Here is a 57,671-nt window from a genome sequence, read left to right as displayed (position 1 = left end):
GAAGATGCGCGCGGGCACGATCTCCTCGGCAGTGCCTTCGGCACGCACTTCCTCTGCGGTCTTGCCGAACGCAAGCGCCTTAGTCTGGGCCAAGTAGTTGCCCAGGAACAGCTCGTGCACGTCCTGGCCGCTGTCCTTGGCGGGGTTCGGGGTGTTGGCAAAGGCGATGAAGTCGGCAGGGATGAGCTGCGTGCCCTGGTGAATGAGCTGGTAGAAGGCGTGCTGGCCGTTCGTGCCGGGCTCGCCCCAGAAAATCTCGCCGGTGTCGGAGGTGACGGGGGTGCCGTCCCAGCGCACGGACTTGCCGTTGGATTCCATCGTGAGCTGCTGCAGGTAGGCCGGGAAGCGGTGCAGGTACTGATCGTAGGGCAGCACTGCATGGGAGGCTGCCTTGAAGAAGTTGCGGTACCACACGTTCATCACGCCCATGAGCGCCACGACGTTCTCCTCGAACGGAGTGTTGGCGAAGTATTCGTCAATCTCATGGAAGCCTGCGAGGAATTCCTCGAAACGCTCGGGGCCGAAGACCACGGCGAGCGAGGTGCCGACGGCGGACTCCACGGAGTAGCGGCCACCCACCCAGTTCCAGAAGCCGAAGGCGTTGTTGGGGTCGATACCGAACTCGGCGACGGCGTCAAGGTTGGTGGAGACGGCGACGAAGTGCTTGGAGACAGCTTCAGCGTTCTTCTCATCGCTGCCATCAATGGCGCCGGAAGCCTTGAGCGCCTCGAGTAGCCAGGTGCGTGCCTCACGGGCATTCGTCAGCGTCTCGAGCGTGGTGAAGGTCTTGGAAACAACAATGAAGAGCGTGGTCTCAGGGTCGAGGCCCTTCGTCTTCTCAGCGATATCGTTGGGGTCGATGTTGGAGACATAGCGTGCTGAGATGCCGGCGTCAGCATAGGGCTTGAGCGCCTCGTACACCATGACGGGACCCAAATCGGAGCCACCGATGCCGATGTTGACCACGGTCTCAATCTTCTTGCCGGTCACACCGGTCCACTCGCCGGAGCGCACCTTACGGGCAAACGCGTAGATACGCTCAAGCACCTCGCGCACGTCGGCCACAGTGTCCTGACCGTCGACCACATACTTGCCTTCATCACTGGCAGGGCGGCGCAGAGCGGTGTGCAACACGGCACGATCCTCGGTGTTGTTGATGTGCACACCGGAGTACATATCCTTGGTGCGCTCGTCGAGCTTGACGGCCTTGGCCAAGTCCGCGAACAACTTGAGTGTCTCAGGCTTGATGAGGTTCTTGGAGAGGTCGAAGTGCAGGTCTCCTGCGTCGAAGCTCAGCTTTTCCACGCGCTCCGGGTCATCCTTGAACCACTGCTTGAGATTGACGCCCTCGTCCTGCAGATCGAGGTAATGCTGTTCCAAAGCGGCCCACTGTGGGGTCTGCGTGGCGTCAACAGGAGGATTGATAGCCATAACGTTCCTTTCGTTGCGGCACGGCGTCATACAAGGTAACTGCTACTAACATGCAGCGTCCGCGCCAACGTCCTTCACACAATTTACTCACGAAAGCCGACAGCGAAAACACCGCAGGTCGAGACGAACCTCACAGAATGTCGTCTCGGCCCTCTTGGTCTAGGTAAGCCACCATGTCTTTGACCTCCTGCGCGCGCGCCCGCGGAGCAATGAGCAACGCATCAGGAGTGTCCGCCACCACCATGTCATTGACTCCCAGCAAGGCGACGGTGCGGCCAGAGGACGGCACCACCACATCACCGGCACAGTCAAGCGAAGCAACCAAGTCGGCATCCCCGAGAATTTTCATGCGCCTCTCACCTGAACTGGGAAGCAGATTAGCAACCGAATTGAAATCGCCGACATCATCCCAGCCAAAATCGCCGGGAATGACCGCCACCCCTCCCTCGGCGCTCAACGGTTCGGCCACTGCATAGTCGAACGCGATTTTTTCAATGCCTGGCCAATAGGCGGCCATGGCTTCGTCAATGCTCTGCCGAGACTCGGGGCCCGACTGCGCGTCCGCCTGTTCATAGGCATCAGCAATACGTTCAATGGCCTCATACATGTGGGGACGGTACTCTTTAAGGCGTTCCAACAGCACGTCTGCCCGCATGACGAACATACCGGCGTTCCAACGATACTTGCCGGTAGCCAGATATGCCTGAGCCGTGGCAGCGTCCGGCTTCTCAACAAAGCTATCCACCAGACGTGCGTTTGGAGCGTCGGGAATGGATTCCCCCAAGCCGCGTCCCTGACGAATGTACCCAAAGGCGGTAGAAGGGCGCGAGGCTGAGATGCCGATGGTGGTGACATACCCGGCACGGGCCGCGGCCACCGCCTGACGCACCGAGGCTGAGAAGGAATCGGTGTCGCGGATGACATGGTCCGCCGCGAAGGAGCCAACCACGATGCGCTCGCCATGACGTCTGGCCAAGACCGCTGTGGCCAGCGCGATGGCTGCGGTGGAATCACGAGGCACCGGTTCAACGAACATGTTGGAAGCAGCAAGATCAGGAAGCTGCTCATGCACCGCCGCAGCATGCCGCCATCCGGTACTCACCGCAACGTGGCCGGGAGAGGCGAGCGCCGCCAGACGGGCGAATGTGGATTGCAGCAGGGTCCGCCCTGAGCCAAGCAAATCATACAGGAATTTCGGCTTGGAACCGCGGCTCAGCGGCCACAGCCTAGAGCCTGTGCCTCCCGCGGGCACGATGGCGTAGAAGTCTTGGAGGTCGTTCTCCCGTGTGTGCTGCTGATGCTCGCTACTCATGTGCCCATTGTCTCGCAAACCATTGTCAAGAAGAGGAAGACACGGCGAGTGCAGAAAATCTCAGGTGCATAGTATAGTTGTGGTCTTGTGCGCGGGTGGCGAATGCCGCTCGGGCGTTGCCGCTTTAGCTCAGTTGGTAGAGCGTCTCACTCGTAATGAGAAGGTCGACAGTTCGATTCTGTCAAGCGGCTCCATGACTCATGGCGACGAAGCCACACGTCATTGATTCAATTCCAACGCGTTTAAGACTACGGGTAAAAACCATACAAACAATCAATGTTAGGTTACAAAAGCGACCACACACTGCTTATTTGTGAAATATATCCAGCATTCGCCTAATTCCATATTACTTTTTCCAACCGCATTGTCTAGATAAAGATAGAAACTAGGCAAAACATGGTTTAGTGAAGGATTGACAATAGTCATGCACGTAATCAGTGCCCGTAACAGTCGTACGCATACCCCCAACAACAGCCAAACCTTCGCCAAGACGCATCCTCGCTCCATCTCAACGCACGCCATACACACCGCATACGCCTTCATTCTCGCCTTCACGCTCGCCACCGCACTCACCCTGCTCGCCACGCTCATCCACCCCGGCACCGCCGCGGCCGACACCCCCGACAGCGGCGCCACCAGCACTTCCATCCCCACCCCGGCACCATCGGTCACCGACCACGCCGCGCCGACTGACCGCAATACGACACCGGCCAGTCAAAGCACTGCAGTGAGCAAACCCCACATCAGCGACGACACCGACTTCGCTAACCCCTACGATTTCTCCCTCTCCCCCGACAGCGGCGCCGACTTGGGCGGACACAGCGTCACTATCACCCCTCCACCCGCCGTCACCTTCACACAAGCCAGCACCGCAGACCCGTCACCCACCGATGAAAACGCCTCCTCCTCCATGGCACTCGCCACCGACGGAGCCATCTACGCCTGGGGCGACAACACCTACGGCCAACTCGGCGACGGCACTACCACCGACCGCTTGGCACCCGTCAAGCTCACCATGCCTGCCGGCGTGCACCGCTACACCACCATCAGCATGGGCGGCACCAGCGCGCTGGCCATCGGCGACGACGGCAACACCTACGCCTGGGGCTGCAACACCTCGGGACAGCTGGGCATCGGAGCCACCGCCAGCACAGGCGGCACCACGACCCCGACCAACGACCAGATAACATCCACTCCCGCACCGAAGACCATCGGTGGAACCTGCACCACAGACGCGCCCAAAGACGGGGCCGCCATCAACTTCAGCAGCACTCCCGTGAAGGTAAAACTGCCGGTGATCGGCGAAACCGCCACGTCACCGGGCACCACCATCCACTTCACCGACGTGAGCACCTCATGCGGGTTCGCGGTGGCCATCGGCGACGACGGCAAAGCGTACGCCTGGGGTAACAACTACTACAACCAGCTGGGCATCGGAGCCACCGCCAAGCTGCAGCTGGCACCGACCGAAGTGCGCGGCGTTCCGGACGACGAGCATTTCACCGCCATCAGCGCCGGTCCGGGATATGTGATCGCCACCGGATACCACCACCTTTTGGACGGAAGCGTCAGCAACAACACCTACGCCTGGGGCATCAACAACTACGGTCAGCTCGGATTAGGGGACACCGGCAAGAAAACCGTACCGACGCTCGTTCCGGACATCTACAACGACAGCTTCGCCCATGGAACCAAAATAGACCTCTACCATCCACAGACCGTACACACCGACACCACATGGAAAGCCTCATCCGTCACCGCCAAGGTCCATACGCTGGCACTGGGCAGCGACGGCAACGTCTACGCGTGGGGTGCCAACGACCGCGGACAGCTGGGGCGCGGCACCACCGTCACCAACGCCAGCACACGAACCCCCGCCGCCGTACCCAAACCAGCCACCGCCGGCAGTGAATTCACCCAAATCAGCGTAGGCAGACGGCATAGCATTGCCCTCGACGACCGCGGGCAACTCTGGACCTGGGGAGACAACACCTACGGCCAGCTTGGCGACGGTGCCACCGACCCCAACGCCCCTGTCACCTCGCCCATTCACATAGCCATGCCGCAAGACACCAAAGTCACCAGCATCTCCGCAGGGCAGTTCGGCACATTCGCCTCCTGCGACGACCAATACGCCTACGACTGGGGCACCAACACCAACGGCCAGCTTGGTCTGGGACTAACCTCGCCCGACCCCACAACCACTCCCATCAAGGTGCGCATCGTCAAGATCCTGTCCGTCGCCTTCGACGGCACACCCACCGCCGCACCGGTCTACGACCCCGACACCGGCACGTGGACGGTGACCACACCGCCGCATGATGCCGGGAAGGTCACCGTCACCATCGCCTGGCAACTCGGCGAAAGCAGCGCCGGCGTGCAACCCGACGCCGGATTGCACTACACCTATACCTCCACGCTCGGCTCCGACCCGGAACACCCGGCTCCCGAGACACCACACTTCTACCCCGTCTGCTTCGCCACCAACGGCGGGAGCCTGCCCGCAGGCACCGACGCCAAGGCGACCCACACCTGCCCACACAAGCCAGACACCCACTGCCCCGCCGGACTGGGCCAGCTGTGCGAAACCATCGATCGCGGCAACATCGCACTCATGCCCAAGACCAACCCCACCAAGGACGGTTGGAACTTCGACGGCTGGTACGACGCTACGGACCGCCCCTACGACTTCACCAAAGCAGTGACCGAACCGATCACCCTCACCGCGCATTGGAGCCAATGGCACAGCATGACACCAATGGAGGCACCCGACTACGGGAAAACCGACATCACCGTCACCCCTCCCACAGGCGTGCGCTTCTACCATGTCAGCGCCGGAGGCTCGCACTCGCTGGCGCTGGGCACCGACGGCAACACCTACGCCTGGGGACTGAACAACTACGGGCGGCTGGGAGACGGCACCACCGCCACGCGCACCTCTCCAGTGAAGGTCAAAACGCCGGTAGGGGTGCGATTCATCCGCATCAGCGCAGGACTGTACCACTCCATGGCCATCGGCGACGACGGCAACGTCTACACTTGGGGTTGCGGGGACAAGGGGCAGCTCGGCGACGGACGCATCAGCAACGGCGCCAACCATATCAGCCAGACCACGCCGCTCAAGGTCACGCTTCCTGCAGGAGTGACCGCCACGCAGATCGCCGCCGGCGGTGGACATTCACTCGCACTCGGCGACAACGGGCGCATCTACGCCTGGGGCGACGGCGAGGCCGGAGAGCTAGGCGACGGACGCACCGGCGACGGCTACCTGAGCCCCACACCGGTCGAAGTCAACTTGCCTGGTGTCACGTTCACCAAGGTGTATGCCGGCAACAGCCACAGCATCGCCACCGATGCCGACGGCAACACATGGGCGTGGGGATACAACGATTACGGGCAGCTTGGCAACGGCACCACCAAAGGCTGCGGAACCCCACAGGCCATCGCCGCAACAGACACGTCGGGCGCCTCGACGACCAAGGTGGCTGTGTCGAATTCGTGCGACACTTCCCCGAGGGACAATGGCGGCGCAGGCGCTGCAAAGAGCGCAAGCGGCACAAGCAGCACAAGCACAAGCACAAGCACAAGCGGCGGTCGCGCTACCTCCACCACCAGCATACGGTTCAGAGACATCAGCGTCGGCGCCGACCACACCATAGGACTCGACGAGCACGGACACGTATGGGCTTGGGGGCGCAACCAGTACGGACAACTGGGACAGGGAACCGTCAGCGGCGCCAAGACCGCCAACCCCACACCCCAGCGGGTCACCATACCCGGCACAGGCGCAACCCAGCCCTTCATCACCCAGATATTCGCAGGCAGCAACCACAACCTGGCCATCGACTCCACCGGCACCGCCTGGACTTGGGGCAAGAACGACAAAGGCCAGCTGGGGTGCAGCACTTCACGCACCAGCTCCCTCGACTGTTCCAAGAGCGCAAACGGCTCCACAAGCACATCGACGAACATTGCCACCCCCACCAAGGTCAATATTCCCACCGGTGCAGGCATCGTCCAAGCCAGCGGCGGAGGCTCACACTCACTGGTCATCGGCACCGACGGCAACACCTACGCCGCAGGAGACAACAGCAACGGGCAGGTCGGCAGTGCAAGCGCCAAAACCACGCTGCCCCAGCGCGCCACCTTGGGACCGGTGACCATGCCCGCCCCCGCCACCACCATCACATTCGGCGGCACACCGGCGACCGCCTTCAGCTACGAACAGAAGCAGCACCGTTTCATCGCCACCACCCCGGCCCACGAAACCGGACATGTGGACGTCAACATCACATGGACGCCGTCCAACGGCAACCCCAAACAGACCGTCACATTCTCCGACTTCCACTTCATACCTACCGTGGCCGCCATCCCGTTGACCGGAGGCACGGCACGGGGCACACTGCTGGCGGTCATGCTCGCGGCTCTCGCATTTACCATGGTGGCGGTCTATCTCAAACGGCGGCGCGACGGTGCCGGTATCGCCGTAGCCGGCATGGGCAGCAACAACGTGGGTGTCAGCAACGCGAACGGGGATAACATGAGCGTTAACAATACGAACATCGACAGCATGAGAGTAAACAACATAGACAACCGCACGCGCCATACTGCTGACGTAGGCAGCGGCACCAGCAACCACAACAATACGGTCGATATCAGTGACAGAAGCAGAGCTCACAGTGAAACAGCAGTCAGCAGCGTCCCTCCAACACCACCACGGCGCTCGCCACTGGGCCGTCATGGCTCAGCGAAACATGCCAAAAAAGATTAGGAGCCTCAACTCTGCTGAGGTCTGTAAGCACAGCGGCATCACCATTTGACGCATCTGTATCAGCCAACTCAGCTGCATCAGGCATCCTAGCCATGCCAGGCTTCGCAGCCGCATCAGCCAACCTAGCCATGTCAGACAACCCAGCAGCATTGCCCGGCACAGCCACACCACTCGCCGCGACCGGCCGAATCGTTCCAGCCATATCTGCCAGCCCAAGCGATTCATGCAGCCTCGCCTCCACGTCACCAGAGAGCGTCACGCGAGGCCTGGAACGGGAATCGTCCAATATCTCCACCTTGTTCCACGGAAAATCGTCCGCAGTGTACGGGTATGGCAGCTCTCCCAACGCCTCGCACCATGCCTTGAGCACCGCTTCCTTGCCGGCCCATCTTGCCGCGAAATGCGCTGCTTCACCGTCATGTTTGGCTGCAACGCGCGCACGACACTGACGCTGCTCACGCACGGAAAACAGCTCACGCATACGGGTGCCCGGCTCAGCCAGTTGGTTCGCGAACGCCTCCACATCGACCACGTCGTGCCCCACACCCAAAACCGTCATAACGCCAGTGTATCGAGCAATCCGCCAACACGACGGTATGGTTTGTCCCTCTCCTATCCACACACTTGCCATTCGCATCTCGACGCAAATTTCAACACACGTCCCGCGGTCCGCATTCATGCCTCCTATCCATGCAGGAATAGACCCACACATGGGCGCGCTCACAAATTACTTGAACTTTATACAGGCACTGCTCCTACAATGAGCGAATACATGTCACAGCCACCAAACGGCGCGTGACCGCGAATGCGTTTGCAACTGCGCAATGAGAGAAGTACGAGGAGTGAATATGGTCTGGCCTTGGATGCATTTTATCGTAGGTGTGGTGTTGATTGTGGCGGTGGTACTTGGCCTGCTGACCAGTCCCAAGCAGAGCAAAATCTGGGCGATGGTGGCGCGCGTATGCTATCTGCTCATCTTGCTGAGCGGCGTGCTGCTGTTCTCGCACGGCTGGGAGAAGAACCCGGTGCTGCTCGTGGTCAAAATCGTGGTGGCGTTGGTGTTCATCGGGTTGGCGGAGATGGGATTCGCCAAGAAGTCGCGCGGACAGGCCGACGTCAAGGTGCTGTGGATTCCCGTAGTGCTCGGTGTTGTCGTCTTCGCACTGGGGCTCGTACTCACCCAAGGCTTCCCACTGGTGATGTAGCAACCATAACGGCTGGATGCCAGGCTGGGCGGCTCGCCCAGCGTCGGTTATGGCGCACCTCCACCACTTAACGCACCATAACCGACGCTAGCATCGTCTCAGCGTCGGTTATGGTGCGACTCCTACACCGAACGCAACAGAAACGACGCTCGGATTCAATAAGCGTCGGTTTAGGCGCAGCTCCACCACTCAACGCGACGCAACCGACTCCCGCATTCACTCAGCATCGGTTGCGTTGCACATACCCCACACAACGCAACAAAACCGACACTCACACCAGCTCAGCGACGGTTCAGCCGCGCACTCTGCACCAAACGCAACATAACCGACGCTCAGCTTCGTTCAGCGACGGTTATGTTGCGTCAACACCCAGACTGACCGAACATCACCGAACCATACGACGATCACGATATGCACGAATCACAGCAGCCACGGCCAGCAAAACCACCGCCGCCAACACCGAGAGCACCAAACCCTGACCGCCCGTGAACGGCAAGGCATACTGCACTATCCGCCACTGCGCATACAGGGTCACACCACCAACCGGCAACTGCACCAAATCACCCGGCTGATACGACATACCATTACCATCAGCCTGCGTATTCCAACCCGTAAAAGCATACCCATCACGAGTAAACCACGTGGCACCCGCCACCTTCACCGTCTGATCAGTCGACCCCTTCGACAGGTAACGGTTACCATCTCCCGTGCCACCATTCTCATCATAAGAAATCGCCTGCGGATCGGCCTTCCACTGCGCATACACCGTCACGTCCCCTGTCAACACAGACGAAAAATCATACGCAGCAGCCTCTGGCTCACCCACGGGATCGGCATACGCCACACCCTGATACACGGGACGCACCGGACCGACCTTCGTCGTCTTCCACCCCAGGAACACATAACCAGGAACCTTCGAGCTGTCACCGACAGTCCAACCGGAACCGTCAGCCGCAACGGACCCCGACGACACCGTAACCGGCGACGGGCTCACCGACGAAGCACGCCCGGCAGGCGCATTCACATCGTATATTAGATGCACATCGGCAAGATACTCATACGAAACCGTAGCCGTCTGCGTTTCCAAACCGTGAACATATGTGATGACCGCGTCGACCACACCCGCGGCATGGGCCGGCGTCTTAACCTTGTAGGTGCTAGAAGCATCATCCCACTTCAGGTCCGTTCCCGGTGTGCCATCGAACGTGACCGAATCGACTCTCAGCGCCGGCGGAATCGGACCCGGCGTCGACTTCGCAGCCTTATCCGGAACGAGACCAGAACCCGTGCCTTTGTTGATGGTGGTGTCCGCAAGCTCACCATAGATATTGCCGCCCCACGACCAGCCAACGTTGTCATCCGTTATCGCAACTTTCTGGCTGCAACCCGAGCTTATTTTGAGGAATTTCTTCCCCGCATCCATTTTGATCGCCACTGGAGTCGTCTGTGAAACGGTCGCCTCACCTATGCCAAGCTGCCCGGAAGCGGCTGTTCCCCAGCTATATCCACGGCCATTGGCGTCGATAACCGACGAATGCATCACCTTGCTGTCGATCTGAGTGATTTTGCTGGTCGTCGGCACAGTGATCTTCACCGGTGTTATGTCATTCGCCACCGGGCCATATCGAGGAGTGCCACCGCGGCCCAAGTTGCCGTAGATATCGCTTCCCCATGAATACACATCGCCACTGTCGGTCAGCGCCAACGCATACTCGCTGTAGCACGTGTTGCTGTCCCCTCCCGTACAGCCTGTGTAGTTGACATCATTCGCGGCAGCCGCCTTTATTTGGGAGAACCTGACTCCGGCAGGATTGTTTATGACAACCGGAGACAGCTGCTTCGAAGGGAAGTATTTCGTGTTGTTGAGGTAAGGCCCGTAATCATCGGCGCCCCATCCATAAATCCTGCCGTTCGTGTCTATGGCCAGCGAATGGACATAGCCCGCGCTGACCTGCACGAACTTCACTCCGGAAGGCGCGTTCACCGGCGTGGGATCCACCGCCCCAGCTGTGTTTCCAGTGCCCAACTGCCCCCAGAAGCCACTTCCCCAGGCATACGTCACTCCATCGGAACCGACAGCAAGCGCGTGCCCGCCACCGATGCTGATGGCGCTGTCTTTAGTAAAAGATACGCCTGCCGGCATATTCACACGAATCGGCATCGTGCTGCTGTTGATGTCTCCCCAGGCATATAGATTGCCGTCAGACCCGACAGCAAGATCGTTGTCGTAACCAGCCTCGATGCGAGTGAAATGGACATTCGCGGGCACTTTGGTCATATTCACCTCGACGAATGCAGTGCGATCCGTCGTGGTTCCGTCGCCGAGTTGCCCTTTGTTGTTGTGCCCGGATGCATACGTCACGTTGTTTGCACCGAGCGCGAGAGTGTGGAGATAACCCGCCGACACGTCTTTGATCTTCACACCGACCGGTTGCGTAACCGAAACCGTGTTGCCGCCTGCAACCGGTCCTTTGTCGGGGGACATCGAAAACTCGCCCTCATACCCCGGAAGAGTCGTCCCTCCTGACAATGTCGAAGCTTGCAACCCCTTCGTTGAGCCACTTCCTATAAGGGAACCACCTGCCTGCGCCCCGGCAACATCATTTAACGAAGAGGCAGTTACATTACCCCCCCCCCGCGAATCGCGGAGTCACCAGTAACGTCGGCCGAGGCAAACGCCGACACACCAAGCACCGCAGCCAACGCCACAGCCGCAGCTGATGCGGCTACCACACGCCGCTTCGCACCCATACGAGCCATAATTACGTCCCATTCTTGCCAACGCACACCAACCACTATGTGCTATACACCACAAACAATACCTCACACTTTAGCAGAACCCGCATATATTCACCAAACCACATACACAGTAGCCTTATCTGAGTAACGACATAACAAAAGGAGGGGCGAACACCACTTAAGGTGCTCGCTCCTCCTTTGCGTTATCCGCTTCTGCGTTATCTACCTAGACAACTCCAGGCAGCCGCTGGCCGACCTTACTCGAAGTAGCCGTTGGCTCCCAAACGAGCATCCGGGTTGAGGAGCATCTGCTTCTCGACCTCATGCGCGTTGTAGGACTTGGAATCCTCGTGGAAGCGACGGTTGTCAATCGGCTCGTAGAGAGCAGCCTGACCCATCATGCCCATCAGACGATGACGCTCACCAGCGGCCAGACGCTCGTTGGCTTGACGACGCCAATCTTCCAGCGCACCGGCACCGGCATACTTGGCCACCGACGCCTCGAAGGCACCGGGGCTGACCAGCGCCACGAACCCGGAGACGTGACCGAAGCCCAGTGAGGTGGCCAGACCAGCCTTGACTGCGCCGACCTTGAGCGGCTCGCGCAGCCAGACCATGTGGTCGTCCTTCTCCAGCTTCGGGTCAACGCACTCAAGCGACGCGTTGGCCGGAATGACACCGGAACGGAAGAGCTGGGTGAGGCCATCAATCTGGAAGATAGCAGCACCACCCATGGCATGGCCGGTCAGGGTCTTCTGCGAGATGACAAACAGCGGGTTGCCCTCCGTGCGGCCGATGGCATGCGCCACGGTGTTGTGCAGCTCGGACTCATTGGTGTCGTTCGCATTGGTGGAGGTGTCGTGTTTGGAGACCACGGCAATCTCGTCCGGCGAAACACCAAGCTTGGCCAAGTCACGCACCAGCTTGGAATCCTTACCACCCTGGGCTGCGGCGAGCGCGCCGAGACCGGGGGCAGGAATCGAAGTGTGGGCACCATCGGCGAAGCTGTGCACATAGCCGACCACTGCAGCCACAGGCAGACCCATCTTCAGCGCGATGTCACCGCGAGTGACGAGGATGGTGCCGCCGCCCTGCGATTCCACGAAGCCGTCACGACGACGGTCGTTGGAGCGCGAGAAGAAGCGGTCGGAGATGCCCTTGCCATACATCACATTGCAATCGGCGGTGGCACCCATGTTGCCGAAGCCGATCACCGAGTCCACACCGATGTCGTCGATGGCGCCGGTGACCACGAAGTCGGCCTTGCCCAGCGCAATCTTATCGACGCCCTCTTCGAGCGAGACCGCTGCGGTGGCGCAAGCCGAGATGGGCTGCACCATGTCGCCGTAACCACCGATGTAGGACTGCATGACGTGGGCGGCCACCACGTTGGGCAGCGCCTCCTGCAGGATATCGGTGGGAATCTCATGCCCCAGGAACCGATCGAGGTAGAGCTTGCGCATGGATGCCATGCCGCCGAAACCGGTGCCCTGCGTGCTCGCCACCATCGAAGGATGGACGGTCTGCAACACTTCCGAGGGGCTGAAGCCCGCGGAAATGTAGGCATCAACGGTAGTGACAATGTTCCACAGCGCGATCTGATCGACCTCGCCGACCATAGAGGCAGGGATGCCCCACTTGACCGGGTCGAAGCCCTTGGGGAACTGGCCGCCCACGGTGCGGGTCATGGCCATGCGCTTGGGCACGCGAATCATGGAGCCAGGCTGACGGGTCACCGTCCATTCGCCCGATTCACCGTCCTGCTCGAAGGCGGTGTGCTCGGGGTCGATCTTGGCGTACTGCTGCGCCATCTCCTCGGTGGGCACCGAGAAGACCACCTCATGGTCGAGATAGATCTCGGTCTCTCCGGAGACGGTGTCGTCCAGGTAATCCTGACCCATCTCGTCTTCGAAGGGACGCAGGCCGGAGCGCGCCACGACCTCGTCGTGGTAACGTTCAGCGATGTCGACTTCGGGAACCAAGGTGCCGTCGTTGTCGTACCAACCCGGTTCAGGACTGTCCTGCCATTCAAGCAGACCCATGTTCCAAGCCAATTCCAGCACAGCACCCGCGGAAAGGTCAACCTCACCGCTGGGATGGATGCCAAGTTCGGCCTCGGCGCGAGTACGGCCGGAACCCCAAGTACCCAGCTCACCGATGGAGACGATGACAATCTCATCTTCAGGACGGGCGCTCACACCTTGCCAATCAGCCAGATCGATTTCGGCCTGACGCGGAGGCTTGGGAGTGGGCAGCGCCTTGATAAGCATGGCGGCACCGTTGGCATTGGTGCTCTGCGGTTCGTCTTCGACGGCGGTCTGCGCTTGTGCCTTGGCTTCATCGGCCTCAGCCTCGGCGCGCAACGCCACGATGTCGATCGGTTCGGAACCCAAACCGCCGGTCAGGTCGGCGCTCAACGGCGCTTCGACCGCCTTGGCACGGGAATCGAAGGATGCCATGTCGAGCAGTTTGACCGCCACCTCGTCGGTGGAATACGTCTGGATGCCATGGCGTTCCACCACGTCGACCAGCGGATCGTTGCCGCCCATGAGACCTGTGCCACGCACCCATCCGATAAGCGGGTGAGCGAAGGTGACACGGCCGGACCAGTCCTTTTCGGCGTGTGCACGGGTCACGATGGCATCGAACGAGGACTTCACCTCGCCGTACGCACCGTCACCGCCGAACACACCGCGGTTCGGAGAACCAGGCAACACCACGTGAAGCTTGTGCTGCACGTCGGTGTCGGCACCCAAGGCTGCGAAACCGGTGATGGCTCGCTCCACACCCCAGAGCATGAGGCGCGCTTGGGACTCGAAGAGACCGCCGGAATCGGCCATCGTACCGTGCATGGCAGGAGCTGCGAACGGGAAGAAGAGGCTCGGCTCATATGCCGGCTTCAAAATGGTGGTGGTGGCACCGGTCGTCTTCTTAGAGACGGTGCCCACCCACTTCACCAGCGCATCGACATCGCGATAGCTGGACAGGTTGGCCGGAACCACCCACAGCTTGGCATCTCCCACCGCATGCTCACGATAAGTCTGCTCAGCCCATGCCTTGAGCGGCTGACTGAAGCTGTGCGAAGTGGCAATCACGGTCGCGCCGCCTGCCAGCAGACCGCTGACCACCTGGCCGGCAATAGAGTGCGAGGAAACACCGGTGACCACGGCCACATCACCCGCAAAGCGCGAGGCAGCAGGGTCTTGGCTGGGCTGGGAAGACGCCTGCCCGGCAATTCGGGTGAAGGTTTCCGCCATAGCGGCATTGCCATCGGCCTGAGCCTTGGCAGCGAACCACTGCGCCTGTTCGGCCACAGTCTGACCTGCACCCACAAAGCTCAACGCACTGACGCGCTCATCGTGGTTGTAATACAGGCGAGCCAAATCCTCACGAGCCGAAGCCCAACGATCATCGAGCAGCAGAGCCTTACGCTCATCGAAGCGCGGCTCAACTTGGGAAACCCAGTCAGAGCCGAGCTCGGCCTCGACCGCATTCACCACGGCGGAATTGTCGTCCTCGTCAGCTTCGGGAGCCGGAGCGACCACACCAAGCTCGTTGAGCACGAAACGTGCGGTGGAGGCCAGTACACCGTTGGATCCGGTGACCTTGGCCGCAAATGCGTCGAGTGCGGCAGAATCGACCACGGAGCCACCTGCGGCACCACCGGCACTGGGCAGTCCCACGACCACGCCATGATCGGAAGCCACCTTCTGCACAGCGGCGTCAATAAGCGCGTTGGCTGCAGCTGCGTTCGAAACCGCATCCGAACCGAGGCTGGCGAGGTCTCCCCCACGCGACGACGTACCTTCACGCGTCTCGAGCACAAGAGCCGACAGCACAGCGGATACCCAGCCGGGACCGAGCTGCCACGTGTCGCTCACGCGCTTCTCCACCTGTGCCAGCTTGACGCCGGCAGCGCCGAAGAGACCGCGAATACGGTCTCGCACAATGTCAGAAAGCACCGGACCAAAGGCCTTGTAGTTTGGCGCCACCTTGTTGACCAGCGCGTTGAGGTCGGTGATCGAAGCTTCCGCAGCACCGTCGACACTGGCTACACCCAGCTCGGAACTGATGTCCATGAGCAGCTGATTGCGACGAGAAGAGACGCCGTTGGTGAGCGAGTCGGTGGTGTCGGATTCACCGATTTGATCGGGGCGCACCTTGGCGGCGTAGGCCAGCAATGTGGCGATGCCGTCAGATGCCTTGAAGGGCAGGTCTGCAGGACGTTCACCGGAAGCAGCGACCGGGACCGCAGTTTCGACCGCGGCAGGCGCAGCTGCGGCAGCGGCGGGAGCTGAATCGGCTGGCACAGCTGCAGCGGTTTCAGCGTTGCCTGTAGCAGGCGCGGCTTCGACTTCAGGTTCATCGTCCAGCACGAGTGAGTCGGAGTCGGTCATATAGACACGCCCCTCGTCACGACCGAGGTTGTAGACGGCAACATGGCTACCGGAGAAGTCCGGCAGACGCAAGGTCTTGGCAGCCATGTTGGCCATGGTGGGCTGGTTGCCCAAGCCAATCTCCACGAAGCTCTCCACGCCGAGACCGCCCTGGGAGCGATCACCGAACATGAGTGCCTGGGTTTCGATCCAACGCACAGGAGAAGCGAACTGCCAAGCCAGCAACTCAGTGAAGAGCAGACGGCCGAGCTTCTGCTCGTCGGCGGCGTAGGAGTCCCACAACTGTGGGTCGTCAAGCACGGCCTTGATTTGCTCGGAGGGCACCACGTCGAGAATCTTCTGCGCGAATTCCTTCGTCATCTCGAAGGGAGCAGCCACGAGGTTCGGGATATAGCGTCCCACCAGTCGCGAGTAGTCCAGATGTTCCGGAAGCAGCTGGTTGAGCTTCTCACGGAAGTCCGGCACGCCGCCGCGCAGCATCTTGGAATGGAACGGCATATCGAGGCCTGCCACGTACATCATGGCGCCCTTGCCGCCGTATTCCTTGACACGGCGGGCGCTGTCCTCGCCCAAGGCCTTCAGACCGGCAAGCGTGCCTGCCACCACGTACTGCGAATCCGCGATGTTGTAGTTCACGATCTGCAGGAACTCGCCGGAAGCCTCAGACACGGACTGAACGTACTCGTCCACGCCGTCGTCGCCCACACCGAACTGGTTGGGACGCAGTGCGGCCATACGATAGTTGGTACGGCCGTTCTCGTCGCGCTCCACCAGGCTGTTCATAGCGGAACCCCGGTGGAAAACCAGCTCCAGCACCGTCTCGAACGGAATGATGCCGGCGAAGGAACTGAGCGCGTTGTATTCGCCCAGCGAATGGCCGGCGAAGTAGGCCGGCCATACATCGCCACCGGATTCACGCAGGCGAGCAGTCTGCGCGTACGCCACGGTGGCAAGCGCTACCTGGGTGAACTGAGTAAGGTTGAGCAAACCGTCCGGATGATGGTACGTCACACCATTGGCGGTGAGCGTGGTGGGGTTGTCACGCACAATGGCAAGGATCGAGAAGCCGAGCTTCTCACGTGTCAGCTTGTCTGCACGCTCCCACGTCTGGCGGGCGGCAGTGGACTTGGCACGCTCATCGAGCACCATGCCCTGCTGCTGAATGCCCTGACCTGGGTAGACATAAGCGGTGCGCACAGGGCGCACTGCCGCAGTGCCTCGAGATACCAGGTCGCCGTTGATGCGGCAGGTGACCTCCATGAGCATGCCACCATGTCGAATCTTGCCGATGCGCTCTACGGAAATCTCAACCTTGTCGCCAAGCTGCACCATGCCGTACATGTTGTATGTCCAGCCGGCAATCTCGTAGTGAGCGCCCTTCTCGTCGCTGGCCTGCATCACATGCTGAGCGGCGGCAGACAGCCACATACCGTGCACCAGCGGAGCCTTGAGACCCGAGACACCGGCACCACGGTGCGAGGTATGGATGGGGTTGAAGTCGCCCGAAGTGCGCGCGAACGCAGTCATCTCGCTTGGGGCGGTCAGAGTGACACGGCGCATGAGACGGCGCGGCGTGGAAGCCACCAGGTCTTCGCTTTCGCTGTGTTCGAACGGCGTACCTTCACCGGAGCAGCTCTTTCGATAGCTCAGGTAGTCACCATAGTCGGGAGCGGAAGTCGGCAGTTCCTCGGAATAGGCGCGGCCGCGAATGGCGAAGCGTTCCACTTCGTGCGCCAGTGTTGTGCCGTCGGCGGCGGTATGTGTGACATGAATGGTGACCACACGTCCCGAAGCGGATTCGAAGTAATCCTCGGCCCAGCTCATCAGGCTGACGCTTTCGCCGACGTGGCTCAGCAGTTCCTCTTCAGTAACTTCAAGTTCAATCAAGTGGTCGAGATGCACTGCATTGAGCAGGCCTTCGATGACCGGGAAACCGTGGACATACACGGAACCAAGAGCTGCATAGATGGCAGGCCATGCCGGCCCCACCAACGCGTCAGGGGCAATGCGCGAAGCATGCAGGCTGCCGGGCAGATTGCCTGCGGTTGCCGCCTCGTGGTCATAGCCCAGGTTGGCGGACAGCGTGTACTTGGAGTGCGAACGACCGAAGGGATAGACCTTCTTATCGCCCACCAGCTCGATCTGCGGCATAGCCTCAAGCTTGTCACCAGTGACAGCGGTGTTGCCGATGCCGGCCGTGTCGGCAAGCATGGCGTAGACGTGCTGCGGCAAGCGTTCGCGGTCCACTACCGGGAACAGGCCGGAGGATTCGGGGCGCAGGTTGAGCGGGATGACGATGTCACGCACCGCGTGCTTGTCCAAGCCTCCGTCGGGATCGTTGTCCCAGAAGGTGTCGAGGTGGATGTCCAGGTCGAACTTCTGCACGCCTCCCTCAATGCCAGCAGGCTTGATCTCGTAGTACTGGTCGCCGGTTTGTGTGCCGAATGCAGGATTGGCCATGAGGTGGCCGACCCAGGAGATGTTCGGGGAACGACGGATATACTCTTCGGCATCGGCTGCGGCGCTGAGCTCAGCAAACGCGGTCTGAGGACGCGCCTGGGGGTCGAGTGACTTGGTGCGTTCCAGCGCTGCCGCTTCGAAACGGCCGAGGATGGAACCGACAGGCTCGTCCACGGTGGTGATGCCGGCCACAGAGATCGGTCCCGGAATAGCGCGCACAGAATCAGCGGAATATCGCGGATCTTCGGACTGCCACAGCTGATCCTGACCCCACCAACGCAGCAGGTCGTTGTCAATGGCAGGTACGAAGGGCATGGGCTTGTGGAATTCGTGCACAAGCGTGGTGAACCAAGCCACATCGCTCGGAGAGACGATGAGCTCAGCTGCGCTCGGGTATGCCTTGGCAAGACGTTCGATAGCGGCCGCAGGGTCGGATTCCACGTCGGCGCGTGAAGAGAAGAGCGAAGCGAACTTGCCGGACTCCTGCTCGCACACGCGAGCCTCGATACGCTGCAGCAAGTGCAGGAATCGATCCGCGAAGGTCGGGTCGGCCCAGGGGAAGGACAGCTCGGCGAAACGCTCGGCCCACTGAATGTAGGTCATCTTGTCGATGTCGCCGAAGTAAGGACGCGAGGTCTTGCCCAGCGCTTCGATAATCTCGTCGCGGCGGGTCTCCAGCTCCTCAGGGTGCTTCATGACACGTACCAGCAAACGACCGCAGCGAGCTGAAGCATTCTCCAACTCGTAGATATCGGCGTGCAAGTGGCTCAGACCGGAAGCCACACCGCCCTCTGCCACCTGACCGGAGGGCACCCAGTTCTCACCGAGCGGTGCGAACGGGTCGGAACCATCGGGGGTCGGTGAAATGCCGGGTGTGGCCACAAGCATGCGCTTGACATCAGGGTTGGTGTGGGCTTCCTTCGCCGTCATGGCGGCGGTGCCGATGAGCACGCCATCCACCGGCATGTTCGGCCGATCGTAGGTCTGGGCCCATTGTCCGGAAATGTAGTCGGCAGCACGCTCTGGCGTACCGATGCCGCCACCGGCAACCAGTACCAGGTTCTCACAGTCGCGCACGTCGGCGTAGGTATCGAGCAGCAGAGCGTCAAGCGACTCCCACGAGTGGTGGCCACCGGCGGCGCCGCCTTCCACTTCGGCGATGATGGTGACAGGTGCCACAGCCTTGGCGATGCGCACCACCTGACGAATCTGATCCACGGTACCGGGCTTGAAGGCCACGTAGGGGAAGCCTTGCTCACGCAAGGAGGATACCAGTTGCTTGGCTTCGTCGAGTTCGGGGATACCTGCGGAGATGACGACACCGTCGATAGGGGTGCCGGAGTCGCGCTTCTTGGCCACGATGCCTGCCGGACCGAACTGCAGGTTCCACAAGTAACGGTCCATGAACATGGCATTGAACTCGATGGTGCGCCCTTCTTCAAGACGCTCCTCAAGCTCAGCCACGTTACGGTCGAAGATAGAGGCAGTGACCTGGCCGCCGCCGGCCATCTCTGTCCAGTAGCCGGCGTTCGCGGCCGCGGCCACGATTTCGGCGTCCACGGTGGTGGGGGTCATGCCTGCCAGCAACACCGGGGGCTTGCCGGTCAAATCGGAGAACTTGGTGCGAATCTTCTCGCCTGCCGGGGTGTCGATGACGCTCGGGGCGAACTTGCTCCAGTCCTGCGTGCGGGCGGGTTCCTCGTCGAGCGTGGAAAGTGCCGCGCGCTCTTCGCCGCGCGTGGCCTCGACCACGCCGACGCCGGTGCCTTCGACCAGAGAGCCGACGAGCTTACCGACCGTGGTGCCGGGGCCCATGTCCACGATCCACAGCTTGGTGGGATCGGTGGAGTCGAGCAGCGCATTGATGCGAGCCGCCCAATCCACATGGTTGACCAGCACTTCATCAGCCAGAGTACGGGCACGCTCTGCGTCCAGACCGCAAGCCTTGGCCCACGCCACCGCAGATTCGACGGCCTCGGCCATCAGCGGGGAGTGGAAGGGCACGGTGACTTCGAGATACTCGAGCGTGGGATCGAAGACTTCGCCACCACGCACCTTGTCTTTGCGCAGCTTGTCTTGGTGAGCATGCTCTTTGCCGACTTCGATGGCGAAAGCGGCCAGATCTTCGGGATGGCCGGAAAGCACGTGGTTGTCCACCGCGTTGGTGACGGCGATGGCGATGGGGCCACGCGGCTTGGCTACACGCGCGATGAGGGCGTCGATCTGACGCTTGGTGGCTCCGCGCACCGACAACATGGGGGTGGCATCCCCGGACTTGCTGGAGATGGGCAGCAGACGAGCCTGACGAGTGCCCGCAGCGCCGATCAGGCGTGCGATGGCCAGAATCTCGTTAATGGCACCACTGGCCTGATCGATGGAGCCAGCGTGCTCGATGGCAGCGACCATATGCTCGGCGATGATGCCTTGGGAATGGCCAAGAACCGCCACCGGGTGTGCCTGAGCCACATCGTAGCCCAAGCCGGCAGCGTCAATCAGGGCGCCGAGCTGGGACAGGGCGATGCCTGGAACGCTGGCTGCAGCCTCAGCCGCCTCACCGAGGTGTGCCGGATTGGCGTCGAAACCGAACAGGTCGACGCTGCCGCCCATGGTGGCCAGCAGGTCGGGGGTGACTGCGGACAGCAGACGCTCGGAAGCCTCGGCATGTTCACGCAGCTTGGATTCAAGCGCCGGGTCGGTGCATTCGTCGTCCAGAGCCACCGTCCAAGGGGTGGACTGGCCGCCGAAGGCGAGCGCGTGCGGCTCTTGGCTCAGGCGGTTGAAGAAGAACGTGTTATCGGTCATTATCTTCCTTTGGTATATGGGATTTCTCAATGATAAGTGTGTATAGGGCAAGTGTAGGGCACGGCCAGTGAGACTTGGGCGGACATGCGCATTTTTTGAGCACGCCGCCAAAACCCTACATCGGCTGGTTTCCGTGGTGCTTGCCGGTACGGCTCACACGACGTTTGGTAGCAAGGAGTTTCAACGACTCGCAGATGGCGTCACGCGTCTGGTCGGGGTCGATCATCGCGTCGATCTGCCCTGTTTCCAGCGACAGGTTGGCGTTGAGCGTCTCACTCTCGTATTCCTCGATATATTGCGCACGCAACGCTTCCACGTCCTGACCGCGTTCCTTGGCTTTGTGCAAGTCTTTGCGGTGGATGATGTTGACCGCACCCTGTGCGCCAAGTACGGCAATCTGACTGGAAGGCCATGCGTAGTTGACGTCGGCACCGATGGATTTGGAACCCATGACGATGTAGGCACCGCCGAATGCTTTACGCAGCGTCACGGTGATCATCGGCACCTGCGCATTGGCGTAGGCATAGATGACTTTGGCACCACGGCGAATGATGCCGGCGTGCTCCTGGTCGCTGCCGGGCTTGTATCCGGGTGTGTCCACCAAGGTGATGACAGGCAGGTTGAATGCGTCGCACAGGCGCACGAACCGGGCTACCTTTTCGCTGGATTCCACGTCGAGGATACCGCCCTGCACGTTGGGCTGGTTGGCCACAATGCCCACACTGCGGCCATCGATGCATGCCAGTCCCACCACGGCGGATGCGGCGTAAAGCTCTTGTACCTGCACGAACTCGCCATAATCGACGATGCAGCGAATAACTTCGAGCATGTCGTAAGGCTGCCGTTCGTTCTCGGGCATGATGGAGTTGAGACGTTCGGCGGTGTCTCGGTCGGCACGCTTCTTGGCATACGCGTAGGTCGGCGGCTGCTCCTCACTGTTGGAGGGCAGGTATGCGAGCACGGTGCGCGCATAGTCGATGGCGTCCGCCTCGTCCTCGCCCAGGTAGTGGGCCACACCTGAGGTGGCGTTGTGCACCAAGCCACCGCCCAGATCTTCCATGCTGATGGTCTCGCCGGTGGCTGACTTGACCACATCGGGACCGGTGACGAACATGTTGGAGTTCTCACGCGTCATGATGATGAAGTCGGTGAGTGCCGGGCAGTACACGGCACCGCCCGCACAAGGGCCGAGAATCAGAGAGAGCTGTGGGATGAAACCGCTTGCCTCACAGGTTTTCTTGAAGATGCGCCCGTACTGGGTAAGTGCGGCGACACCCTCTTGGATGCGCGCACCACCCGAGTCGATGAGCGCCACAACCGGCACTTTCAGCTCAAGCGCCATATCCATCAAGTGGCAGATCTTCTCACCTTCGGCATGCCCCAAAGTGCCGCCGCGCACGGAGAAGTCCTGCGCATATACGGCCACCTTGCGGCCGTACACCTCTCCGAAACCGATGATAACCGCCGAGCCGGCGACACCTTGGTTGATGTTGCCGCCGGAAAAACGGCCGATCTCATGGAATGTGCCGTGATCGAACAACAGGTCGAGGCGCTCACGCGCGGTGAACTTACCTTTGGCGTGCTGGCGGTCATGAGCCTTGCTCTCGGCTTCTCGCGCCAGTTCCGCGGCTCGAGCCACGGCGGCGCGGACAGGTTGCTTGGCCGGGGATGGGGCCGCAGTGGCGGTCTGTGCCGAAGCGGCGGTCATACTCTCGCTCATCGGCTTTCCTCCTTGGACGCAGAGTCGGCGCTTTGGCTTTGGGACTGGTGCCCCAGATCGAGCTTGACGAGCGTGGTTCCGGCATTCACCGACTCGGAAGGCGTTACAAGAATCTTCTCCACAGTACCGCCGACCGGTGCGTACACGTAGTTCTCCATTTTCATGGATTCGAGTACGGCGAGCAGATCGCCCTTGGCGACCTTCTGGCCTTCGGCCACGTTGACGCGAGTGACGATGGCTTGCATGGGCGAGGCAATAACGCCGGTTTTGCTGCCGTCGTCAACCACGGTGGTCTCGGTGCCCGCACTGCTTGCAGAACCGCCACGCAGCGGCTGCTTGGGGCGTTTGACCCCTCGCGGACGCCCGGAATCGGTAAGGTCTTCCATCACGTCACGCGGCACGGTGAGCTTGATGCGCCGACCGTCCACCTCAATGGCGAACGACTCGGTGGCGGTGGCCTTGGGAGCCTCATCTCCGCTCAGGGAGGCGGGCTGCCCGCTACCGGCGTTGCTGGGCTTGCGGTTCAGGTACTTGCGCTCCAACCATTTGGTGGATACGTCGAAGTCCTGTTCGTCACGCTCGGCGGTGAACTCAGGATCGTTGAAGATCTGTTCGAACAACGCCTTGGGGGTCGGTACGCCTTCCAGCTTGAATTCCTGAAGGGCACGGCGCACGCGGGCCACAGCCGTGGGACGGTCTTGAGCTGTGACAACAAGCTTACCCATCATCGAATCGAACTTGGGAGAGACGGTATCTCCCACTTTGACGCCGAAGTCCACGCGAATGCCGGCGCCCGAAGGCCAGTTGAGGCTTTCGATGGTGCCTGAACTGGGGGTCAGGTTCTTGGCCGGATCCTCACAGGTGATGCGCAGTTCGAAGGCATGACCGTGGTTTTCGTGCACCTGGGTCAGGTTCTCGCCGTTGGCGATGTTGATCTGTTCACGCACCAGATCCAGACCGCACACCTGTTCGGTGACGGTATGCTCGACCTGCAGGCGTGGGTTGACCTCGAGGAAATACACCTTGTGCTGTTCGGTGACCATGAATTCGCAGGTGCCCAGACCGACATAATCAACCGCACTGAACAGGCTACGCGAGTAACGTTCAAGCTGGTCCAGCTCGTCGTCGGTCAGGTAAGGCGCCGGAGCCTCTTCGATGAGTTTCTGGTTACGGCGCTGCACGGAGCAGTCACGCGTGGAGTAGACGGTGAAGTTGCCGTGGGAATCGCGGCCGGACTGAGTCTCGACGTGACGCGCCTTGTCGATGAAGCGTTCGATGAAGTATTCGTCGAGGTCGCCGCCCTCGAGCGCGTCATGGTTCATATAGAAGCTACGCAGCTCGTCGTCGTTGTGTACCAACGTGATGCCTTTGCCGCCGCCGCCGTCGGTGCGCTTCATCATGACCGGGTAGCCGTTGGTCTGCGCGAAAGTGAGCAGCTCACGCATGTCGCTGACCGGTTCGGAAAGACCCGGAACCGGTGGAACGTGAGCTCGCTTGGCGACCCTGCGGGCGGTGATCTTATCGCCCAGATCGGTGAGGGCGGTAGGGCTGGGGCCAATCCAGGTGGCACCGGCCTTCGTCACCTTTTCGGCGAAAGACGGCACTTCGGAGAGGTATCCGTAGCCGGGGTGCACTGCATCGGCGCCACTGCGCCGCATCACCTCGATGATGAGATCCTCGTCGAGGTAGGCCCGGTAGGAGTCTCCTCGCAGCAGGTAGGCTTCGTCGGCCATATCGACGTATTGTGCGCCGCGGTCCTGCTCGGCGTACACAGCAACGGTGGGGATGCCCATCTCTTGTGCGGTGCGGATGACACGCAGCGCAATCTCGCCGCGATTCGCCACCAGCAGTTTGTTGACATTCTTGACCATGGTATTCAAGATAATCCGAACCATAGGCCGCCAGCAGGGTGTGAAATTACAAAAAATCCAGCAGGTTTTGTTCCCTCACACAAACCTTGACCCGCCTCGCTCACCGCACGTCGGGAACACTCTGTCAGGCAATGACACCCACGTCCGCAGTCTGCACCACGTGGCGCTCCCCCTGCTCGTCTTCCACAGTGAGCGACGCATCGGCGTTCATCGCCACCGCACGGCCGGTCAGGGTCGAGCCGTCCATGAACTTGGCCTCCACCTGCTGTCCCAGCGTCCAGCACAATGCGCGCATACTCTCCAGCAGCTCGCCGCGTGTGCGGTCGGGAGTCTCCACCAATGCAGACAAACGCGAGCGCAGGCGACGAGTGATGTTCGCCGATAGCGCGTCTCGCAGTTCGCGCGAGTCAGGAAGGGCTGTGTAGAGCAGTTGCAGTGAAGTGGAGATGGGTGTGGGCAGGTGGGCTTCATCGAGATTCAGGTTCAGCCCAAGGCCGAACATCACGCCCACAGCGTGACGACATCCTGCAAGAACGGCGTCGGCAGGCAGCGTGACCAGTTCAGTGAGGATGCCTCCCAGCTTGTGCCCATCGTAGAAGATGTCGTTGGGCCATTTGATGGCTAGATCATGGTTCGGGTCGATGAGCTTCGCGCCATACTCGTCCAACGTCTCATGCAGCGCTTCCACTTCGGCGAGACCTGCCTCGATGGTGAACCAACCGTTGAACTCAGGGTTCGTCACAAGGTCGTACGGCAATGCCGTGGCATAGGTGACCAGGAAGGAGGAGCCTGCCTCATCAGACCAGGCGCGACCGAGCCTGCCATGCCCTGCGCTCTGGCAGTCGGCGCACATCGCCGCCATCAGCGGGTTGCCATTTTCGTCAATTAGCGGCATGGAACCGTCGCAGATCATTTGACGTGCCAGGAACATGGTGGAGTCGATTGCGGCGAGCGGCACGACTTGGTCAGCCTCTCGTTCGGTGCGCGGCATGGCCGGCAGGACGGCTCCGGCCTGCTCGGCGAACGCCGCATATTCCGTGCGCACAGCATTGAGATCGGTTATGGCGTGTTGGCTATCGGCGGCGTGAGGCTCATGCATGATGTCAACTCTACTGGCCGCACCGCCCTTACTTCCGCACAACCGCCACATGACTGCCACATCAGGGTTGCGTGCAGCACAGGCGGTTGCGCGTTCGGGCTAGAATCCTTGGCATGACCGAGTCCCAGAAGCGAGCAGAACCGAGCAGATCCACGCACAGCCACCTTGGACGCCGCAGCAAGGCCGCAACGTTTTGGGCGGCGGCACGCTGGGTCTTGGCGATGGCGGCCTGCTTATGGCTGGCCTTGTGCACGGCGTTGGGTCCGCTGTACCGGCAGTTCGATTGGAATCCGAACGGCGCCAGCATTGCCCACTTCTCTTGGAACAACGCAGCAGTATTCGCTCTGGCGTTCGCCATCTACGCTTCCGTCGTCATCGTTCTGGCGAGGTTCGCCCAAGGGCGTCTGGCGCTGCCCCGCAAATTCGCCGCATGGCGTCGTCGTCTGGCTGCGGCGATGAGCGCATATCGCCGCACCGGAAGGGCGGAAGAACCAACCGTCGCTTCCGCTTCGACAGAGTCACGATCCTCCGTCATCGCCAATATTTTGCATGCTCTGGGACGCGTGGCACGACGGACACCACAGTTGCTCAGCACCGCTATTATGCGCGCTACCGGCAGCTGGTGGGCCATCATGCTGGTATTGGTCGTGGGCTGGCTGTGGGTACCTACCACGCTGGTCAGCGCGTTCGGAGCCGATCTTCGCAATCAGTTCCGCGAGTTCAGTTGGGCTTGGAACCAGTGGACCGGCATCAAACAGCCATACATCGGCTTCTTTTCCTTTGTACCGATGGATATCTACCCGACCGCGCACTACCTGTGGCCAAGCAATCCGACCTATCTGACCGACCAGCACAACATCGTGCTCACCATAGTCTACGGTGCCGTGGCCGCAGCCTCGCGGTATCTGACCAACAGCAACGATCTGGGTATCACAGCACTGTCGGTCGGCCAGTTTCTGTTTGCCGCCTTCGCTCTAGCGTCCCTGTCCAATCGGTTTTTCAATCGCCCGTGGCACCACGAGGAAAAACACAGCGTGGGCGCATGCCCGAGATTCATCATCATCGCATTCCTGCTGTTGTGCCCGCTCGTTCAGTTTTCCACAATCTCATTGACCAAGTCCCCGCTGTTCGCCTTCGCGTTTGCCTGGTGGTTCGGGGTCAACTGGGAAATCATGGATCGCAGCAGGAAAGGTGAAGACGGTCAATATCGGCACACCAGAGCGCACACGTTGGTGGCTCTGGTGCTGTCCACATCAATCATGCTCATCAGCGCCAAATATGCTTGGTATGTGGTGGTCTTCCAGTTCGCGATCATGCTCGTAGCCAACCGGAAGCATTGGAAAACCTACAGCATCGGCATGCTGCTGCCAGTCATCATCATTCATGGTGGTCTGTCGCTCGCCATATCCAGCGGTGCCATTATCGGCGGAGACCCCATAGAAAGCCACGGCGTGCAATTGCAGCAGATCGCACGCGTAGCCAAACTCAGCCCTCAGAGCATCCCGGAGTCAGCCAAAGCCAAAATCGCCCCCATCGTCAACCTGGACCAGATGGCCGAAGCCTATTATCCGCAAGACGCCGACCCGGCGAAATCGTCGGGAATACAGTCCAAGAAAGTAAGCTACCGGTGGCGTACAGTAACCAAGGACGACATGAAGCAGCTCAACTCCGCATGGTTGGATATCATCAAAGCCAACCCGGTGGTGGCGCTCGACGCAGCATTGTCCGAAGCGTACGGCTACTTCGATGTGACCGACCCACCATATACCGACATGGCCTACTACGTGTCGAACCCGCAGCTGGAGAACGAGTCCCCCACCATCGCCTCCTGGTGTGGGTCATGGCGCACCAATGTTGTCGGCGCAGTGGAGCAGCTGGGTTCCATTCCCGTGATTGGATGGTTCTTCCACGGCAACTTCTATGTGGTGCTCACACTGCTCGTCGGAGCTGCCGAAGTGCTGTCGCGACGATGGCGCACCCTGTCTCTCCACCTGCCCTTGCTACTGCTCATGGGTGTGATGATCACATCTCCCGCCAACAACTTCGAGCGTCATATGCTCCCGCTGGTGTTCGTGTTCGGTTTCGTGGCCCTCACCTTTGTACTCGAAACGCGTGAAGCTCGCACAGCGGCTAGACTGGAGGCATGAGCGTGAAACAATCACCTGATTTCCTGGATCTGGCTTCGGGCAGCAAGCCGAGCGCGAAACACACCGCTGCGTACGAGCAGACAGATGAGGCAGAGCGCGATTCGACCTCAACCAGCGAGGTCATCGTCGAACGCACGCCGGCAAGCACCGGCACTGATGGTGACGAGCCTCTTGACATTAATCTCGTTGAAGCACTATCCAGTAGCGGCCGACTGGAAACAGCAGCGTTCGAGTGCCTCGCGGCACATATCAGCGACCAGCGCGCACAGGCACTGATGCACATGTTGGGCTGGCCTGACACGTTCACCTGTTTTGCACTCGCAGGGACGCCCGCCACATTATTCGACACATGTGCGCAAAAAATTAGGCAAAGTGTGCATGACCTTGGAGGCACCCACTGCCTCATCGGACGTAACGAAGACGCATGCGTCGCCCTTATCGCAGTACACAGCGCCGTCACGCCAGAAGTGACCTGCACCGCCACACTGCCCGCTTTCGACACCAATAGCCCAGTGGCCCTAGGTTCCCAAATGACCGGCATCACAGGCGCAGCCGACACAGTGACCGCCACAATTTCCACTCTGCATGCCGCATCGGCATTCATGGGGCCCACACACCCACTGCGCGCCGCAGACGCTCTGCCCGAACGCGCTCTAGCGGGAGACAAGGCTGCCAAGCAGGAGCTCTACCATACGGTGTATCGCCGATTGCAGACCAGCGACGACCAGATCAACCTTGACACCGTGACGGCATTCCTGGAACATGGAAGCGCCCTTGACACCGCCGCCCGTGCGCTGAATGTACACCCCAACACCGTGCGTTACCGACTCAAGCGCATCGCAGAAACCTGCGGGTGGGATGCCACGAACCCGAGAGACGCATTCGTGCTGCACACAGCCATCATCATCGGAAGAATGCAAGACCGCGCCAATGAGAAGCAACATTAACGTTGTTATACAAATAGCATATCTTCCATGTGATTTATACAACTTCTCATATCTGCAGTAAATAGTAATTACTTCTACTTTCTGCCTAAGAGATGCACATTTTCATGTAGCTCACCTCACACACCTCTAAGAATTTAGACATACAGAAATAGTCTTACTGTTCCCTTATAGGCATTTTGCATCGAAGTAACTAATATTGGACTCTCGCTGTTCTTATCCTTCACTGATACCTTATCCACATTCCCCGTTGATGCCCATATGGGCCCATCACGCCGATTTTGGATGAGGTTATTTTTGAGGATGGTCAGCACGCACAATCAACACCAGGCAATGCATGGCATACGCCGCCACCGCACCACCATTGCAGCGCTCACCGCAGCAGTATGTGCGGTAATCCTGTGCGTCACCGACCACAGTTGTGCCATAGCCGCACCCAATACCTCGTCCAACACCACGTCTTCAGCACCTCAAACACGCACAGCTGAGCCTCTCCCCGCCAGCGATGCCACATCCCCGTCCAACACCGTCAGCCCCCTCGCCTCCGTTCCTTCCAAACCTGTCAGCACCGCTTTCACCGCCTCCCCAGACACAGGCATCGAAAGCGGCAACACCTCGGTGGAAATCACCGCACCCAGCAGATACACCTTCACACAGGTGAGCACCGGCACCACCGCGAGCGTGGCCCTCAGCGCAGACAAGACCATCTACGCCTGGGGCAGCAACGTCAACGCGCATGTAGGACCCGGTTCCTCCGCCAAAGTCGCAGACCCCAAACCAGTACCAGCGACCAACACCGACGGCACCCCCGTCACCTTCTCCCAAGTCTCCACCGGTACCAACCACACCCTGGCTTTAAGCACCGACGGCACCATCTGGGCTTGGGGCAGCAATTCGCGAGGCCAACTCAGCAACGGCAAAATCGCAGGTAAAATCACCGCACCCACCCCCATCACCATCTCCGGCTCCACCGCGCCATTCACCAAGGTCAGCACCGGCATGCGCCACTCTCTGGCACTCAGCAGCAACGGCCTGATCTATGCATGGGGAGACAACGCCCGCGGCGAGGTCGGCGACGGAAGCAAGACCAGCCAAATCTCCACACCCACCATCGTCAGCCCCTTCGACCCCGATGCCAACGTGCACACCCGCCTATCCTTCATCGACATCGCCGCGGGAGACGACTACACCCTCGCCATTGATGTGCACGGCAACCTGTGGACTTGGGGAGACAACAAAAACGGCACCCTCGGCAACGGCACAAAAACCGGAACAGCCACCACCCCCACCCGCATACTTGTTCCCGGCGTCACCTTCAAGACCGTGCAGGCCGGAGACAACCATGCGCTCGCCTTAAGCAACGACGGTCGCGCTTGGGAGTGGGGCACAGGAGCGGACAACCAATTCACCCCCACCCCTCTCGCCATGCCGAACGGTGTCACCTTTACTTCCATCAGCGCAGGAGCAAAGCACAGCATGGCCATGAGCAGCGACGGCAACGTCTACGTATGGGGCAGCAACATCGACGGACAACTGGGCAACGGCACCAAGTCAACCACGCCGTCCCCGTCCCCAACTCCGGTCACCGCTCTGACAGGACAGCATATCGCCACCATCAGCGCCGGCGGCAACACCTCGATGGCACTCGACCGCGACGGCAACCTGTGGGCTTGGGGAGACAACACCAACCTGCAGACCGGAGCAGGCAAGCTTGATGGCACCACCATGCTGACCGACCCTGCCAAAACCAGCGATACCTTCTACCACATCATCCTCACTTCCGTCACCTTCGGCAGCACCCCCGGCAAAGGACTGGCGTACGATTCTGCAGCCGGACGCTGGCGCGTCACCACCCCCGCCCATGCTCCAGGCACCGTGACCATGACCATCAATTGGACGTTCAACGGCGCGGCACAAACGCCCACCACAGTGCCTTTCACCTTCACCCGTGTCGCCATGGCGGCTCCACTGACCGTCACCTTCGATACCGACGGCGGCTCCGAACCTCCTGCAAGCCAACAGGTTTCAGGAGGCATGCGTGCCACCATGCCTGCAACACCCACCAAAGGCAACCACGCCTTTGCCGGCTGGTACGACGGTGACACCCTCTACGATTTCAGCAGACCGGTCACCACCAGCCTCACTTTGAGAGCACACTGGCATCAGTACACCATCAGCCCAGACTCCGGACCGAGCACAGGAAAAACCACCGTAAGCCTTACTCCGGTCAACGGTCGTAGTTATGTACAGCTGAGTGCCGGCTACACCCACACGCTCGGACTCGACACCAGCGGTACCATCTGGGCTTGGGGACACAATCAGAACGGCGCCGTCGGCGACGGCACCACCACAGTGGCTCTCTCCCCGGTCAGGGCAGCCGCCCCAGCCGGCGTACGTTTCACGCAAATCAGTGCAGGCAATGACTTCTCCATGGCCCTTGACACAGATGGCCACATCTGGACATGGGGATACAACAGCAACGGCCAGCTCGGCGACAGCACTACCACCACCCGCACAGCCCCCACCTGTCTCAACATCACCAAAGACGGCATTGCAGTAGCGTTCAACTCAATCAGCGCAGGGCAAAGCTTCGCACTGGCCGTCTCCACCAACGGCGACGTCTGGTCTTGGGGACAAGGCAGCAGCGGCCAGCTCGGCAACGGCACACTGGACGACAACACCACACCGCACCTTGTGAACACTGGAAACCTGTTCTCCAGCGTGGCCGCAGGCAGCACCTTCTCCCTGGCATTGAGCACCTCGGGCACCATCTACTCTTGGGGCAACAACGCGTCCGGTCAGCTCGGCGACAGCACCACAGACAGCCGCGCCGTCCCGGCAGCAGTCACATCTCCAGACCACGCCAGATTCACCGCCATCAGCGCCGGGTATATTCACGCTCTGGCTCTGAGCTCCTCGGGCACCATCTACGCTGCGGGAAACAACACCTATGGCCAGCTAGGATTAGGCACCACCGGCAACACCTCCACCTCTGCTTTTACCTCCACTTTTACCGCGGTGAAGGCTCCAGACTCGGCGATCTTCACCGCCATCAGCGCCGGCCAATATCACTCACTCGCGCTGAGTGCCACCGGCAACGCATACAGTTGGGGCAAAAACGCCGGAGCAGAGCTCGGCAACGGCAAACAGGGCGGAAACGTCACCGCACCTGCCGCTGCCGCCACAGGAAAACCGGACACCACGTACGCCGGCATCAGCGCTGGTGAGAACCATTCCATCGCCCGTTCCAAGGATGGAGCGCAATACTCGTGGGGACAGAACTACTCGGGTCAACTAGGCGTCGGGCGCAACGCCAACGGTAGCGTCACCGCCGGTTACCTCGCCCCGACAAGAAACCAGCAGACTGCGCAGGCACATGTGACCTCCATTCAGTTCGGCGGCACCAACGGTACCGACCTCGCCCATGCATCTTCTTCTGACTACGCGTCTTCATGGACCGTCACCACGCCCAGCCACACCGCCGGCACCTATCCGGTCACCATCAACTGGGAACTCGACGGAGTGGCACAACCCGCGCAAACCTTGCAGTTCACGTTCATCGCCCCTCCTGTTCCACCGCAAAGCAGGCTGCCGTTCACCGGCGATTCGGCTCCTGTATTTGCCGGCCCCATCGTCGCTGTACTGCTGGTAAGCACCGCGCTTGGGCTGCACGAACTGCGGGTACGTCGCCGTCCATAGCATCGCACGGCACGTGAGCCTTAGTCATGATTCCTGTTCTTCGGCGGCATCAGGCCTTGCCGAAGAAAGGTCGATGTCACGCAACTTCACAATCTTGGTATGGTGCTTGATTTTATAGCCAAAGTAGAGCGCCGCCACCAAGATGACACTGAAATAAGTGGATAGCACGGACCCCCAGTCACCCTGCGCAAAGCCTTGAATATCCTGCCCGGCAATAACAACCGCACAAATCACCAAGGCGAGCACCGGACCGAGAGGGAACAACTTGGCATGATATTTCAGTTCCGACAGCTTATGCCCCTGCAGTTTGAACGCACGGCGGAACCGCAGATGGCTCAACGCAATACCCATCCAAGCAATAAACCCGGTAAGCCCGGTAGCAGTGACCAACCACATGTAGAACTTCGGCCCGAAGATGCTCGAAGCAAACGCCGCCAGCTCCACCAACAGCGTTGCCGCAAGCGCCGCGACAGGAATACCGCGTTTCGTGGTGTGGCTCAGGAATTTCGGGGCGTAGCCTTGCTCAGCCATAGAGAAGAGCATACGACTGGATGCGTAGGCACCCGTGTTGACCGCAGAAAGAATGGAGGTGAGCACCACGGCGTTCATAACGCTGGCCGCACCCGCCAGCCCTGCCCGCTGGAACACGATGGTGAAGGGCGACATGGCCACGTTGGAGTCCGACGCATTGAGCAGGTTGGGGCTGGTATAGGGGATGAGAGCAGCGATGATGAAGATGGAGAGCACGTAGAACAGAAGAATGCGCCAGAACACCTCGTTGATGGCTTTGGGCACGGCTTTGCCCGGGTTGTCGGATTCGCCGGCAGTGACCCCAACCACTTCAGTGCCTTGGAAGGAGTAACCGGCGATCAGGAACACGCTCATGATGGCCGGCAGTCCGCCAACGAACGGTGCATCCTTGTACATGAAGTTCTTCAGCCCTACTGCAGGCTGGAACATGATGCCGCAGATCATGGCCACGCCTACTACAAGAAAGACGACGATAGTGACGACTTTGAGCAGGGAAAGCCAGAATTCGGTCTCGCCGAACGCCGAGACGTTGAGCATGTTGATGAGGAAGATGATGACCAGCACCGCCAAGCTCCATACCCATCCCGGAGAGTTGGGGAACCAGTACTGCATGAGCAGGGCGGCTGTGGAGATGTCCACCGCACCGGCGATAGCCCAGTTAAGCCAGTAGTCCCAACCCATAGCAAAGCCGAGCGCCGGATCGACGTATTTTGAGCTGTAGATGGCAAAGGAACCGGAGACCGGCATGTGGGTGGCAAGCTCGCCCAAGCTGGTCATGAGGAAGTAAATCATCAAACCCATGGCGGTGTAGGCCACAAGGCCACCGCCCGGGCCGGCTTCGGAGATGGTGGATCCGGAGGTCATGAACAGACCGGTACCGATGCAGCCGCCGAGAGCAATCATGGAGATATGACGGGTTTTCAAGTTGCGCTGCACCCCCGAGGAGTGCCGTTCGTTTCCTGTCGTCACAGTGGTGTCGGTTCGCGTCAACTGGGCCTCCCGTTCGTGCTTTGCTGCATCATGTCGCGCGCGGCGAAGAATTCTTGACTGTCGAATTCCGTCGGGACTCCGCCAAGAATCCGTCAGAGTTCTGTCAAGACTCCGCCGAAACTCCGCTTTCGTTTTCGCGCATTGCAAACAGTCTTATCCTAGGCGTCTGCGGCTCGCAGCGCACGAAATGCCCACATGTTCATCGCACAGCCGAGTAGATGATAGTGCAATCACCGCGAACGCTGCGCTCGGGGCGGTATCGGATGGGAACCCCACCGTGCGATAACGAAACGCTGCGCTCGGGGCAGTATCATGCGTGCATCCCACCATGCGATAGCGAAACCGTCACAATTTTGGGCATTGACACAAATATCGACAGGAAATAGCCGGCTTCTGCCGATATTTGCGCCACACAACAACTTGCAATCAATCATCACACTTGGCGCTCAACAAGGCATCGCTGCCCTACCTGCAACGTTGAATGCATTGAATGCGACCATTGGTTACCCACTGGCACCACGCTTACGGTGGATTTCCTCACCACCATGATGACCGCTTACGCCACAAAACCGACGCTCACCTCCAGCAAGCGACGGTTCCGCCGCGCAATTCGCACCAAACGCAACCAAACCGACACTCACACAGACTCAACGACGATCCCGTTGCTATCCCCATACACAACGCAACATAACCGACACTCACGTTCTATAAGCGTCGGTTCTGCTGCACACCCCACACCAAACGCAACAAAACCGACGCCAACACCACCCAACCACCAACTCATCCAATACCAATCCGCCCGCGATGGAATCACCATCACCTGCCCTACCTATGCCACAAAACCGACGCTTACCTCCAACAGGCGACGGTTCTGCTGCTTTCCTCACATACAACGCAACTAAACCGACGCTCACGTTGAATAGGCAACGGTTCCATTGCTATCCTCATACACAACGCAACCAAAACGACGCTCACGCAGGCTCAACGACGGTTCCGTCGCGCAACACGCACACAACGCAACATAACCGACGCTCACGGGCAATAAGCGACGGTTCTGCTGCGTTAATGACCAGATTGCTGTTGCCCCAATGGGCTATGCGACGATTGCGATGCGTATGAATCAACACCACTGCCGTTCTGCCGGACTCACGATTGGCCGCACCGTACAACCCCAACAATCATTACCTAACCGCGCGGTCAGTAGACGACTCGACGACGTGTTTACCCAACTTGACGCGACCGCCAACAATCATCACTTAACCGCACCGTTAGTAAGCAACAGGCACACGACTCAACTTGCGCAAAGCGGATATGCCAGCTTCGCTCAGACCAACAGCGGAAGCATCAGCACCATCGACACCAGCACCAACGGCAACACTAGCATCAACGACACCAGCAACAGTATTACTATCACCAGCGCCAACGGCAGCGTCAGCGCCAGTACCAACAACAGCGGAAGCACTTGCATTAGTACCATCGCCGACGACACCAGCAACAGAGCCAGCAACGACACCACCGTCAACAGTAACTACACCAGCGCTGTTGGGCGCGCATTGAGTGCTACCATCGTTTCCAGCAGCACCAGCAGCACCCCTCACCTCTCTCCCGAGTATCCCGCCGGCGAACGCACCCGCATCAACCGCAAGATAATCCACGCACCCATCTGGCAACGCATTGGCGGCCTCCACATCCGCTTCACCACCGACCACAAGGCCGACAATGGCATCGGTACCAAGCAAAGCGCGCGCCTGCACCGGTTGCAAATCCTCTTGCCCAAGTTGCACGCCATCCACTTTGATACCCATACGCCGGCACACCCAAGCCACATCCACGTGACCCTCCAACAGCAGTGGCACTGTACGACGCACACCAGCATTTGCTATAGCCACCGCCACGGCAGCGGCGAGCGCAGTAACTGTGCGGTCGCTCTCCTGAGCTACATCGAGACGAATGAGCGTCGCGCCAGCCGAAAGCGCAGCAACCGTGCGGGTACTCCCCCGTGCAGCATCGAAGCGAATGAACGTTCCGCCAGCTGCGAGCGCCGAATCCACCACCGCTGCCGCAGATCTTTGCTGCACTTCTTGCGCGCTTATCGTCACGCACGACGACAAATCAAACCGTCCTCGCATCGAAGCATACGGAAATTGGGGACTGATGGGAATGTGGGTCATATGCTCGGGCACAGTAGAATCAAGGTTCATGCCACATCATCCCCACGCTCACGCTGTGCGGCAATCGCAACATCTATACGGCCAGCGAGCGCCTCGTGCACGGCCTCGGCACGAGAGTCAGTCAGTCTCATAGTGCCCCCTTCGAATTCGTTTGCTTGGCACAGCTTATGGTTCATCGTTGTGCATTGTGATAGCACTCTAGCAACCGCTCTCGGCCGGGACAAGTGGCCGGGCCCCGCTCGCATACCGACATCGCAGCCGCGCAATTGGCCAAACGCACGGCTTCGAGCATGGGGCGGCCTTCCAACAGCATGGCACAGAGCACGCCGGCGTGTGTGTCTCCCGCGCCGTTCGTATCTACAGCAGTGACTCGGTGAGCAGGAATATGCAACGCGATACCCGCGATACCGTCATCGGGATTGCTACCAGCAAAACCATCAGCATCAGCAATCCCAGCAGCACCAACTTCGGCCGTTTCTACAGACTCACTGATTGTTTGATCATCGCACCTGCCGCAGTCAAGATAACCATGCCCACCGTGTGTTTCGACAGACTTACCCATCGCTTGACCGTCACACGTGAGGGAGGCGCGGTGAGCGGCGTGAGGATCGGTTTCGACAGACTCATTTACTGCTCGACCATCGCACACCCAGGCTCCTTGAGCACCCACGCGCACTATCACCCAGCTGCCCAGATACTGTGCCAGCTCCTCGCAACGCTGAGCGTCGACGTTCGTCTTACGCGTGCCGCCGCTCGCCCGATGCGCTTCGCCACCGCTATCACTGCTGCAGTCGCCCGCCTGCCGCTCACAGTCAAGTCCGAAGCGTTCGCACAATATGCCAGCCTCACGCTCGTTCACCGACCAAATTGGGTGCAGCGAACGCATGGTTTCCAAGTCGTCGAGCGCTATGTCGGAGACAACCGGACTGGGATCAAACAACGCAGTAAATCCAGCATGCTCACGATACTTGCGTACGAATCGTCTGATGGCTTCCGCATTGGCGGCATGCACCAACGAATATCCGGTCAGGTACACCACACTACCGGGCTCAATCGCCAACTGTTCGTAAGTGTCAACCGGCACCATGGTCTCAGCGCCTCGCGTGGAAACGAACGTGCGTTCGCCGTCCGATTCGGTCATGGCCACACTGATACCTGTGTCCTGCCCGGTGACGACCGCACCGGTACAAGGCACGTCGATGTCGCGCAATGCTCGAGCGGCTATGTCTGCCATAGCCCCTTGCCCCAACGCTCCGGCATAGGCGGCAGGGGCACCCATCTGCCGTGCCGCGTAGAGCACGTTGAATCCGCCGCCCGCACTCAGGGTCTGACTGTCGGCAAAGCAGTCGCCACCGCGCTCCGGCATGTGATCAATGGCCAGCGCCATATCAACGCACACCTGCCCCAAATGCACGATCGACGGCTGTGCCATCAGGCGCGCTCCTCACCGGTAACGCTGTTGCCGTTTGAGGAGACAGCACCGCTTCTGCCACTGCCATCGATCAAGCCCCACAGCCAGTACATCACTCCGGAAAGCAGCAGCGAGACCAGCCACGCCAAGCCGTTCTTACCGACGACCGTGTCCGCCCAAGGACCAGAGAACCAAACTTCGCTGTCCGAAACCTGCGCGGTAACGAACAGGAATCCGACTACCAAACCGACCAGCCAGCTGCACACCGCACGCACGTTCATACCATGCCAATACCAGTACTTGGAGCGTGAACTCAGGTCAAGCAACGAATCCGGGTCGTAGGTACGGCGCGAAATCATATCGACCAAGAACACTCCTGCCCACGCGGTGAGCGGTTCGGCAAGCAGTGAGATAAAGGTGACGAACGGACCGTAGAAATCGTCGGCACCGAGCATAAAGTACATGGCGGCAAGCGTGGTGACCACGATGTCCAGCGAGACAGCAGCCACTCGAGGCACACGCACACCGAGCGTAATGGTGGTCAGTCCTGCGGAATAGACCGAAAGATTGTTGGACATGAGCAGCCCGGCAAACGCGGCGATCAAGTACGGCACCGACACCCATACCGGCAGTGCCGTGCGTACGGCGGCCACCGGATCAGCCGCTGATGCCAAACCAGATCCGCCAGCGGTGAGCACCGACCCCACGCCGATGACCAGAACCAGGGGTATACCGGCACCTGCCGCCGCCGAAAGAATCAGCGAACCGGCCTTGACATGCGTTTTCTGATAGCGGGCCATGTCCGCCCCCGAATTGACCCAGCCGATGCCGGTGCCCGAGGCGATGGTACCGATGCCGACGATGAACGCGCTCATCGGGCCGGGTTTGGCGGAGAACAGGCCGGACCAATCCACAGTAGTGACAAGGTAGAGCGCCACCAGCAGCGTCAGACCGCCAAAAATCCACGTGGCCCACTTCTGCACCGTGGCGATAAACGCGTGCCCAGCTACCGAGATGACAGCGGTAAGCGCCACGAACACGGCCACACAAGCGAAGGTAAGCCACGGATTGTCACGGTAACCCGCAGGCACACCGAAAGCAATGACACACAAAGACAGGAGCGCGGAAGCACCGGTGATGGTGTTCACGCTCTCCCAGCCCAAGCGGGAAAGCAATGACACCAGCGTGGGACCCACGTTGCCGCGCACGCCAAACGCAGCACGGGACAAGGTGAGAGAGGGCGCACCGCCGCGCCTGCCGGCCACCGAGACCACGCCCACCAGCGCGAAGGAACCGAACGAGCCGAGCGCTGTGGCAAGCAGCGCCTGCCATACGTTCAGCCCCAACGCAATCAACGTGGCACCAAGGGGAATACCCAGAATGGAGATGTTGGCGGCAAACCACACCCAGAACAGCTCTCCAGGGCCGCCGTTGCGCTGATCTTCAGGAACCGGTTCGATCCCGCGCTGCTCAACATGGGAGAGCAAACTACCGGACTGCTTCACCCCAGTAGCTGAGCCCGTACCGGCACCCACCTCTCCTGATTGCACACCATTCGATTCATGAGTCGCCAGTACGGCCATAATTCTCACACCTTCCACTCACCGCGGCGTATATCCACCAGCGAGGCGGCCACCGCTTCAAGATTCAATTGCGAAACACGTTCCACTGTACTCGTCAGATCCAACGGGAATGCATCAGCGCCCGCCGCCGCACCGAGCATGGCACCGGCGATGGAAGCGATGGTGTCGGTGTCCCCACCGATATTCGCCGCCCCCAACAGTGCTTTCAGCGGTTCGTCCGCGTACCGCCATGCCAGAGCGAAACTGACCGCCACCGACTCGTCGGCTTCCACCGACGTGCCGAAGTTCTCTCGCAACACCTCAATGAAAGCCCTGTCAAGCGACCGGTGTTCCTCTAATTCCAGCTCTCGCGTGACTTGCGTGTCCGCTATCTCGCCCAGCTGTTCGGCGTGCAGATTGAACGCGTCCGCCGATATCTCACTGTCTGCAACGGCACGGGCCAAACGTATTCCCTGCCGCGCCTTGGAGACCACATTGGCCTTGGGACTCCATGCACCGCGCATCGCCGTACTCTCAGCGATCGAGAGCGCCTGCTCCAGCGCGATACGAACCGGCAGCCCGGCCACGCCAAGGCTCACAGCAGCCGCCACCAGCAGAGCGGAAAGGAAACCGGTCTCAGTATTGTGGGTCACTCGGCACGATTCATACACATAATCGGCAAATTCCGGATTCGTGCGAGTCGCACTCGAAACACCCTCCGTCAGCAGCACTGCACTATGAGCGATGCCGACCGGCGCCACGCGCATGGCCGCCCCGTTGGTGGTGCCGGTACGCCCCGTAGTGGTGATGTCAGCACCCGCACGCACCTGTTCCAACGCAAGTTTCGTCGAGGGTCCCAGCAAATCGTGCGATCCGCGAGCTTTCATGCCATCTTCCCAGACCAACAGCCTCTGCGCCAACAGGTACGGGTCAATATGGCCATGCCCTTGCGCTATAAGCGATGCTATCAGCAGCGCCTGTTCGGTATCGTCGGTCACATGACCCGCCGGCATCCCAGGCGCAATAGGCTGAGTGCTTGAAGCGTCCATCAGACCAGTCACCGTGCCGTACGTATGGTAGATCTGCGTGACGCTCATACTCTGCGTGGGCATACCCAGCGCATCTCCAAGCGCTAGGCCCCGCAATGCACCAAGCGCATGATTAATCTGTGTTTTCTTCACCTTCTCCACACATCTAACTATATGCCGCACCCCATATGCGGCACGCTACGCGCCTTTATCTCGACCGGGTAAATTTACATGTTCGTAAATTTTATAGATCGCTCTCCTGGCACCTCGTCATACAGTCAAGTTCGGGCGCTCCCACTGACCACCACCCCTCACATTTTTGTTCTTTTCGTCACGTTTTATGCGCCTCGTCAAATCCCATAACCTCAGGGCTACCGTCCTCAATGCGCATTGCTTCGCGGTTTTTCCGCCCGGAAAACACCGTTTTCCACCCCGCCAGCGTCTACTCGATACGGTAGATTGAGCTTCATTGAATGCCCCTGTTCGTAAGGGGTTCGCGCGCCCGCCCGGCCGCCACGAGCGACGTTCCGGCGCGTTTCAACGCTATAGACACGGAGGAAACATGGCAGAAGAGGTCAAGCTCGCCGACGACAAAATGATGGCTGAGTCCATCACCCCGCCTGAGTTCAAGGACAACCCCAACGGGCGCATCCGCCCCGTGAACTGGAACAACATCCAGGACGACAAGGACCTCGAGGTGTGGAACCGTCTCATCGCCAACTTCTGGCTGCCTGAGAAGGTGCCGCTGAGCAACGACATCCCTTCCTGGAACAGCCTCACCGAGCACGAGCGCGTCACCACCGTGCGTGTGTTCACCGGCCTGACCACGCTCGACACCGCGCAGGCCACCGTGGGCGAACTGGTGCAGATTCCGAACGCCATCACCGAGCACGAGCAGGCCATCTACACCAACATCGCCTTCATGCAGAGCGTGCACGCGCGGTCGTATTCCTCCATCTTCTCCACGTTCTGCTCCTCCGAGCAGATCGACGAGGCCTACCGCTGGGCTGTGGGCAACGACCTGGTGCAGGAGCGCGTGCGCATCGTCATGGCGCAGTACCAAAGCGACGATCCGCTGAAGCGCAAGATCGCCGCCGTAATGCTCTCCTCGCTGCTGCTGTACGCAGGCTTCTACCTGCCGCTGCACTTCTCCAGCCGCGCCAAGCTGATGAACACCGCCGATATGATTCGCCTCATCCTGCGCGACAAGGCCATCCACGGCTACTACTCGGGCTACAAGTACCAGAAGCACCTGGAACTGCGCACCGAAGCCGACAAGGCGATGCTCAAGCAGTACACCGACGACCTGCTCGAGCAGCTCTACGACCTGGAAGTCAAGTACTCCGCACAGGTGTATGAGGGCTTCGACTTCATCGACGACGTGCAGGCATTCGTGCGCTACAACGCCAACAAGACGCTCATGAACCTGGGCTATGAGGCCAAGTTCTCCGCCGCCGAGACCAAGGTGAGCCCCGAGATCATCGCCGCGCTCTCCCCCTCGGCCGACGAGAACCACGACTTCTTCTCCGGCTCCGGCTCATCCTACGTCATCGGCAACGCGGAAGCCACCGACGACGACGATTGGGATTTCTAAGCATCGCAAGGTAATCTTCAGATAGCAAAGACCCCGGGACGAACGCAGCGTGCGCCGCCCGGGGTCTTTTCGTCTTTGAAGGCTTGCAGTACCGCCACAGTCGTGCATATTGCAAAGCGCGACTCTCATGTGCTTTCCCGGCCAGATGCCTGCAATCCTGCCTTCGCAGATATCTTATTGAGACCAAGCAAGTCGAAACCAGGCAAGAGCTTCATAGTCTCAGCCGCTGCACGCGCTATAGCACGCTGCTACCGTAAAACTCGTCGGTTCCCAATCCCTTGCACGTCAGGCACAGCTGGCCATTGGTCCATATCACCACATCGTGTTTCTTGTATGTCTGCTGGTTTTGCGCCGTACCGCCACCATCAACGGTGTTTTCCAAGTCTCGTGGGGCTATTTCTCGGCGTTCGGCAGCCTTTGGCGAGACACTGGTCACCATAGTGCCTAATTGACGCCCATCAGTATCGGTCACATGTTCTTCACGTGTCTGTTCAGCATCTAAATCCTGCTGCTTGAGCTGAACCAACATCCGCTGCGCTTCGTCGCTGCTGCCGAACTCAGTGACCGTAACATCAACAGCACTGTTGGCGCTGCCACCCTGATATCGTCCTTGGTACGTATGTGGTGCAGCATTGCCGGCTTCAACGTCAAGCGTCGTGTACACATCAGATATATTGTGCATCACCTGTGCCACATCCTCGTGAGCGCTCACCGCGCGGCGTGCCCTGACGGTGAGGAGCGGTGTCTCGGGCGTGGCATCGGGTTGCTGAACCGGTTGTTTGCTGCACAGAATTCCCAATACAACCAAAGTGCACAACAGCAGGCACAGTGCGCCACTCGCGGCAATCGCAAGCGTGCGCACTGTGCCTTTACTTCTGGCACCCTCAGTCATCGAACAGCCATTCGCTCAGGATGCTGGCCATGGTTTCCAGTTCGCTAGCCGGTAGCTGCTCGTCAGCCTTGTGCGCCAACAGCGCACTGCCGGCACCCAGGTTGACGGCAGGAACACCGAGCGCGGAGAATCGCGCCACGTCCGTCCAGCCCAGCTTGGCCTGAGGGTCGCGTCCTGTGCGACGCTTGACCAACGCAGCCAGCGAGCGCGACAGCGGCGAGTCCATGCCCGGGCGCGCGGCAGGAGATTCGTCCTTCATCTCGATGCCAAACCCAGCGAACATGCCTCCCTGCGCCACACGTTCGCCGCCACCCAAGCTCGGCTGGTCGGCAGCGGCACCGCCCATCATGAGTGCTTTGGCCTCTTCCAAGGTCTTGTCAGGCGCGAAACGGTAGTTGACATGCACCCGGCATTCGTCCGGAATCACATTGGTGCCGGTGCCGCCGGAGATGAGCGTGGCATTCACCCCTTCGCGGTAGGTCAGGCCATCCACTTCCACGTCTTCAGGCTCGTAGGCTTCCAGACGGTTGAGAATCTCAGCCGCGGCATGGATGGCGTTGCTGCCCATCCATGCGCGAGCCGAATGTGCGGCAACACCGTGGGTGACCACGTCGAAGCGCATGGTGCCGTTGCACCCGCCTTCGATGCCGCAGTCGGTCGGCTCGCCGATGATGGCGAAATCGCCTGCCAGCAGTTCCGGCCGCTCGTCGGCCACGCGGCGCAACCCGTTGAGTTCGGCGGCCACCTCCTCATGGTCATAGAACACGAACGTCAAATCGTAGCGCAACTGCGCGGGGTTAAACGAGGCAGCACCCACCTGGGCTGCCAGATACAGCATCACCGCGTCAGAGGCCTTCATGTCGGTGGCTCCCCTGCCCCACATCACATGCTCCCCTGGATGGCTCGCTGCCACGTCCTCGCGAACGCGCGGGTCGTCCTGCTCAAGCCAGAGCGGAGGGAAGTTGTCGATGACCGGTACCGTGTCGAGATGACCGGCGAGCACCACGCGTTGCGCTTTGCCATACATGGTGCGAGCCACCACCGTGTCTGCCAAACGATGCACTTCCAGTTGCACATACGATTTCAGGAACCGTTCCACCTCGTCAGCCAGTTCGGTTTCACTGCCGCTGACGGAATAGACGCCCATCAGCGCTTCGAACAGCCCCACCAACGCGTGCGGCCGAGCGACGTTCTTATCGATGTTCAAGTTCATGGTTCGGTCCCGTTTCGAATAGTTCGTTGCTAAGATTCATGATTCGGTTGTACCGGTGATCTACTTTGAGCCGAGTTGTTCCAACCGTTCGGCAAACCCAGGCCAATCCACGCGCAGTGCGGTGAGCAGTTTCAAATCGCCCACCTTGCTCACGGGCACCCATTCGATGGTCAGGCTTTCGTTGTCGTTGGCGCGCGGTTCCACACGATGCCCCGGCTTTTCGAAAGCGAACACCGTAGTGTAGGACCACGGTCCGTGATCCTCGCGGTGAGTGCCGACCACTTCAACATCGTCGGGCGTGATATTCGCCTCCTCATACGCTTCGCGCAGCGCACCTTCGATAGGATTCTCACCCACTGCCATCGCGCCTCCCGGCACGCCCCATGTACCGCCTTCCGCACTCCAGACGGCACGATGCTGCATAACCACATCAGTGACATGCCCCTGCTCATCACGGCGAGCCAGCAGTACTCCGGCAGCGCCGTTCAACCCCCAGTGCCGTCTGCCGCATGCGCAATCCACCCAGCCATCCCCCGGCTGACGAATCGTGCCTTGCGGTGCCTTGGGCGTTGCGGCAGCGACAGCAGGATTGGGCTCGACCGCACTGCGGGCATCGGCACCGAGGGCTTCTTCGGTATTCCACAAATCGGTCCATGCGAATCCCAGCGAGCTCACCATACGACGTAACAGCGGCAGGCTCAGTCCCAACACCCCACTCGGGTCTCCGTCCACACTCTCGATGAACGCTCCGCCCAGTCCCTCCAGTGTGAAGCACCCAGCCACTTCCAGCGGTTCTCCCGAAGCGATGTATGCCTCAATCTCTGCGTCCGTAAAGTCAGCAAAGGTCACTGTGGCATGGCTGGCGGCACGTTCCTGCCGTCCAGAGGCCAAATCAATAACGCAATGCCCGGTCCACAGCTCGCCACTCTTGCCGCGCATGGCACGCAAACGTTCCCTTGCCACTTCAGGCGTATGCGGTTTGCCGAACGCCTCACCATCGAACAGGAACATCGAATCGCAACCTACGATGAGCACCTTGGCATCCGCCCCGGCAAATCCTGGATCCCGCGATACAACAAGTTCCAGCGGCTCGCTGATGTGAGGGATATCCAAACCCGAAAAGTCACGGGTCAGCGTGGGGTCGCTGGCTCGCTGCTCATCTGCAGCACGCTCATCGGCCGAGCGTTCCGCTGTATGGCGTGAGACAAGCACGGCACCGGTGCCTTCATCCACTGTGGCATCATCGCCACTCTCACCGCCGTCGCAGTCCTCGCAGCTATCCCGCAGATCGCTCTGCGCCTGCGAATCGCCCGGTATCTGCACATCATTCCGTGCTTGCAACGGGAAGGCGGTAACCTGCTCTCCGCTTGCCTGCAATGTCGTCTCCGCAACCAGACGGTAAGCGTCATATACCTTCTGCGCCTTGGCTTGAGCCAGAATCATCACTCGCTCTTCAGCGCTCAACGATTCCACCGTACGCCCTTGCGCAGCAGCTTCACGTTCCAGCGCGGCCGGCTCATCCACGCGCGAGACGCTCACCGTCGGATTCACCCCCGCAGCACGCAGCACATTGCGCCGAGATGGCGACTTCGAAGCCAAAATCACAGAAACAGTCATAACGCTCCCCATTCACGCGCCGCACAACGCAACACTTATCTCCATGCTACCGCACCGCACTTGGAAACGCACTCGGATTATTGCGACTGCACCACAACGCCGGAAACATTGACGGGCAAGTGCAACACACGCCAATGGCCACTGCCCAGCTGATCCGAGGCAGCACGATCAATCGCTTCGTCTTCGTCACCGTAATCCGGCACCAACACGCACGGCCCAGCACCGGAGACCGAAGCCGCAAAGCTTTGAACGCGCAACTGTTCGATGAGTTCCCACGAATCCGGCATCAGTGTTTTGCGGTACGGCTGATGGAGCTTGTCTTGCGTTGCCTCAAACAGCAGATCCTTCCCCACAAGCCCTGAAGGCGCGTTAAGCGCCGCGGGGAGCAGAGATGCACGGGAAACGTTGTATATTGCGTCCCCATAAGGCACTTCAGCCGGCAACGCTTGGCGCGCCATCTCGGTAGACAGTTCAACGTCGGGGATAAACACTGCCGCTCGCACCGCCTCGGCCACCGGGTAGGTCACCGTGCCAAAACCACTGTCACGTTTCCAAGAGATGGTGAGACCGCCGAACACCGCTGGAGCCACATTGTCCGGGTGGCCTTCGATGCTTGCCGCCACTTCGAATATGCGCATGCGGTCAAGCGGATCCTGCCCGCTGAACGCCGCAGCCGCAGCCACACCCGCCACAATCGCCTCGGCGGACGACCCCATGCCGCGAGCCTGCGGAATGCGGTTGTGCGCCTCCAAAGTGAACCCGAACGTCGGTACCCCAAACTCACGAGCTGCCTGGCGGAATGCAGCAACCACCAGATGGCGTTCGTCTCTCGGCAGAGTGGCCTCGCCCTCACCGTGAATGATGACCTCTACCGAACCACCATCCGCAGCCCCGCCACTGTGGCGGGTGAACGTGAGATCGTCCCAATACTCGAGCGCCAAACCTGCCGTGTCAAAACCCGAACCAAGGTTCGCGCTGGTGGCAGGAACCCTAACCTGTACCTGGTGAATTTCCTTGCGCTGTTGCGGCTGCTGCTGGTTCATGTCCCCTCCAGACCAGTGGAACGACGGCTAGTCCATCACTCGCAGAATCGACGGCTCGCCTATCACGAAGCTGAAATTACACACGTCCTCCATACACCGGCGCAGTGTCACTTCATCACAGCGGTGCGTCACCACACGTAACGTCTGCAACTCCCCCGAATATCCGGGATTGTGCGCTGTCGGTTTCAAATCCTGATTGATGCCGTTGATCGACACCCCGTAATCCGCGAATTTCTGGGCAATCTGCGCCAAAATTCCAGGTCGGTCGCAGATGCGGAAACGCACCGCAAATTCCGCCTTCGAAGCGTCGAGCGGCGCCTGTGGCAACGTGTGGTACAGATCAATCGCCGGCCCCCACGCCCCCTGAACGACATGCCGAGCCGCGCTCACCACGTCGCCAAGCACCGCCGAAGCCGTGGGCGCGCCACCAGCCCCAGGGCCGTAGAACATCAGATCGTCAGCGGCCTGAGCATGTACAAACGCAGCGTTGAAGCTGCCACGCACGGACGCCAGCGGATGATCCTTCGAGATCAGCGCCGGGTAGACGCGCGCAGAAACACCATCATCATCGTGCTGCGCCACGGCCAACAGCTTGACCACTTTGCCCTCTGCGGTGGCAGCGGCGATGTCGTCTGCAGTGATTTTGGTAATCCCCTCCACAGCCACGTCGTCGATGCTCACCGGTGTGTGGAATGCCAAAGATGCCACGATAGCCGCCTTGTTGGCCGCGTCTTCGCCTTCAATGTCCCCTGTGGGATCCGCCTCGGCGTAGCCTTTGGCTTGCGCATCCTGCAGCGCTACGTCGAAGTCGAGTCCCTTTGTGGTCATCTCGTCAAGAATGTAATTCGTTGTGCCGTTAAGAATGCCGAGCACCTGGGTGACATGGTCGCCGGACAGCGACTCGCATAGTGGCCGAAGCAGAGGAATGGCACCGCCCACTGCTGCCTCGAAGAACAAATCAACGTGATGGTTTGCGGCAGCCTGGTACAGTTCAGGTCCAAACTTGGCCAGCAACGCCTTGTTGGCCGTGACCACGGATTTACCGGCTTGCAAAGCGCCAAGCACCAGCGTGCGTGCGGGTTCCAATCCACCGATAAGCTCGACAACAATATCGGCGCCATCCACCACGGACTGTGTGTCTTCGGTCAAAAGTGACCGGTCAATCCAAGGTGCATCAACGGATTGGGGATTACGGCAGGCCACGCCGGACAGTTCAAGCGGGCGCCCCACACGGCGCGCCAACTCATCACTCTGCTCAATCAGCAGACGTGCAGCCTGTGAACCGACCGTGCCCGCCCCCAGCAAACCGATGCGAATCGGGGTCTGGGCTTGGCCGGCTTCGGCAGCACACGCCACAGTCTCGCCGTTGTTGGGTTGTACCGCTGTTTGGACCATATGCCACCGCCTTGAACCGTTGCTTGATAGTTGCTTCCATCGTACGGAACAAATCCGACAGATGCCGTATTCGTCTCAGGCACAGCGGAATTGGCATATACCGGGCTGGCTCACCCCTGATCGAGGTCGAGCAGGTCTTCGATGGTCTGGCGGCGCAGCATGACGTGTGCCCCCTCCCCGCTGACCGCAACGACCGCTGGGATGAGCGCCTGATTGTAATTGCTGGCCATGGTGCGGCCGTACGCGCCGGTGACCGGGACGGCGAGCACGTCGCCGCGCTTCAGATCGCTCGGCAGCCGGCACTCATTGACAACGATGTCTCCCGACTCGCAGTGCATGCCCACCACACGGGCCAGCATAGTTTCTGCACTAGCACTGGTGTTTGCGTCGCCCATCACGCCATGACCGCAGCTCGGCTCTTCAGCAGATGGCCGCTGAACTTTCTCGCTCTGTGCAACAGATGGCTTGATTCCGTTTTCGCTCTCCCCACAGCGCCCGGCCACCACCGCCGTGTAATCCGCGCCATATAGGGCCGGCCGAATGTTATCGCTCATACCGCCGTCCACGGAAACGTACACACGTTCTGCAATCGGTTTGCCAGCACTGTCTTTCGTACCCTCAGGCAACGCCACATGCTTGATGGCCCCCACTCGGTACAGTGTGACGCCGGCAGGTCCGGCGATCCAACGTCCCGGTTCGAAGGAGATGGCCGGCGCAGGCATGCCCAACGCCTGGTTGACCTGATTCGTAGCGCGAGCGAGCCTCCCCAGCTCCACCTCGATGTCCATCGAATCTTCGGCATCGGTGTACGCCACGGAATATCCGCCGCCAAGATCCACTTCCGGCAGGATATAGCCGTCGGTGGCGTAGAAGGTGCGGCGCAGCAGCATCATGCGCTGTCCAGCCTGAATGAAGGCGTTCGCATCATGAATCTGTGAGCCGATGTGGGAATGAATGCCCACAAGTTCCAAGTCGTCACTCAGTGCGGCGATATTGTTCAGCACAGCCAACGCCGGCCCTGCCGCCACTGCTTCCATGGCGTCCATCAGTGCACGGTCAGTGCCGGAAAGAGGGGGCAGACTCGCATCGTACGGCGAATGCATGCTGTAATCCAGCGCATGCCCAAGAGTTGCCTCTTTGGAACCTGAGACGCCTGCACTCCCGGTTGTTTCAAGTCGTACCGCATCGTTGCCACAATCGCCGCCGTGCTGCGGGACTGGGTCATCCAACCGGTCAAGCACGTCGAAAATCTCCGGCCGGGCGCCTTGCGGCAGCAACGCAACGCCGAACTTCTGATCCTCATGCGCTGTGGAAATGTATTCGTGGCCTCCGGCATGAATGCCACAAGTGACGCGTAGCATAACCCTGGCGCGTTTGCCGACACGACGCGCAATTGCCGCAATGCGTGCCGGCTCTCCCGGCTCATCGACCACAATCTTGTCAAATCCTTCGCGCACCGCGAGTTCAATCTCCTCGTCGGATTTATTGTTGCCGTGCAACACCAAGCGGCGCCCGGGAACCCCAGCGGCAAGGGCGATGCGCATCTCCCCCATGGAACATGTGTCGACCAGCATGCCTTCCTGAGTAACGATGCGCGCCACCTCGCGAGTCAGAAATGTTTTGGCTGCAAAACTCACGTGTGTGGTGGACATGGGGAACGCTTGGGCTGCCGCACTCACGAATCGGTGCGCACGGGAACGCAGCTCGTCGGTATCCATAAGGTAGAGCGGGGAACCGAACTCGTGCAGCAATGAGGCGGCAGTACGTCCATGGAACGTGAGTTCACCGTTGTTGTCCCACGCGGTGGCCTGCGGCCAGATAGGGCTGATTCCTGTCATATCGTTTCTCCTTGCCAACTGTTGCTGCAAATCCACCTCGCCTACCCGGTCCAATCGTTCCGTGAGTACTTGCGTGGGCATCGTGGCGGTACTGCCATCCCGCAAACCGCTGAATTGCAACGTTCTTGCAAAGGCACCACCGTGCAATACCAGCACAAAGTACTCACGGAACACGAACCCTATTCATGTTTTATGATGAGGCAGGCTTCCTGAGCGGATCACATCTTGTCTGGAGCGCTCACGCCCAGTAGGTCGAGCCCCGAGGCGATGACCTGGCGGGCGGCATCGTTGAGCTGTAAACGGGCAGCGGCACGAGCCGGCTCTGGATTCTTAGCCACGCGCAACGCTTCGCGTTCCTGCTCATCGCGGCGCTCTTCCGCTTCAGTGAGATCCATCGGCACCACTCGTTCAAGGTTGTACCACTTGTGGTAAGCGCCTGCGAGCGATTCCAGATAGTGTGCAATCTTGTGAGGGGCGCGCAGGTCTCCGGCTTCAGACACCGTGGCGGGCCATTGTGCGATGGCGGCCAGCAGCTCACCGTCGGCTTGTGTGTCAAGCAGCGACAGGTCAGCCTGAGCGTACCCCAGCTCACCGATGCCAGCCGCTGCGGCGTTGCGCGCCACATTGCAGCTGCGTGCGTGAGCGTACTGCACGTAGTAGACCGGGTTCTCGTTGGAATGGGAGGAAAGCAGATCCAAGTCGATGTCGACACTGGTGTTGTAGTCGGTACGTTCCAGGGAATAGCGCGACGCATCCACGCCGATGGCTCCCACAAGGTCGTCGATGGTTACGACGTTGCCGGCGCGCTTCGACATGCGCACCGCTTTGCCGTCCTTCATCACGTTGACCATCTGACCGATGAGAATCTGCATGTTCTCGCCCGGTTTGTCGCCGAATGCGTCGCACATGGCCATCATGCGGCCGATATAGCCGTGATGGTCTGCACCAAGCATGTAGATGGCCACATCCGCCGGATCCTGCGCGCGATGGCGCTTGTCCCAGTAGTAGGCGATGTCGGCGGCGAAGTAGGCGTACTCACCGTTGGATTTGAGAATGACGCGATCTTTGTCGTCACCATGCTTGGTGGACGCAAACCAGGTGGCGCCGTCCTTCTCGTAAATGTCGCCACGCTCGCGCAGATAATCAATGGCTTTCTGCGCAGCTCCGGACTCATAGACGCTGTTCTCATGGAACCATACGTCGAAGTTCACGCGGAAATTCTTCATGGACTGCTGAATTTCGGCAAACATCATGGGCACGGCACGCTTGCGGAATTCCTCGCGCTGCGCCGAATCGCCCTCACCCAGAGGTTCGCCGTCCTTGTCTGACCCGCTATCGACGCGGGGCAGCGCAAGCACATCGATACCGTCCGCTTTGCCTTCGGCAATCACGCGGTCTGCAATTTCGTTGATATAGGTACCTTTGTATCCGTCAACGGGCACCGCTTCACCGTGCGCTGCAGCCACCAAGGATTTGGCGAACCGGTTGATTTGCTCCCCATGATCATTGAAATAGTATTCGCGCACCACTTTGGCACCGTTGGCTTCCAATACACGAGCCATTGCGTCGCCAGTAGCCGCCCAGCGCACGCCACCGATGTGGATGGGACCGGTAGGATTGGCCGAGACGAACTCCAAGTTGAGGGTTTTGCCGCCCAAGTGCTGGTTACGTCCGAAATTCGCACCTTGTTCCAGCACCGTGGTCACCACCGCTGCCGCAGAAGCGGAATCGAGCGTGATGTTGATGAAGCCGGGACCCGCAACTTCCACCGAGCTGATGCCGTCGGCTTTGCCGAGTTCGCCGGCGAATGCCTGTGCCAGCTCGCGCGGATCCATGCCAGCCTTCTTGGCCAGCTGCATGGCTACGTTCGAAGCCCAGTCACCATGAGCACGATCTTTGGGACGCATCACTGCCAGCTTGCTCACTTCAGGTATGAGATCATCGGTCAGGTTTCCGGCAGCGCCAGAGGCCACCAGAGCATGTGCGGTGTTCGAAATCAGTTCACTTAAGGCTTCAGGATTCATTCGTCCAATTCTACTGTGGTTGGGTGACGGGATTTTACACCAGCACAACCTGCGTGCCGTGAGACAGGTCTCCTCTCACTACCAATACCGGCATTGAGGTTTGAGTTTGATTGAAAATTAGGTTCTTGCCTGTTCTCGCCTCATGCACGCCCATCTTCAGCTGTCCCATGCTCCTTATACCGGTCTTGTTCATTGCTGTTTACACCTCAATATGCAGTGACTCATCGGCCACGGCAAATGCTTCCCCAGCACGGACGGGGGCGCGTTCTCCTTTGGCGAGTTTGATGCCACGCACCATAGTACCGTTCGCTGAGCCAAGGTCGGAAACCCCGAATGTCTCATCTCCCATATCGACAATCAAGGCATGAACACGACTCACGTTGGTGTTCCCGCGCACCCGGGCCGCACACTGGGGCGAGCGGCCCACCACCACTTCAGCTTCTGCTTGGCACAGGCACGAACCGTCACGTTCACGAATAACAGAGAACAGGGAAGACCGGGCAAGAGAAGGGCTTGGGGTGTCGCGCTGCAACTGCCGAGAATCGTCTGGAGCAAGCAATCGCGTTCCGGCCTCCTCCAAGCCGATGCCTGCCGCATCCTGCGAATCCTCATTCAAGCGCGCAGTAGTATTGGATTCTGACAATATCGATTCAACATTCGGCTCCGTATTAGCATCGGTCGATTTCTTCACATCTATAGGGTTCTCGCTCCTGCTGTTCGCTTCAGGCCCCACCGACAGACCGAACGGATCAAACCTGGCATGCCGCTCGGATGCAACTGTGGATTCTGTCTGAGCCAGCGACGACTGCGAATCTTGCTGCTTATGGGAATCGAGGTGGAAATGCGTGTTGAGGACATCATTAAAGTCAAAAGCCGAGAAAACGGAAACACGTTTCACATAGTCATCAACGTGCCTGGTCGCTTCAGCATCGGATGGCAGCACAAAGCGGATATTCCGCGGTTGCGCCAAAAACTCCAACAGCGTCAGAATACTGCTCTTCGCATTGGGCGCTGGCGTTATCGGCAGACAGCAGAACAACAGGTTGCCGCTGTCTACGTAAATGGCTTCCGGCTCGAATCTGACAGATTCCATAGGCAGGTCAGTTTGTGCGCATACATCCCCAAGCGCTCCCACCGAGCGCAGAAGCTTCTGGTATTGCACTCCCGAAATCCCCATGCCCAAGTATTCCTGAAGCGTAGGGTACCCGGTGATGTCATAGTAGAACAGGTTTTTGCTGCCTTTCACCTCATATTTGAATGGCAACAGAGATGAAGAGGGCAGCGTTTTCAACCATTCTGCCAGCTTGTAGTCAAGTTCTTCACCACGCGTCGTACGTATCATCAGCGTGGCCGCACCGGTGGCTCTGTCACGTTTCTTGTGCTCTTTCATCGGCAACCTCCCCTACTACCAACTTCATTGCTGTTCCAAGTGTAATATGGAGCCTGCGCATCATCCGATATCCATATATTCAGTTATTTTGGAATTGTTATGACTACCCGAACATAGCGCGCAAGGAGTGAAACGTGAACGAAAAGGTTATGCTCAACATCACGCTACCAGCGACTCACCGCTCGTATGATTTCAACGTTCCCCGCAAACTCACTATCCATGAGACCGCTAATCTTGTCGCTGAAATCCTAGCCAACCGCGAACCGGATTATTACCATGCCGGCGGCAATGCGGCGCTTATGGACAAGCAGACCGGCACGCTTCTGGATCCGCGCAGCAATATCAGGGAGTCGGACATGAAGAATGGTTCACAACTCGTTCTGGTGTAACTCGTTCCATCTGGCCGGCCTTCGACGCAGACCACTCGTTTATCGAAGGCAATCACAAACAAGCAAGCACAACAGTGCCGCCTGTTACCGACGCCGTCTCCTAGCCTTTGCGCGGCGTGCCTCTTTTTGGCGTCGCGCTTCGGCAGCTTGCTGTTCTATCAGACCGACCGTTTGAGAGCGTTCATTACCGATAGTAAATAGATTGAACTGCAGCTGGTTAATCTTACCGTCGATCGCGCTACGAGCCGAATCTATGTCCCTTCGCAGCCCGTCAACACTCTTTTTAGCCTCGCGCTTCTTTGACTCGAATTCTTCCCGCTTATCACCTTGCCACGTTCCACCGGCATCGTACCGATCGACAGGTGTTTCCACATCCATTTGCACACTGTAGGCTATCCCCTGCAACGAATTGGCAGCAGCTCGCAGTCGGTTAATCTGCCCGTTCACCACAGACGACTGCCTGTCCAAATCCGCAACAACACTTTGCAAACTCATGGCTACACCTTTCATAAAACATCGATAATTACATTGTAACTTATGACACAAAGCGTGGGAACTGTCATTTTCTTACCCCGTGCCGTCCGCTCACACCAACACACAAATCCTCAACACACCCCACACCGGACGACACCAACCCATACAACACACCCAACACCACACGAACCACACGCAACACCAACAACAACCACCTCGCAGAACTACCACGCCCCAACATCACAGCCACACCACACACCACCAACACCACAACACCCAACACCCAACACCCAACACCATCATCCACCTCAGGAATCAACGGATTCGACACCACGACCACACTCCTTCAACAAAATTCAACTTAACTTACTTTTAGCCATTACTTCACCGATACATACGAATACCATTCAATGTCTCAAGCTGAGTAGTAAAAATGCTCCGCATATCAATCCACCAGGTCGACCGCCCATCAGAATCAGACAATAGAAGGCGAGCCGTCGTCATCCGGATCGACCACCACTACAAACTGCCCCATAAAATTCACATACATCTGAGGCAACACCCAAAACGCCACCGCCAAAATAATCAACGACCAATCACGATCAGCCACCACATACATCACCACACCACACAACAACGGCAACACCATAAACACACGAGACACCACCATAAACAACCGAAAATCACGACACACCAAATGCTTCGACATACGACGCAACAACACACCAGCAGGCACAAAATACACACCCGTAATCAACAACGGAATACCAAGCACCACCAACGTCCACGACACCGGATCACGCAACTGAGTGCTCCCACGCTCAAACACCGCATCCCAAATCATCAAAACAGACATCAACACAAAAAACGCGGCAGCGAAATAAGCAATATAAGCTAGGTTACGAGTGCGCCTGCGAGCTGTAGGAGTTTTCCTACCGCCAAATACTACAAACCACGACTCCTTACCGTCAGCCTCATCCTCAAACCGCAATTTTGCATTCTTATTAGGCAAACCAGCCGTCAACGGATTCCACACCACAACCACACTCCTCACAAACACAACCAATACTTCAACTCAGATTCAACGCACGCATGAACGTCATGAGACATATCAGACTCAGACAAACGTCCATTGTTTGAGCGCGTTGTCTGCCGCGGCATACGCACATCATTCAATGCATCAGGCTGAGCGGTAAAGTGCTCCGCATACCAATCCACAGCATCAAGCAACTTTCCACGAGTCTCCACACTCAACTTGTCGTTCCACACCACATCACCAGCCACATGCTCAACACCAGACTGCACCAACGGCTTACCTTTCTCAGAGACGTTATCCAAGACACTTCCTACGCCTTGCTGTGCGCCAATCGCCGCAAGCTGACCAGAAAGACTGTTATCTGTCTTATCTTTGATAAGCTCACTAATTTTATCTGTCACTGCACTCTCAAAAGCATCAGATACCGCATACTCAGTCGCCGTTGCAGCCATCGACCCCCACACCGAATGCCCAGTAGCTTTTGCAGCTTGATACACATGTGTAATCGGCTCTACCTTAGACGCAGACATCGCCGTCACTGTCCCACGCGAACTAGCGATGAAAGTCGGAGGGTTATTCTTCACAATGTTCACCAGTGTACCGCGTAACGCCGTAGACAACCCAACACCAGTACCTATCACACCCTCAGCACTGTTATACAATTTCTGATTACCCGAAAACACCGTATCTCGAATAAGATTGAACGAATGCCCTGACTTACCAGCAGATATATCCTCAGCACCTTCCAAGAGATCAGAACCACTCATCGTTATCTGTGCCAGAGCCAGAGCAAACACTACCGGAGCAGCTGCACCGCCAGTAGTCAGAATCGCTGAAACACCAGCAGCAACACCTAGAAAAGCACATACCACTTTTACTATACCGTTTTCGTGTCTTGTTTTGACTATTTTCTGTTCCGCAACCTCATACTCCCTAAGATGCTGCTTCTGCCACTGCTTCATCCCCCTCACCGACTTCATTGACTCCACATACCACGGCTCAGCAGCCAACCCACCAGCACTATAATGCCCGCCACCAGCATACGAACCCAATCCTGACAGCAACCGCTCAAGACTATCCAACGAATTGCCGAACTGTACCGCCTTCGCCCTCTGCTGCGACTCATAATCACCGACCCGCTGCTGCAAATCACGAGCCACCTTCCCACTACGATGCACCAACTCAATAGCAGAACCCGCATGACCAGACGCAGACACCCCCACCACATCACTCACACTCTGCACCACACGCACAAAATCAGCATTCAACTCAGCAGTACGAGACGACCTCCGCTCAAACCAAGCAGCAGCATCATTCAACGTCCCATCATCAAACCGAGTCTTATTAGCTCCATCAATACCGTCATACCCATCCGCATACAACACAAACTGCATACGCAACTGCTTAGCCACCGTCTTCATCATATCCACAGCAGCCTTCTGAGCCTCACCCCAATACGCCTTGACACTGTCAGCAGTCTTACCCTTAAAAACATCAGAATTCTGCAACCTTTTAATCGCACTCGTCACACTATCCAACGCTTCATCAAGCTGCTGCGAATAAATATCCACCTCAGTGGCCGTATCCTTAACGTTCGCTTTCACAACATAAAAACCCATAATTCTTTCTCCTATCTATAAACCGTATGTGTCGTATTCTTAACTACGCATCACAATACGCTCTGTGTCACCACAGAATCAGATAAATCCTCATCATCCATCACCACCACAAACTGCCTCATCGCATTCACATACATTTGAGGCAACACCCAAAACGCCGCCGCCAAAATAACCAACGACCAATCACGATCAGCCATCACATACATCACCACACCACACAACAACGGCAACACCATAAACACACGAGACACCACCATAAACAACCGAAAATCACTACTTGCCAATTTCTTCGACATCCGCAGTAACAAGACACCAGCAGGCACAAAATACACACCAGTGACGAACACAGACATGCAAAGTGTTAATAGCCACCACTGGAAATCGTCATCTACTATCATCATTCGTACACCAACTGCCGCAATCAATATCGCACCCGTTGCAAAGAAAAAAGCAGCATACGACAGATTGCGGGTACGTTTACGAAGCGACGAGTAATGGTTCACAAACCACTTCGTACCAACAACCCCAAGCGGCCTCCCATCATTATCCTCATCAGCAAAACGCAACCTCACACCCTCATCAGGCAAACCAGACACCAACGGATTCCACATAACAACCACACTCCCTAAAAATTGACATAACTTACTTTTATACGAGTCTTAACACTTAGTGCTGCTGCACCATAGACATAAGACCCTTGCTAGCAGTCTGATCGGCCTTCTCGAGCTCGGCAACAGCCTTGGATAGTACTGCAGCATCATCACTCAACACCGAAGCATATTGCTGAACATCACGGTAGAATCTCTCTGCAGCACTGCGATATGCCTGCAATGCCATGGCATTACCCTCCATGCCTG

The 57,671-nt window shown here is 59.1% G+C and carries 34 protein-coding genes, 1 tRNA gene and 2 pseudogenes (2 of these 37 only partly in view); 8 read left to right on the top strand and 29 right to left on the bottom strand.

Translation table 11 applies throughout. The features are described from left to right. Together pgi and ACSYSO_RS02185 are read right to left on the bottom strand one after the other, a co-directional pair. A protein-coding gene (gene pgi, locus ACSYSO_RS02190) for a glucose-6-phosphate isomerase (RefSeq protein ID WP_489798989.1) crosses the window boundary here: on the bottom strand, positions 1–1,431 show its 5' portion. 264 nt of this gene lie to the left of the window's left edge; only the first 1,431 of its 1,695 coding nucleotides appear in the window; the start codon lies at positions 1,429–1,431; its stop codon lies off the left edge, out of view. A 130-nt stretch (positions 1,432–1,561) separates the two neighbouring features. Then, positions 1,562–2,743, bottom strand: coding sequence for a mannose-1-phosphate guanylyltransferase (locus ACSYSO_RS02185; protein WP_489798991.1), 1,182 nt, complete (start codon positions 2,741–2,743; stop codon positions 1,562–1,564). A gap of 118 nt (positions 2,744–2,861) precedes the next feature. On the opposite strand from ACSYSO_RS02185, the gene ACSYSO_RS02180 reads away from it, so the two are divergent. Together ACSYSO_RS02180 and ACSYSO_RS02175 are read left to right on the top strand one after the other, a co-directional pair. Continuing rightward, positions 2,862–2,937, top strand: a tRNA-Thr gene (locus tag ACSYSO_RS02180). A 230-nt stretch (positions 2,938–3,167) separates the two neighbouring features. After that, complete coding sequence (locus tag ACSYSO_RS02175; RefSeq protein ID WP_491701919.1) at positions 3,168–7,514, top strand: RCC1 domain-containing protein; 4,347 nt, start codon at positions 3,168–3,170, stop codon at positions 7,512–7,514. Here the strand turns inward: ACSYSO_RS02175 and ACSYSO_RS02170 are convergent. Continuing rightward, positions 7,435–8,073, bottom strand: a complete 639-nt coding sequence (locus ACSYSO_RS02170; protein WP_491701918.1) for a holo-ACP synthase — start codon at positions 8,071–8,073, stop codon at positions 7,435–7,437. The two genes, ACSYSO_RS02175 and ACSYSO_RS02170, sit on opposite strands and share 80 nt — an antisense overlap. A gap of 289 nt (positions 8,074–8,362) precedes the next feature. Between ACSYSO_RS02170 and ACSYSO_RS02165 the strand changes: the two genes are divergently transcribed. Then, positions 8,363–8,719 carry a DUF1516 family protein gene (locus ACSYSO_RS02165; protein WP_489798997.1) on the top strand — a complete coding sequence of 119 codons (357 nt, stop codon included), beginning with the start codon at positions 8,363–8,365 and terminating at the stop codon, positions 8,717–8,719. 385 nt (positions 8,720–9,104) lie between these two features. On the opposite strand, the gene ACSYSO_RS02160 is transcribed toward ACSYSO_RS02165, so the two are convergent. From ACSYSO_RS02160 to ACSYSO_RS02130, 7 genes and pseudogenes are all read right to left on the bottom strand, one after another. After that, on the bottom strand, positions 9,105–11,204 hold the full coding sequence (locus ACSYSO_RS02160; protein ID WP_491701917.1) for an InlB B-repeat-containing protein: 2,100 nt from the start codon (positions 11,202–11,204) through the stop codon (positions 9,105–9,107). A 134-nt stretch (positions 11,205–11,338) separates the two neighbouring features. Beyond that, positions 11,339–11,479, bottom strand: coding sequence for a hypothetical protein (locus tag ACSYSO_RS02155; RefSeq protein WP_489799001.1), 141 nt, complete (start codon positions 11,477–11,479; stop codon positions 11,339–11,341). Positions 11,480–11,715: 236 nt separating this feature from the next. Next, positions 11,716–14,655: pseudogene (locus ACSYSO_RS02150) on the bottom strand (beta-ketoacyl synthase N-terminal-like domain-containing protein); the annotation flags it as partial. 86 nt (positions 14,656–14,741) lie between these two features. After that, positions 14,742–21,117: pseudogene (locus ACSYSO_RS02145) on the bottom strand (fatty acid synthase subunit beta domain-containing protein); the annotation flags it as partial. 115 nt (positions 21,118–21,232) lie between these two features. After that, entirely contained in the window at positions 21,233–22,825 is a 1,593-nt protein-coding gene (locus ACSYSO_RS02140) for an acyl-CoA carboxylase subunit beta (protein WP_491702042.1), read from the bottom strand. A gap of 8 nt (positions 22,826–22,833) precedes the next feature. Then, entirely contained in the window at positions 22,834–24,708 is a 1,875-nt protein-coding gene (locus tag ACSYSO_RS02135) for an acetyl/propionyl/methylcrotonyl-CoA carboxylase subunit alpha (protein WP_489760400.1), read from the bottom strand. A 124-nt stretch (positions 24,709–24,832) separates the two neighbouring features. Next, a complete protein-coding gene (locus tag ACSYSO_RS02130; protein WP_489760399.1) occupies positions 24,833–25,807 on the bottom strand; it encodes a biotin--[acetyl-CoA-carboxylase] ligase in 975 nt (324 codons plus the stop codon). A 113-nt stretch (positions 25,808–25,920) separates the two neighbouring features. Here ACSYSO_RS02130 and ACSYSO_RS02125 point away from each other — a divergent pair, with 113 nt between their 5' ends. The 3 genes from ACSYSO_RS02125 to ACSYSO_RS02115 all read left to right on the top strand — a co-directional run bounded on the left by ACSYSO_RS02125 (position 25,921) and on the right by ACSYSO_RS02115 (position 32,597). Continuing rightward, entirely contained in the window at positions 25,921–27,954 is a 2,034-nt protein-coding gene (locus ACSYSO_RS02125) for a DUF6020 family protein (protein WP_489760398.1), read from the top strand. Beyond that, positions 27,951–28,901, top strand: a complete 951-nt coding sequence (locus ACSYSO_RS02120; protein WP_489760397.1) for a PucR family transcriptional regulator — start codon at positions 27,951–27,953, stop codon at positions 28,899–28,901. Before ACSYSO_RS02125 ends, ACSYSO_RS02120 begins: the two co-directional genes overlap by 4 nt. 330 nt (positions 28,902–29,231) lie before the next feature. After that, positions 29,232–32,597, top strand: a complete 3,366-nt coding sequence (locus ACSYSO_RS02115) for an RCC1 domain-containing protein (protein WP_489760396.1) — start codon at positions 29,232–29,234, stop codon at positions 32,595–32,597. 24 nt (positions 32,598–32,621) lie between these two features. Here the strand turns inward: ACSYSO_RS02115 and ACSYSO_RS02110 are convergent, their stop codons facing one another. The 5 genes from ACSYSO_RS02110 to ACSYSO_RS02090 all read right to left on the bottom strand — a co-directional run bounded on the left by ACSYSO_RS02110 (position 32,622) and on the right by ACSYSO_RS02090 (position 40,452). Next, the gene (locus ACSYSO_RS02110) at positions 32,622–34,097 is read right to left on the bottom strand and encodes an amino acid permease (protein WP_491701916.1); all 1,476 of its coding nucleotides are present in this window, start codon (positions 34,095–34,097) and stop codon (positions 32,622–32,624) included. Between the two features lie 1,289 nt (positions 34,098–35,386). After that, positions 35,387–36,319 carry a thiamine phosphate synthase gene (locus ACSYSO_RS02105; RefSeq protein WP_491701915.1) on the bottom strand — a complete coding sequence of 311 codons (933 nt, stop codon included), beginning with the start codon at positions 36,317–36,319 and terminating at the stop codon, positions 35,387–35,389. A gap of 142 nt (positions 36,320–36,461) precedes the next feature. Beyond that, entirely contained in the window at positions 36,462–37,721 is a 1,260-nt protein-coding gene (locus ACSYSO_RS02100; protein ID WP_489760391.1) for a PfkB family carbohydrate kinase, read from the bottom strand. After that, a complete protein-coding gene (locus tag ACSYSO_RS02095; RefSeq protein WP_489760390.1) occupies positions 37,721–39,283 on the bottom strand; it encodes a purine-cytosine permease family protein in 1,563 nt (520 codons plus the stop codon). Before ACSYSO_RS02095 ends, ACSYSO_RS02100 begins: the two co-directional genes overlap by 1 nt. Positions 39,284–39,288: 5 nt before the next feature. Then, positions 39,289–40,452 carry an ADP-ribosylglycohydrolase family protein gene (locus ACSYSO_RS02090; protein ID WP_489760389.1) on the bottom strand — a complete coding sequence of 388 codons (1,164 nt, stop codon included), beginning with the start codon at positions 40,450–40,452 and terminating at the stop codon, positions 39,289–39,291. A gap of 436 nt (positions 40,453–40,888) precedes the next feature. Between ACSYSO_RS02090 and nrdF the strand changes: the two genes are divergently transcribed. Next, a complete protein-coding gene (gene nrdF / locus ACSYSO_RS02085; RefSeq protein ID WP_489760403.1) occupies positions 40,889–41,884 on the top strand; it encodes a class 1b ribonucleoside-diphosphate reductase subunit beta in 996 nt (331 codons plus the stop codon). Between the two features lie 235 nt (positions 41,885–42,119). Here the strand turns inward: nrdF and ACSYSO_RS02080 are convergent, their stop codons facing one another. From ACSYSO_RS02080 to ACSYSO_RS02040, 9 genes are all read right to left on the bottom strand, one after another. Next, a complete protein-coding gene (locus ACSYSO_RS02080; protein ID WP_489760388.1) occupies positions 42,120–42,776 on the bottom strand; it encodes a hypothetical protein in 657 nt (218 codons plus the stop codon). Beyond that, positions 42,769–43,989 carry a succinyl-diaminopimelate desuccinylase gene (dapE, locus tag ACSYSO_RS02075; protein WP_489760387.1) on the bottom strand — a complete coding sequence of 407 codons (1,221 nt, stop codon included), beginning with the start codon at positions 43,987–43,989 and terminating at the stop codon, positions 42,769–42,771. The genes ACSYSO_RS02080 and dapE overlap by 8 nt, the downstream gene beginning before the upstream one ends. Positions 43,990–44,049: 60 nt before the next feature. Next, positions 44,050–45,606, bottom strand: coding sequence for a Maf family protein (locus ACSYSO_RS02070; RefSeq protein ID WP_489760386.1), 1,557 nt, complete (start codon positions 45,604–45,606; stop codon positions 44,050–44,052). 77 nt (positions 45,607–45,683) lie between these two features. Continuing rightward, the gene (thrB, locus tag ACSYSO_RS02065) at positions 45,684–46,649 is read right to left on the bottom strand and encodes a homoserine kinase (RefSeq protein WP_489760385.1); all 966 of its coding nucleotides are present in this window, start codon (positions 46,647–46,649) and stop codon (positions 45,684–45,686) included. 27 nt (positions 46,650–46,676) lie between these two features. After that, positions 46,677–48,044: a homoserine dehydrogenase gene (locus tag ACSYSO_RS02060; protein WP_489760384.1), complete on the bottom strand. Its 1,368-nt coding sequence runs from the start codon at positions 48,042–48,044 to the stop codon at positions 46,677–46,679. 110 nt (positions 48,045–48,154) lie between these two features. Then, complete coding sequence (locus tag ACSYSO_RS02055; protein ID WP_489760383.1) at positions 48,155–49,882, bottom strand: diaminopimelate decarboxylase family protein; 1,728 nt, start codon at positions 49,880–49,882, stop codon at positions 48,155–48,157. 218 nt (positions 49,883–50,100) lie between these two features. Continuing rightward, positions 50,101–51,906: an arginine--tRNA ligase gene (argS, locus tag ACSYSO_RS02050; RefSeq protein ID WP_489760382.1), complete on the bottom strand. Its 1,806-nt coding sequence runs from the start codon at positions 51,904–51,906 to the stop codon at positions 50,101–50,103. A gap of 34 nt (positions 51,907–51,940) precedes the next feature. Continuing rightward, a complete protein-coding gene (locus tag ACSYSO_RS02045) occupies positions 51,941–52,075 on the bottom strand; it encodes a hypothetical protein (protein WP_489760381.1) in 135 nt (44 codons plus the stop codon). Between the two features lie 30 nt (positions 52,076–52,105). Further along, positions 52,106–53,296: an FHA domain-containing protein gene (locus ACSYSO_RS02040; protein ID WP_489760380.1), complete on the bottom strand. Its 1,191-nt coding sequence runs from the start codon at positions 53,294–53,296 to the stop codon at positions 52,106–52,108. A 134-nt stretch (positions 53,297–53,430) separates the two neighbouring features. Here ACSYSO_RS02040 and ACSYSO_RS02035 point away from each other — a divergent pair, with 134 nt between their 5' ends. Continuing rightward, entirely contained in the window at positions 53,431–53,685 is a 255-nt protein-coding gene (locus ACSYSO_RS02035; RefSeq protein WP_489760379.1) for a hypothetical protein, read from the top strand. 84 nt (positions 53,686–53,769) lie between these two features. On the opposite strand, the gene ACSYSO_RS02030 is transcribed toward ACSYSO_RS02035, so the two are convergent. The 5 genes from ACSYSO_RS02030 to ACSYSO_RS02010 form a co-directional block, all read right to left on the bottom strand. Beyond that, positions 53,770–54,180, bottom strand: coding sequence for a hypothetical protein (locus tag ACSYSO_RS02030; protein WP_489760378.1), 411 nt, complete (start codon positions 54,178–54,180; stop codon positions 53,770–53,772). A 454-nt stretch (positions 54,181–54,634) separates the two neighbouring features. Continuing rightward, a complete protein-coding gene (locus ACSYSO_RS02025; protein WP_491701914.1) occupies positions 54,635–55,198 on the bottom strand; it encodes a hypothetical protein in 564 nt (187 codons plus the stop codon). A gap of 11 nt (positions 55,199–55,209) precedes the next feature. After that, positions 55,210–56,814: a T7SS effector LXG polymorphic toxin gene (locus tag ACSYSO_RS02020; protein ID WP_489760376.1), complete on the bottom strand. Its 1,605-nt coding sequence runs from the start codon at positions 56,812–56,814 to the stop codon at positions 55,210–55,212. Positions 56,815–56,864: 50 nt separating this feature from the next. Continuing rightward, the gene (locus ACSYSO_RS02015) at positions 56,865–57,425 is read right to left on the bottom strand and encodes a hypothetical protein (RefSeq protein ID WP_489760375.1); all 561 of its coding nucleotides are present in this window, start codon (positions 57,423–57,425) and stop codon (positions 56,865–56,867) included. A gap of 55 nt (positions 57,426–57,480) precedes the next feature. Further along, positions 57,481–57,671 carry the 3' portion of a hypothetical protein gene (locus ACSYSO_RS02010; protein ID WP_489760374.1) on the bottom strand. It continues 100 nt past the right edge of the window, so 191 of the gene's 291 nt are visible here — the last part of the coding sequence; its start codon lies beyond the right edge, outside the window; its stop codon occupies positions 57,481–57,483.

The sequence above is a fragment of the Bifidobacterium sp. ESL1130 genome (assembly GCF_058507935.1).
The sequence above is the reverse complement of the archived record's forward strand: the minus strand, read 5'-3'. Positions and strand labels throughout refer to the sequence as shown.

What these genes read in the sequence shown, in the direction of transcription:
- argS (WP_489760382.1), bottom strand. Translation starts at nt 51,906, where the DNA reads ATGAATCCTGAAGCCTTAAGTGAACTGATTTCGAACACCGCACATGCT.
- ACSYSO_RS02060 (WP_489760384.1), bottom strand. Translation starts at nt 48,044, where the DNA reads ATGGTCCAAACAGCGGTACAACCCAACAACGGCGAGACTGTGGCGTGT.
- ACSYSO_RS02040 (WP_489760380.1), bottom strand. Translation starts at nt 53,296, where the DNA reads ATGAAAGAGCACAAGAAACGTGACAGAGCCACCGGTGCGGCCACGCTG.
- ACSYSO_RS02185 (WP_489798991.1), bottom strand. Translation starts at nt 2,743, where the DNA reads ATGAGTAGCGAGCATCAGCAGCACACACGGGAGAACGACCTCCAAGAC.
- ACSYSO_RS02155 (WP_489799001.1), bottom strand. Translation starts at nt 11,479, where the DNA reads ATGGCTCGTATGGGTGCGAAGCGGCGTGTGGTAGCCGCATCAGCTGCG.
- ACSYSO_RS02175 (WP_491701919.1), top strand. Translation starts at nt 3,168, where the DNA reads ATGCACGTAATCAGTGCCCGTAACAGTCGTACGCATACCCCCAACAAC.
- dapE (WP_489760387.1), bottom strand. Translation starts at nt 43,989, where the DNA reads ATGAACTTGAACATCGATAAGAACGTCGCTCGGCCGCACGCGTTGGTG.
- ACSYSO_RS02070 (WP_489760386.1), bottom strand. Translation starts at nt 45,606, where the DNA reads ATGACTGTTTCTGTGATTTTGGCTTCGAAGTCGCCATCTCGGCGCAAT.
- ACSYSO_RS02100 (WP_489760391.1), bottom strand. Translation starts at nt 37,721, where the DNA reads ATGGCACAGCCGTCGATCGTGCATTTGGGGCAGGTGTGCGTTGATATG.
- ACSYSO_RS02120 (WP_489760397.1), top strand. Translation starts at nt 27,951, where the DNA reads ATGAGCGTGAAACAATCACCTGATTTCCTGGATCTGGCTTCGGGCAGC.
- ACSYSO_RS02015 (WP_489760375.1), bottom strand. Translation starts at nt 57,425, where the DNA reads ATGTGGAATCCGTTGGTGTCTGGTTTGCCTGATGAGGGTGTGAGGTTG.
- ACSYSO_RS02055 (WP_489760383.1), bottom strand. Translation starts at nt 49,882, where the DNA reads ATGACAGGAATCAGCCCTATCTGGCCGCAGGCCACCGCGTGGGACAAC.
- ACSYSO_RS02165 (WP_489798997.1), top strand. Translation starts at nt 8,363, where the DNA reads ATGGTCTGGCCTTGGATGCATTTTATCGTAGGTGTGGTGTTGATTGTG.
- ACSYSO_RS02140 (WP_491702042.1), bottom strand. Translation starts at nt 22,825, where the DNA reads ATGACCGCCGCTTCGGCACAGACCGCCACTGCGGCCCCATCCCCGGCC.
- ACSYSO_RS02095 (WP_489760390.1), bottom strand. Translation starts at nt 39,283, where the DNA reads ATGGCCGTACTGGCGACTCATGAATCGAATGGTGTGCAATCAGGAGAG.
- ACSYSO_RS02170 (WP_491701918.1), bottom strand. Translation starts at nt 8,073, where the DNA reads ATGACGGTTTTGGGTGTGGGGCACGACGTGGTCGATGTGGAGGCGTTC.
- thrB (WP_489760385.1), bottom strand. Translation starts at nt 46,649, where the DNA reads ATGAACCAGCAGCAGCCGCAACAGCGCAAGGAAATTCACCAGGTACAG.
- ACSYSO_RS02130 (WP_489760399.1), bottom strand. Translation starts at nt 25,807, where the DNA reads ATGCATGAGCCTCACGCCGCCGATAGCCAACACGCCATAACCGATCTC.
- ACSYSO_RS02115 (WP_489760396.1), top strand. Translation starts at nt 29,232, where the DNA reads ATGCATGGCATACGCCGCCACCGCACCACCATTGCAGCGCTCACCGCA.
- ACSYSO_RS02105 (WP_491701915.1), bottom strand. Translation starts at nt 36,319, where the DNA reads ATGAACCTTGATTCTACTGTGCCCGAGCATATGACCCACATTCCCATC.
- ACSYSO_RS02030 (WP_489760378.1), bottom strand. Translation starts at nt 54,180, where the DNA reads ATGAGTTTGCAAAGTGTTGTTGCGGATTTGGACAGGCAGTCGTCTGTG.
- ACSYSO_RS02135 (WP_489760400.1), bottom strand. Translation starts at nt 24,708, where the DNA reads ATGGTCAAGAATGTCAACAAACTGCTGGTGGCGAATCGCGGCGAGATT.
- ACSYSO_RS02045 (WP_489760381.1), bottom strand. Translation starts at nt 52,075, where the DNA reads ATGGGACAGCTGAAGATGGGCGTGCATGAGGCGAGAACAGGCAAGAAC.
- ACSYSO_RS02125 (WP_489760398.1), top strand. Translation starts at nt 25,921, where the DNA reads ATGACCGAGTCCCAGAAGCGAGCAGAACCGAGCAGATCCACGCACAGC.
- ACSYSO_RS02160 (WP_491701917.1), bottom strand. Translation starts at nt 11,204, where the DNA reads ATGTCCCCCGACAAAGGACCGGTTGCAGGCGGCAACACGGTTTCGGTT.
- nrdF (WP_489760403.1), top strand. Translation starts at nt 40,889, where the DNA reads ATGGCTGAGTCCATCACCCCGCCTGAGTTCAAGGACAACCCCAACGGG.
- ACSYSO_RS02080 (WP_489760388.1), bottom strand. Translation starts at nt 42,776, where the DNA reads ATGACTGAGGGTGCCAGAAGTAAAGGCACAGTGCGCACGCTTGCGATT.
- ACSYSO_RS02020 (WP_489760376.1), bottom strand. Translation starts at nt 56,814, where the DNA reads ATGGGTTTTTATGTTGTGAAAGCGAACGTTAAGGATACGGCCACTGAG.